Annotated in this window: 58 protein-coding genes and 4 pseudogenes (2 of these 62 running past the window's edge); 26 read left to right on the forward strand and 36 right to left on the reverse strand. The window is 69.2% G+C overall.

Annotated elements, in window-relative coordinates; translation table 11 throughout:
* The 4 genes from LX88_RS13615 to LX88_RS13630 all read left to right on the forward strand — a co-directional run.
* Nucleotides 1-397, forward strand: the end of a protein-coding gene (locus LX88_RS13615; RefSeq protein ID WP_090067779.1) for a DUF5685 family protein. The gene continues 710 nt to the left of window position 1, outside the view; the window shows 397 of its 1,107 coding nt (coding positions 711-1,107); its start codon lies off the left edge, out of view; it ends in the stop codon at nt 395-397.
* Between the two features lie 66 nt (nt 398-463).
* A complete protein-coding gene (uvrB, locus tag LX88_RS13620) occupies nt 464-2,626 on the forward strand; it encodes an excinuclease ABC subunit UvrB (RefSeq protein ID WP_258948114.1) in 2,163 nt (720 codons plus the stop codon).
* Between the two features lie 361 nt (nt 2,627-2,987).
* Complete coding sequence (locus tag LX88_RS13625) at nt 2,988-3,617, forward strand: MarR family winged helix-turn-helix transcriptional regulator (protein WP_258948115.1); 630 nt, start codon at nt 2,988-2,990, stop codon at nt 3,615-3,617.
* A 7-nt stretch (nt 3,618-3,624) separates the two neighbouring features.
* Nucleotides 3,625-3,975: an MmcQ/YjbR family DNA-binding protein gene (locus LX88_RS13630; protein WP_090067783.1), complete on the forward strand. Its 351-nt coding sequence runs from the start codon at nt 3,625-3,627 to the stop codon at nt 3,973-3,975.
* On the opposite strand, the gene LX88_RS13635 is transcribed toward LX88_RS13630, so the two are convergent.
* On the reverse strand, nt 3,972-4,352 hold the full coding sequence (locus LX88_RS13635; RefSeq protein ID WP_258948116.1) for a VOC family protein: 381 nt from the start codon (nt 4,350-4,352) through the stop codon (nt 3,972-3,974). The genes LX88_RS13630 and LX88_RS13635 overlap by 4 nt on opposite strands.
* 56 nt (nt 4,353-4,408) lie before the next feature.
* Between LX88_RS13635 and LX88_RS13640 the strand changes: the two genes are divergently transcribed.
* Nucleotides 4,409-4,801, forward strand: a complete 393-nt coding sequence (locus tag LX88_RS13640) for a VOC family protein (RefSeq protein ID WP_258948117.1) — start codon at nt 4,409-4,411, stop codon at nt 4,799-4,801.
* On the opposite strand, the gene LX88_RS13645 is transcribed toward LX88_RS13640, so the two are convergent.
* Genes LX88_RS13645 through LX88_RS13655 form a run of 3 tightly spaced genes read right to left on the reverse strand, consistent with a single transcriptional unit; the run spans nt 4,798 to nt 8,748 of the window.
* Nucleotides 4,798-5,724, reverse strand: coding sequence for an ABC transporter permease (locus LX88_RS13645; protein WP_090067790.1), 927 nt, complete (start codon nt 5,722-5,724; stop codon nt 4,798-4,800). The genes LX88_RS13640 and LX88_RS13645 overlap by 4 nt on opposite strands.
* Nucleotides 5,721-5,909, reverse strand: coding sequence for a hypothetical protein (locus LX88_RS13650; RefSeq protein WP_258948118.1), 189 nt, complete (start codon nt 5,907-5,909; stop codon nt 5,721-5,723). The genes LX88_RS13645 and LX88_RS13650 overlap by 4 nt, the downstream gene beginning before the upstream one ends.
* Entirely contained in the window at nt 5,902-8,748 is a 2,847-nt protein-coding gene (locus LX88_RS13655; RefSeq protein WP_258948119.1) for an alpha/beta fold hydrolase, read from the reverse strand. Before LX88_RS13655 ends, LX88_RS13650 begins: the two co-directional genes overlap by 8 nt.
* A 357-nt stretch (nt 8,749-9,105) precedes the next feature.
* Between LX88_RS13655 and LX88_RS13660 the strand changes: the two genes are divergently transcribed.
* Nucleotides 9,106-10,116, forward strand: coding sequence for a TerC family protein (locus LX88_RS13660; protein WP_258948120.1), 1,011 nt, complete (start codon nt 9,106-9,108; stop codon nt 10,114-10,116).
* Here the strand turns inward: LX88_RS13660 and LX88_RS13665 are convergent, their stop codons facing one another.
* The gene (locus LX88_RS13665; protein ID WP_258948121.1) at nt 10,117-11,319 is read right to left on the reverse strand and encodes a metal-dependent hydrolase family protein; all 1,203 of its coding nucleotides are present in this window, start codon (nt 11,317-11,319) and stop codon (nt 10,117-10,119) included.
* Nucleotides 11,320-11,408: 89 nt separating this feature from the next.
* Between LX88_RS13665 and LX88_RS13670 the strand changes: the two genes are divergently transcribed.
* The gene (locus tag LX88_RS13670) at nt 11,409-13,268 is read left to right on the forward strand and encodes a S9 family peptidase (protein ID WP_258948122.1); all 1,860 of its coding nucleotides are present in this window, start codon (nt 11,409-11,411) and stop codon (nt 13,266-13,268) included.
* A gap of 678 nt (nt 13,269-13,946) precedes the next feature.
* Here the strand turns inward: LX88_RS13670 and LX88_RS13675 are convergent.
* Nucleotides 13,947-14,603 (reverse strand): RES family NAD+ phosphorylase, encoded by a 657-nt coding sequence (locus LX88_RS13675; protein WP_030466547.1) that lies wholly within the window; start codon nt 14,601-14,603, stop codon nt 13,947-13,949.
* Nucleotides 14,604-14,631: 28 nt separating this feature from the next.
* Nucleotides 14,632-15,216 (reverse strand): DNA-binding protein, encoded by a 585-nt coding sequence (locus LX88_RS13680; protein WP_258948123.1) that lies wholly within the window; start codon nt 15,214-15,216, stop codon nt 14,632-14,634.
* A 156-nt stretch (nt 15,217-15,372) separates the two neighbouring features.
* On the opposite strand from LX88_RS13680, the gene LX88_RS13685 reads away from it, so the two are divergent.
* A complete protein-coding gene (locus LX88_RS13685; RefSeq protein WP_258948124.1) occupies nt 15,373-16,542 on the forward strand; it encodes a glycosyltransferase 87 family protein in 1,170 nt (389 codons plus the stop codon).
* 91 nt (nt 16,543-16,633) lie between these two features.
* Nucleotides 16,634-17,155, forward strand: coding sequence for a hypothetical protein (locus LX88_RS13690; RefSeq protein WP_258948125.1), 522 nt, complete (start codon nt 16,634-16,636; stop codon nt 17,153-17,155).
* Here LX88_RS13690 and LX88_RS13695 read toward each other — a convergent pair.
* The 9 genes from LX88_RS13695 to LX88_RS13735 all read right to left on the reverse strand — a co-directional run bounded on the left by LX88_RS13695 (nt 17,152) and on the right by LX88_RS13735 (nt 26,474).
* Nucleotides 17,152-18,054 (reverse strand): hypothetical protein, encoded by a 903-nt coding sequence (locus LX88_RS13695; RefSeq protein WP_258948126.1) that lies wholly within the window; start codon nt 18,052-18,054, stop codon nt 17,152-17,154. The genes LX88_RS13690 and LX88_RS13695 overlap by 4 nt on opposite strands.
* Before the next feature lie 134 nt (nt 18,055-18,188).
* Nucleotides 18,189-18,455: a hypothetical protein gene (locus tag LX88_RS13700; protein ID WP_258948127.1), complete on the reverse strand. Its 267-nt coding sequence runs from the start codon at nt 18,453-18,455 to the stop codon at nt 18,189-18,191.
* Nucleotides 18,452-19,138: a hypothetical protein gene (locus tag LX88_RS13705; protein ID WP_258948128.1), complete on the reverse strand. Its 687-nt coding sequence runs from the start codon at nt 19,136-19,138 to the stop codon at nt 18,452-18,454. The genes LX88_RS13700 and LX88_RS13705 overlap by 4 nt, the downstream gene beginning before the upstream one ends.
* A gap of 46 nt (nt 19,139-19,184) precedes the next feature.
* Nucleotides 19,185-20,045: an immunity 49 family protein gene (locus tag LX88_RS13710; RefSeq protein ID WP_258948129.1), complete on the reverse strand. Its 861-nt coding sequence runs from the start codon at nt 20,043-20,045 to the stop codon at nt 19,185-19,187.
* A gap of 56 nt (nt 20,046-20,101) precedes the next feature.
* The gene (locus LX88_RS13715; protein WP_258948130.1) at nt 20,102-20,959 is read right to left on the reverse strand and encodes an immunity 49 family protein; all 858 of its coding nucleotides are present in this window, start codon (nt 20,957-20,959) and stop codon (nt 20,102-20,104) included.
* A gap of 12 nt (nt 20,960-20,971) precedes the next feature.
* On the reverse strand, nt 20,972-25,084 hold the full coding sequence (locus tag LX88_RS13720) for a DUF8616 domain-containing protein (RefSeq protein WP_258948131.1): 4,113 nt from the start codon (nt 25,082-25,084) through the stop codon (nt 20,972-20,974).
* Nucleotides 25,084-25,392 carry a type VII secretion target gene (locus tag LX88_RS13725; RefSeq protein WP_258948132.1) on the reverse strand — a complete coding sequence of 103 codons (309 nt, stop codon included), beginning with the start codon at nt 25,390-25,392 and terminating at the stop codon, nt 25,084-25,086. The genes LX88_RS13720 and LX88_RS13725 overlap by 1 nt, the downstream gene beginning before the upstream one ends.
* Before the next feature lie 35 nt (nt 25,393-25,427).
* Complete coding sequence (locus LX88_RS13730; protein WP_258948133.1) at nt 25,428-25,958, reverse strand: YbaB/EbfC family nucleoid-associated protein; 531 nt, start codon at nt 25,956-25,958, stop codon at nt 25,428-25,430.
* 141 nt (nt 25,959-26,099) lie between these two features.
* Nucleotides 26,100-26,474 carry an FKBP-type peptidyl-prolyl cis-trans isomerase gene (locus LX88_RS13735; RefSeq protein WP_090067824.1) on the reverse strand — a complete coding sequence of 125 codons (375 nt, stop codon included), beginning with the start codon at nt 26,472-26,474 and terminating at the stop codon, nt 26,100-26,102.
* Between the two features lie 169 nt (nt 26,475-26,643).
* Here LX88_RS13735 and LX88_RS13740 point away from each other — a divergent pair, with 169 nt between their 5' ends.
* Nucleotides 26,644-27,450: a S1 family peptidase gene (locus LX88_RS13740; protein WP_258948134.1), complete on the forward strand. Its 807-nt coding sequence runs from the start codon at nt 26,644-26,646 to the stop codon at nt 27,448-27,450.
* A gap of 55 nt (nt 27,451-27,505) precedes the next feature.
* The gene (locus LX88_RS13745) at nt 27,506-29,470 is read left to right on the forward strand and encodes a beta-propeller domain-containing protein (RefSeq protein ID WP_258948135.1); all 1,965 of its coding nucleotides are present in this window, start codon (nt 27,506-27,508) and stop codon (nt 29,468-29,470) included.
* On the opposite strand, the gene LX88_RS13750 is transcribed toward LX88_RS13745, so the two are convergent.
* Nucleotides 29,460-30,215, reverse strand: a complete 756-nt coding sequence (locus LX88_RS13750; protein ID WP_258948136.1) for an EI24 domain-containing protein — start codon at nt 30,213-30,215, stop codon at nt 29,460-29,462. The genes LX88_RS13745 and LX88_RS13750 overlap by 11 nt on opposite strands.
* A 215-nt stretch (nt 30,216-30,430) precedes the next feature.
* Between LX88_RS13750 and LX88_RS44565 the strand changes: the two are divergent.
* Nucleotides 30,431-30,580, forward strand: a pseudogene (locus LX88_RS44565) (helix-turn-helix domain-containing protein); the annotation flags it as partial.
* Nucleotides 30,581-30,607: 27 nt separating this feature from the next.
* On the opposite strand, the gene LX88_RS13755 reads toward LX88_RS44565, so the two are convergent.
* Nucleotides 30,608-31,276 carry a GNAT family N-acetyltransferase gene (locus LX88_RS13755; protein WP_258948137.1) on the reverse strand — a complete coding sequence of 223 codons (669 nt, stop codon included), beginning with the start codon at nt 31,274-31,276 and terminating at the stop codon, nt 30,608-30,610.
* Between the two features lie 136 nt (nt 31,277-31,412).
* Here LX88_RS13755 and LX88_RS13760 point away from each other — a divergent pair, with 136 nt between their 5' ends.
* Nucleotides 31,413-31,778, forward strand: a complete 366-nt coding sequence (locus tag LX88_RS13760) for a hypothetical protein (protein ID WP_258948138.1) — start codon at nt 31,413-31,415, stop codon at nt 31,776-31,778.
* Here the strand turns inward: LX88_RS13760 and LX88_RS13765 are convergent.
* Nucleotides 31,749-32,609, reverse strand: coding sequence for a YihY/virulence factor BrkB family protein (locus tag LX88_RS13765; protein ID WP_258948139.1), 861 nt, complete (start codon nt 32,607-32,609; stop codon nt 31,749-31,751). The genes LX88_RS13760 and LX88_RS13765 overlap by 30 nt on opposite strands.
* 46 nt (nt 32,610-32,655) lie before the next feature.
* Nucleotides 32,656-32,841, reverse strand: coding sequence for a hypothetical protein (locus LX88_RS13770; RefSeq protein WP_258948140.1), 186 nt, complete (start codon nt 32,839-32,841; stop codon nt 32,656-32,658).
* A gap of 81 nt (nt 32,842-32,922) precedes the next feature.
* On the opposite strand from LX88_RS13770, the gene LX88_RS13775 reads away from it, so the two are divergent.
* On the forward strand, nt 32,923-34,536 hold the full coding sequence (locus LX88_RS13775; protein ID WP_258948141.1) for a hypothetical protein: 1,614 nt from the start codon (nt 32,923-32,925) through the stop codon (nt 34,534-34,536).
* On the opposite strand, the gene LX88_RS13780 is transcribed toward LX88_RS13775, so the two are convergent.
* From LX88_RS13780 to LX88_RS13795, 4 genes are read right to left on the reverse strand one after another with little or no spacing between them, the layout of a single operon-like run.
* Nucleotides 34,529-35,671: a cysteine desulfurase-like protein gene (locus tag LX88_RS13780; protein WP_258948142.1), complete on the reverse strand. Its 1,143-nt coding sequence runs from the start codon at nt 35,669-35,671 to the stop codon at nt 34,529-34,531. The two genes, LX88_RS13775 and LX88_RS13780, sit on opposite strands and share 8 nt — an antisense overlap.
* 4 nt (nt 35,672-35,675) lie before the next feature.
* Nucleotides 35,676-36,272, reverse strand: a complete 597-nt coding sequence (locus LX88_RS44255) for a TetR/AcrR family transcriptional regulator (protein WP_258948143.1) — start codon at nt 36,270-36,272, stop codon at nt 35,676-35,678.
* Complete coding sequence (locus LX88_RS13790; RefSeq protein ID WP_258948144.1) at nt 36,260-36,925, reverse strand: YqeB family protein; 666 nt, start codon at nt 36,923-36,925, stop codon at nt 36,260-36,262. Before LX88_RS13790 ends, LX88_RS44255 begins: the two co-directional genes overlap by 13 nt.
* Before the next feature lie 38 nt (nt 36,926-36,963).
* Nucleotides 36,964-38,106, reverse strand: a complete 1,143-nt coding sequence (locus LX88_RS13795) for a GNAT family N-acetyltransferase (RefSeq protein ID WP_258948145.1) — start codon at nt 38,104-38,106, stop codon at nt 36,964-36,966.
* A 54-nt stretch (nt 38,107-38,160) separates the two neighbouring features.
* Between LX88_RS13795 and LX88_RS13800 the strand changes: the two genes are divergently transcribed.
* From LX88_RS13800 to LX88_RS13810, 3 genes are all read left to right on the forward strand, one after another.
* On the forward strand, nt 38,161-38,664 hold the full coding sequence (locus tag LX88_RS13800; RefSeq protein ID WP_258948146.1) for a DinB family protein: 504 nt from the start codon (nt 38,161-38,163) through the stop codon (nt 38,662-38,664).
* Nucleotides 38,665-38,745: 81 nt separating this feature from the next.
* Nucleotides 38,746-39,651, forward strand: a complete 906-nt coding sequence (locus LX88_RS13805) for an NADP-dependent oxidoreductase (protein ID WP_258948147.1) — start codon at nt 38,746-38,748, stop codon at nt 39,649-39,651.
* Between the two features lie 71 nt (nt 39,652-39,722).
* Nucleotides 39,723-40,868: an endonuclease gene (locus LX88_RS13810; protein ID WP_258948148.1), complete on the forward strand. Its 1,146-nt coding sequence runs from the start codon at nt 39,723-39,725 to the stop codon at nt 40,866-40,868.
* On the opposite strand, the gene LX88_RS13815 is transcribed toward LX88_RS13810, so the two are convergent.
* Nucleotides 40,855-41,301 (reverse strand): NUDIX hydrolase, encoded by a 447-nt coding sequence (locus LX88_RS13815; protein ID WP_372511292.1) that lies wholly within the window; start codon nt 41,299-41,301, stop codon nt 40,855-40,857. The genes LX88_RS13810 and LX88_RS13815 overlap by 14 nt on opposite strands.
* A 26-nt stretch (nt 41,302-41,327) precedes the next feature.
* Here LX88_RS13815 and LX88_RS13820 point away from each other — a divergent pair, with 26 nt between their 5' ends.
* Together LX88_RS13820 and LX88_RS13825 are read left to right on the forward strand one after the other, a co-directional pair.
* Complete coding sequence (locus tag LX88_RS13820) at nt 41,328-42,389, forward strand: DNA polymerase IV (protein WP_258948150.1); 1,062 nt, start codon at nt 41,328-41,330, stop codon at nt 42,387-42,389.
* Nucleotides 42,390-42,417: 28 nt separating this feature from the next.
* Nucleotides 42,418-42,630: a hypothetical protein gene (locus LX88_RS13825; protein ID WP_090067855.1), complete on the forward strand. Its 213-nt coding sequence runs from the start codon at nt 42,418-42,420 to the stop codon at nt 42,628-42,630.
* On the opposite strand, the gene LX88_RS13830 is transcribed toward LX88_RS13825, so the two are convergent.
* A complete protein-coding gene (locus LX88_RS13830; protein ID WP_258948151.1) occupies nt 42,609-43,340 on the reverse strand; it encodes a class I SAM-dependent methyltransferase in 732 nt (243 codons plus the stop codon). The genes LX88_RS13825 and LX88_RS13830 overlap by 22 nt on opposite strands.
* Before the next feature lie 45 nt (nt 43,341-43,385).
* Between LX88_RS13830 and LX88_RS13835 the strand changes: the two genes are divergently transcribed.
* Complete coding sequence (locus LX88_RS13835) at nt 43,386-44,213, forward strand: hypothetical protein (protein ID WP_258948152.1); 828 nt, start codon at nt 43,386-43,388, stop codon at nt 44,211-44,213.
* A 78-nt stretch (nt 44,214-44,291) separates the two neighbouring features.
* Here LX88_RS13835 and LX88_RS13840 read toward each other — a convergent pair whose 3' ends face one another.
* From LX88_RS13840 to LX88_RS13850, 3 genes are read right to left on the reverse strand one after another with little or no spacing between them, the layout of a single operon-like run.
* Entirely contained in the window at nt 44,292-45,173 is an 882-nt protein-coding gene (locus LX88_RS13840) for an SRPBCC domain-containing protein (protein WP_258948153.1), read from the reverse strand.
* A gap of 2 nt (nt 45,174-45,175) precedes the next feature.
* Nucleotides 45,176-45,487, reverse strand: a complete 312-nt coding sequence (locus tag LX88_RS13845; RefSeq protein WP_089923684.1) for an ArsR/SmtB family transcription factor — start codon at nt 45,485-45,487, stop codon at nt 45,176-45,178.
* Between the two features lie 36 nt (nt 45,488-45,523).
* Nucleotides 45,524-45,979, reverse strand: a complete 456-nt coding sequence (locus LX88_RS13850; RefSeq protein ID WP_258948154.1) for a GyrI-like domain-containing protein — start codon at nt 45,977-45,979, stop codon at nt 45,524-45,526.
* Between the two features lie 75 nt (nt 45,980-46,054).
* Between LX88_RS13850 and LX88_RS13855 the strand changes: the two genes are divergently transcribed.
* Nucleotides 46,055-47,191 (forward strand): aminotransferase-like domain-containing protein, encoded by a 1,137-nt coding sequence (locus LX88_RS13855; protein ID WP_258948155.1) that lies wholly within the window; start codon nt 46,055-46,057, stop codon nt 47,189-47,191.
* A 602-nt stretch (nt 47,192-47,793) separates the two neighbouring features.
* Here the strand turns inward: LX88_RS13855 and rnhA are convergent.
* The 4 genes and pseudogenes from rnhA to LX88_RS44570 all read right to left on the reverse strand — a co-directional run.
* A pseudogene (gene rnhA, locus LX88_RS13860) lies at nt 47,794-48,237 on the reverse strand (ribonuclease HI); the annotation flags it as partial.
* An 11-nt stretch (nt 48,238-48,248) separates the two neighbouring features.
* Nucleotides 48,249-48,626 carry a DUF1801 domain-containing protein gene (locus LX88_RS13865; RefSeq protein WP_258948156.1) on the reverse strand — a complete coding sequence of 126 codons (378 nt, stop codon included), beginning with the start codon at nt 48,624-48,626 and terminating at the stop codon, nt 48,249-48,251.
* A gap of 38 nt (nt 48,627-48,664) precedes the next feature.
* A complete protein-coding gene (locus LX88_RS13870) occupies nt 48,665-49,318 on the reverse strand; it encodes a hypothetical protein (RefSeq protein ID WP_258948157.1) in 654 nt (217 codons plus the stop codon).
* A 44-nt stretch (nt 49,319-49,362) separates the two neighbouring features.
* A complete protein-coding gene (locus tag LX88_RS44570; protein WP_372511294.1) occupies nt 49,363-50,325 on the reverse strand; it encodes an amidase family protein in 963 nt (320 codons plus the stop codon).
* Nucleotides 50,326-50,335: 10 nt separating this feature from the next.
* Between LX88_RS44570 and LX88_RS44270 the strand changes: the two genes are divergently transcribed.
* Both LX88_RS44270 and LX88_RS13890 read left to right on the forward strand, forming a co-directional pair.
* Nucleotides 50,336-50,917 carry a DUF7711 family protein gene (locus LX88_RS44270; protein ID WP_258948158.1) on the forward strand — a complete coding sequence of 194 codons (582 nt, stop codon included), beginning with the start codon at nt 50,336-50,338 and terminating at the stop codon, nt 50,915-50,917.
* Between the two features lie 48 nt (nt 50,918-50,965).
* Entirely contained in the window at nt 50,966-52,246 is a 1,281-nt protein-coding gene (locus LX88_RS13890; protein WP_258948159.1) for a hypothetical protein, read from the forward strand.
* Here the strand turns inward: LX88_RS13890 and LX88_RS13895 are convergent.
* A pseudogene (locus LX88_RS13895) lies at nt 52,177-52,368 on the reverse strand (MBL fold metallo-hydrolase); the annotation flags it as partial. The gene LX88_RS13890 and the pseudogene LX88_RS13895 overlap by 70 nt on opposite strands.
* 64 nt (nt 52,369-52,432) lie before the next feature.
* On the opposite strand from LX88_RS13895, the gene LX88_RS13900 reads away from it, so the two are divergent.
* Both LX88_RS13900 and LX88_RS13905 read left to right on the forward strand, forming a co-directional pair.
* Entirely contained in the window at nt 52,433-52,711 is a 279-nt protein-coding gene (locus LX88_RS13900; protein WP_258948160.1) for a type II toxin-antitoxin system Phd/YefM family antitoxin, read from the forward strand.
* Nucleotides 52,704-53,108 (forward strand): type II toxin-antitoxin system VapC family toxin, encoded by a 405-nt coding sequence (locus tag LX88_RS13905; protein WP_258948161.1) that lies wholly within the window; start codon nt 52,704-52,706, stop codon nt 53,106-53,108. Before LX88_RS13900 ends, LX88_RS13905 begins: the two co-directional genes overlap by 8 nt.
* A 41-nt stretch (nt 53,109-53,149) precedes the next feature.
* Here LX88_RS13905 and LX88_RS13910 read toward each other — a convergent pair.
* A pseudogene (locus LX88_RS13910) lies at nt 53,150-53,341 on the reverse strand (MBL fold metallo-hydrolase); the annotation flags it as partial.
* A gap of 32 nt (nt 53,342-53,373) precedes the next feature.
* Here LX88_RS13910 and LX88_RS13915 point away from each other — a divergent pair.
* Nucleotides 53,374-54,879, forward strand: a complete 1,506-nt coding sequence (locus LX88_RS13915) for a recombinase family protein (protein WP_258948162.1) — start codon at nt 53,374-53,376, stop codon at nt 54,877-54,879.
* A gap of 36 nt (nt 54,880-54,915) precedes the next feature.
* Here LX88_RS13915 and LX88_RS13920 read toward each other — a convergent pair whose 3' ends face one another.
* Nucleotides 54,916-54,999: the 3' portion of a hypothetical protein gene (locus LX88_RS13920; protein WP_258948163.1), read on the reverse strand. It continues 672 nt past the right edge of the window; 84 of the gene's 756 nt are visible here — the last part of the coding sequence; the start codon falls outside the window, past its right edge; it ends in the stop codon at nt 54,916-54,918.

The following is a 54,999-nucleotide window of genomic DNA, read 5'->3' on the forward strand; positions in this document are numbered from 1 at the left end:
GCTGTGCCTGGACGCGGTCGCCGGGATCAGGCTGGCGCTCGGTGACGTGGAGTTCACCGACGCGCGGCTCGTGCACAAGCTGCTGGTGCACGAGCTCGAGGAGTCGATCATCCGGGTGTTCGGCAAGCGCAAGCGGCACGACTACCCGCCGGGCAAGCCGCGGTGGTCGGATCCCGGCAGCGGGCTGTGGTCGTACCCCAGGCTCAACTGGCAGCGACAGCCGCGCGGGTGCTTCGAGGGCTGCGGGGCGTTCCTCTACATGTGCGGGACCTGCCAGTTCTGCTGCCGCGACCCGTTCCCCGGACCGTGGAGCGACAAGCGGCGCGACGGCTGCGATCCCGGCCCCGACTGCGGCCCGAACTGTGACTGCGACTGCAACTGCTGCCCCTGCGACTGAGGTCTTCGAGGGGGTCTGACCAGGCGCAATCGGAAATTGTCAGACCCTCGGCGTAACGTGCTTCCCGTGGCTTTCGCAACCGAGCTCCCGCCAGAGGAAAGCACCGTCAAGGCGCACTCCGAGCACCGTCCCGTCGGCGACATCGAACGCACCGACGGGCAGTTCCGCGTGGTCAGCGACTACCAGCCGGCGGGCGACCAGCCGGCGGCCATCGCCGACCTCGAACGGCGCGTGCGCTCCGGCGAGCGCGACGTCGTGCTGCTCGGCGCCACGGGTACCGGCAAGTCGGCGACCACGGCGTGGCTGGTCGAGAAGCTGCAGCGCCCGACGCTGGTGATGGCGCCGAACAAGACCCTGGCCGCCCAGTTGGCGAACGAGCTGAAGGAGCTCTTCCCGCACAACGCGGTGGAGTACTTCGTCAGCTACTACGACTACTACCAGCCCGAGGCGTACATCCCGCAGACGGACACGTACATCGAGAAGGACTCCTCGATCAACGACGACGTCGAGCGCCTGCGCCACTCGGCCACGATGTCGCTGCTGACCCGGCGCGACGTCATCGTGGTCGCGTCCGTGTCGTGCATCTACGGCCTGGGCACGCCCCAGTCGTACCTCGACCGCTCGATCCCGCTGGAGACCGGCGTGGAGGTCGACCGCGACGCGTTCCTGCGCCTGCTGGTCGACGTCCAGTACACCCGCAACGACATGTCGTTCACCCGCGGTTCGTTCCGCGTGCGCGGCGACACGGTCGAGATCATCCCGTCCTACGAGGAGCTCGCCATCCGCGTCGAGTTCTTCGGCGACGAGATCGACAAGCTCTTCTACCTCCACCCGCTCACCGGCGACGTGGTGAAGGAGGTCTCCGAGCTCCGGATCTTCCCCGCGACGCACTACGTGGCGGGCCCGGAGCGCATGGAGCGCGCGATCCGCGACATCGAGGCGGAGCTGGAGACGACGCTCGCGCAGATGGAGCGCCAGGGCAAGCTGCTCGAGGCCCAGCGGCTGCGCATGCGCACCCAGTACGACCTGGAGATGATGAAGCAGGTCGGCTTCTGCAACGGCATCGAGAACTACTCGCGCCACATCGACGGCCGTGGCCCCGGCACGGCACCGGCGACGCTGATCGACTACTTCCCCGACGACTTCCTGATGGTCATCGACGAGTCGCACGTGACGGTGCCGCAGATCGGCGGCATGTACGAGGGCGACGCCTCCCGCAAGCGCAACCTCGTGGAGCACGGCTTCCGGCTGCCCTCCGCGATGGACAACCGCCCGCTGACGTGGGAGGAGTTCGCCGACCGCATCGGCCAGGTCGTGTACCTGTCGGCCACCCCGGGCCCGTACGAGATGGGCCAGGCCGGCGGCGAGTTCGTCGAGCAGGTCATCCGCCCCACCGGTCTCATCGACCCCGAAGTGGTCGTGAAGCCGACCGAGGGCCAGATCGACGACCTGGTGCACTCGATCCGCGAGCGGGCGGAGCGCGACGAGCGCGTGCTGGTCACGACGCTGACCAAGAAGATGGCCGAGGACCTGACGGACTACCTGCTGGAGCTGGGCATCCGGGTCCGGTACCTGCACTCCGAGGTCGACACCCTGCGCCGCGTCGAGTTGCTGCGCCAGCTCCGTCTCGGCGACTACGACGTGCTGATCGGCATCAACCTGCTGCGGGAGGGTCTCGACCTCCCCGAGGTGTCGCTGGTGGCGATCCTCGACGCCGACAAGGAGGGCTTCCTGCGGTCGGGGACTTCTCTGGTGCAGACGATCGGCCGTGCCGCTCGAAACGTGTCCGGTGAGGTCCACATGTACGCGGACCGGATCACCGACTCGATGCGGCACGCGATCGACGAGACCAACCGGCGGCGTGAGAAGCAGGTCGCGTACAACCTCGAGCGGGGGATCGACCCGCAGCCGTTGCGGAAGAAGATCACCGACATCCTGGAGGCCGTGTACTCCGAGATCGAGGACGAGGTTCCGGTCGGCGGGTCCGGGCGGAACCAGTCGCGGGGGAAGCGAGCTGCTGGGGAGAGCGGCCGGTCTTCCGGAGTGGTGGCTTCGGCAGAGCGGGCTGGGATGGCTCGGTCCGAGTTGGCTGATCTGGTGCAGTCGCTGACCGATCAGATGATGAACGCTGCCCGGGATCTGCAGTTCGAGTTGGCTGGGCGGTTGCGGGACGAGATTCAGGATTTGAAGAAGGAGCTGCGGGGGATGGACGCGGCCGGGGTCAAGTGATCCTGGGCGCGCGGGTTTCGTAAGTCGTCCCCCTGGTTCGTGGCGGCTGCCTGTTTGTTGTTCGTAGGTGGTCGGGTTGCGGGCGTTGCCTTGCGAGACGCGGCCGGGCAGGTGGTTGGGTTGCGGGCGGCGGGTTGCGGCTGAGTGCTTCCCCCTGAGGGCTCTGCCCTCAGACTCCCGGCACTCCCAAAGGAGCCGGTCCACGCCGCTCGTGGGTTGATGGCACGCCCGTTGCTGTGGGCGGCTTGCTGTTGCGTTGGTGGTTGCGTTGGGTGGTGGCTCCCCCGTCTAGCGCACCGGAGTCGGCGCGGCAAAAGCTCAGGAGCGCTAGACGGGGGAGCCACCACCACTCCCGTGAGGAATGACTGCTCGCCTGCGGCATCGCGTGCGGTTGGCCTGTCCACTGTGGAGGCGATGTGGATGCTGTGGGTTAGATCGCTGTGTGCGGTGCGTAGTCCTGTGCGCTTGTAACGATTCGCGCCTCGCGCGTAAATCCCCCTCTGGGGTGAGATGTTCACGGACTGCTTTCGTCAGGGCCGTGGGCGGCCATGATCTCGGGGTGGATGTGGACTCCCACCTTGCCGCGGTGGAGCAGGCGCTGATCGCTGTGCGGCGTAGTCAGTCTCGTCGGGCCTTGGCCGAGTTGGCTGTGCCTGCGTTTGACGTACTAGATGTTGTGGAGACGGCGGAACGGACTGGGGCTCAGGCCACGGTTTCCAGTGTTGCCTTGGCTTTGCACGTTGATCAGCCTCGTGCCAGCAAGCTCGTGACCAGTGCTGTCGAGGCCGGGTTGGTGGCGAGGATCGCGGACAAGGCCGATGGGCGGCGGGTGTTGCTCGTGCGGACGCCTCGGGGGCGGGCTACGTCCGCTGAGCTGCATCGGGCCCGGCAAAGTGCCTGTGCTGTCGCCATGGCGGACTGGACTGAGGAGGAGCGGGTGGTTTTCGCCCGGTTGCTCACTCGTTTTGTTGCCGTGTTCGGCGCGCGATAATCCTGTTGTGACACTGGATGAGTTGATCGTCTACTGCGCCGGCAAGCCTGGCGCCGAGGAGACGTATCCGTGGGGCGAGACCGAACTGGTGTGCAAGGTCGGCGGGAAGGCGTTCGCCTTCATCGGGCTTGACGTGCACACCGTCGGGTTGAAGTGCGGTGCCGACGCCGAGGCTGCCTCGGTGTGGCGAGAGCGCTTTCCCGGTGACGTCACGGTGAGCGGGTACGTCGGGCGGTACGGCTGGAACACCATCGCGCTCAAGGGGTCTGTGCCCGACGACGACCTGTTGGAGCTGGTCGACGGCTCCTACGAGGCCGTCGTCGCGCGGTTGCCCAAGGGGAGGCGGCCCGCTGTCTAGCGTTCTTCCGGCTGGATGATGCCGAAGATGTTGTTCTCGGTGTCCTTGTAGTAGGCGAGCAGGCCCACGCCGGGCATCTTGTCCTTGGGCAGGGCCACGGTGCCGCCGTTGACCTCGATCGCGGCGATGGCCACGTCGATGTCGGCCACGCCGATCGTCATGACGTAGCCGTGGACCGGTGCGTCCGGGGCCGGGTCCGGGCCTCGGCGGGGGAGCAGGCCGCCGTCCACGCCGGGCTGGTCGTCGTCGCCGGTCACGATGGTCCAGTAGGGGAGGTCGCCCCACTGCTCGATCTTCCAGCCGAAGACGGAGGAGTAGAAGTTCCGCGCCCGCTCGGGATCTGCGGCGTGGATCTCGAAGTGCACAGGACGTGACATGGGAGGGCACGCTACTCCGGACAGTGGTTGTCCGCATTGGTCTCTACGGTGGCCGCATGGCAACGGAAATGCAGATCTCGTTCGACGCGGCCGACCCGCCCAAGCTCGCTGACTTCTGGGCGCAGGCACTCGGTTACGTCCAGCAGCCGCCGCCTCCCGGCTTCGCCACGTGGGAGGAGTTCGCGGTGAAGAACAACATCCCGTTCGACTCGGTGGACGACTACGCGGCGATCATCGACCCGGACGGCAAGGGGCCGCGGTTCCTGTTCCAGCGCGTGCCCGAGGGCAAGACCGCGAAGAACCGCGTCCACCTCGACATCCGGCCGGGTCTCGACGCAGTGGCCCGCCTGGTTTCGCTGGGCGCCACGCGGGTGCGTGAGCACAACGACCAGACGGGCCACTGGGTCGTGATGCTCGACCCTGAAGGCAACGAGTTCTGCGTGAGCTAGCTCGTGATGTCCTTCGTCTTGAACTGCCGTGCCGCGAGCAGCGTGAAGATGCCGCCGTAGGCGAGCGCGGAGAACGTGCCGCGTGCCATCTCCGACCAGTCGATGTCGGTCGAGAGCAGGTCCGCCCACGCCATCGCGTAGTGCGTCGGCAGGTAGTTGCGCAGGTCCCCGAGCGGCTCGATCTGGTCGAGGATCTGCGACACGATCGAGACGAGCACCGTGCCGCCGACGGCGCCGAGAGGCGCGTCGGTGGACACGGACAGGAACATCGCGAGGCCCGCCACCCAGAACAGGTTGATCGAGATGTAGATGACGGCGAACGCCATGGCGAGCACGCCGTCACCGAACGGAGCCGCCTCGCCGGTCGGGCTCACCACCTCGCCCGTGCCGTACCAGGCCACGCCCACGCCCAGGGCCACCGCGGGGAGCAGGGCGAGGGCGAAGACGCTGAGCAGGCCGCTGCTGATGGCCTTCTGGCGCAGCAGGCGGTGCCTCGGGATCGGTGCGGCGAGCAGGTACTTGAGGCTCGACCACGACGCTTCGGACGCGATCGTGTCGCCGAAGAACAGCGCCACGATCATCGGCAGCAGGAAGCTGCTGCTCACGAACAGCGTGAGCACCACGAAGTTGATGCCGCTGGCGGTCGCGAGGTCCACGAAGCCGCCGGAGCGGCGGTTCGGGTCGGACTGCCCGATCTCGAAGCTCGCCGCGAGGATGAACGGCAGCAGCACCAGGAAGGCGAGCACGAGCTGGGTCCTGCGGCGGCGGATCTGCCGTTGCAGCTCCACGTGGATGCGGAGCGTGCGGCGCGCCTTGTAGCCGACCGACGAACCGTCCGGCGCCACCTTGGTGTGCTGCTGGGCGGCGGCGTCGGTGAGGTCCTTGAGCGCGCCTGGGTCGGTGTGGACGCTGTTCTCGTTCACCGGTCCACCTCCTGCGGGGTTGGTGCCTTCGTGCGGTTCGGGTTGGCGGTCCGCACGGGTGCGAACGCGGGTGTCGCCGCGATCTCGTCCGCCACGTCGAGGCCGGCCTCGGCCAGCACCTCGACGGCGGCGGGGTTCGGGGCGTCCGCCGTGGCGGACGCCGCTGCCATCAGGAAGTCATTCACCGACCAGCTCCAGGAACGCGTCTTCCAGCCTGCGTCGCGGGCCCGCCTGGTCCACTGCCACACCGGCCGCCACGAGAGCGGTCAGTGCGACGGAGCGCGGGACGCCGTTCATCGACGCGTGCACGGCGTCCTCGTCCTCGTGCACGTCGTGCACGCCTTCGAGGCCCCGCAGGACATCGGCTGCCTTCGAGGGGGAGTCGACGCGGAACGTCGCCTCGCCGCCTCCCGCCGCGATGTCGGCCACCTCGCCGGCGGCGACGAGCTGACCCTTGTGCATCACGACCACGTGCGAACAGGTCTGCTCGACCTCGGCCAGCAGGTGCGACGACACGACGACCGTGCGGCCGGCCGCGGCGTAGCGGCGCAGGACCTCGCGCATCTGGTGGATCTGGGGCGGGTCGAGTCCGTTGGCCGGCTCGTCCAGGATCAGCAGGTCCGGGAGGCCGAGCATGGCCTGGGCGATCGCCAGGCGCTGGCGCATGCCCTGGCTGTACGTGCGCACGCGGCGGTGCACCGCCTTGCCGAGGCCCGCGATCTCCAGTGCCTCGTCGAAGTGCGCCTCGTTCACCGGCCTGCCCGTCGCAGCCCAGTACAGGTGCAGGTTCGCGGCGCCGGAGAGGTGCGGCAGGAAGCCGGAGCCCTCGACGAACGAACCGATGCGCGACAGCACCGGAGCGCCCGGCGTGACCTTGTGGCCGAAGACCCGGATGTGACCCTCGGACGGGTGAATCAGGCCCATCACCATGCGCAGCGTCGTGGTCTTGCCGGCGCCGTTGGGGCCGAGCAGACCGAGGACCATGCCGTGCTCGACGCGGAACGAGAGGTCCTTCACGGCGGTCACGCCGCCGGGGTAGGCCTTCGTCAGGTTCGAGATGACCAGCGGCACTTCGGCGAGGTCGGGATCGGAGTCCTGCGCCATGCGGCGGCGGAACATCGCGATGATGCCCGAGCCGATCAGCACGAGCAGCGCGATCGCGATGCCCCACAGGGCTCCCGTCGGGAAGCCCTCGGTGACGTTGCGGCCGGACACGACGGGAACCGAGATCTCGTCGGAGGCCAGCGAGATCCGGTACGCGGCGGGCTGCTCGGCGTTCGCGAACGCCTGGTCCGTCGTCGACACCACGAGAGCCAGCTTGTGCTCGCTCTCGACGGGACGGACGGCGCCGGGCAGCGTCACGGTCACCTCGGCGGCGGAACCGTCCGGCGGCAGCGCCACGCGGAACGGCGCGACGATCGAGCCGGGCAGCGTGCGGGTGCCGTCCGCGGAGACGTCGTAGAGCTTCGCGAACAGGATCGCCTCGCCGGAGCTCTGGTCACCGCGCGCGACGCGCAGCTTCACCGTCGACGACCCGGTCAGCAGCACCTGCGAGTCCAGGGCGTCCGAGGTGAAGACCGCGGCCTGACCTGGCATGTCGAGCGACAGCCGCGACGAGATCGCCGACGACCGCGACAGCGCCGAACCCAGGCCCGGCAGGTTGCTGATCGACGCCGGGTTGCCGCCCGCCGGGTTCACCACGACCTGTTCGCGCCCGCTGAGCTTCAGCGTCTTGCGCTCGGTGGAGGAACCCTGGGCGAGACCGGGGTACGACGGCGCCACGACCGTGCGCAGCGACGGCTGGCCGGACGAGCGGAACGCGCCCTGCACCGTGTACTCGAAGCCCGTACCGGGATCGGTGCCCTTGCCGCGCAGGTGGAAGTCCATCCAGTCGGCGATCTGGCCGCGCAGCGCGGTGCCAGGGTTGCCGCCGTCGTGGCCGCCCGCGTACCAGACCATCTTGACCGGGGCGCCGGCCGCGGCGATCTGGCGCGCGGTGGCGTCGGACTGGTCGAGGCCGAACAGGGTGTCCTGCTCGCCCTGCACCAGCATCGTCGGCTGCTTGATCTGGTCGGTCACGGCCACCGGGGACGACTTGCGCAGCAGGTCGAGCGTCTGCTGCGAGGCACGGCCCTTGGTGGCGACCTCGGTGTAGGCGGCGCAGACCTCGGGCGTGAAGCGGCCGCACGCGCCCAGTGACGGCGTGGGCGGCTGCTGGCCCTGGGCGCCTGAACTGCCCCCTGGCTGCTGCTGAGGTGCCTGCACGGAGTTCTGGCTCGGTTCCCGCTGGCCCTGCTCGGGCGCGTCACCCGTGGGCGACGAGAGGTCGATCGACGTCATGCCCGCGGAGAAGAAGATGCCCGCCCACGAACGCTTGAAGACACCGTCCTCACCGAACGCCGTGGCGGACGGGGTGGCGTCCGCTCGCGGTGTCGCCAGCGCCGAGTTCGGCAGCAGCGCCTGCGCGAGGTCGTTGTAGGTGATGACGGGGACGAGTGTGTCGACGCGCTTGTCGACGCCCGCGAGCAGCAGTGACAGCGCACCGCCGTATGACGCGCCTGTCACGCCTACGCGGGGGTCGCCTCCGCTGTCCTTCTCCACCTCGTCACGTGTGCCGAGGAAGTCGAGGAGCTTCTGCGCGTCGCGGACCTCGCGGTCGACGGAGTTCAGCGCGATCTGGCCCGTGCTGCGGCCGAAACCACGTGCGGACCACGTCAGGACGACGAATCCGCGCCGGGCGAACTCCTCGGCCTGCGTGTGCACGCTGCGCAAACTGCCGCCGAAGCCGTGCGCGAGCATGATCGCGGGCGCGGGCGTCTGCTGTGGGAGGTAGAGGCGCGTCTCGATCGTCACCGTCTGGGCGCTGTCAGCGCTCTCAGGTGCGTCGATGTTCGCTTCTTTGAAGGAAACGGCTACGGGGTCGTCTCCGGATCGAGTGAAGTACACGCCACCTGCGACGAGGGCGAGTACCACGATCAATGCGGGGATCGTCCACCTGCCGCGAAGGCGGGAGAGGCGGGACACGTCGCTGACGATATGCGAGTTTTGCTGAGAACGTCCTGTCGGGATCCGGCGGCGGTCTCAGCATCAGTGGATCTTCAGCAGGGCTTCAGGTAGTGGTCTGCTCAACCCGAACGACACGCTGGGTATTCCCATCGCACCTGGTCGCGTGGGTCTGCTCACCCTGTGTGGCGCTAACCGCTCCTCGTAGAGCACAATATTGACGCAGCATGGAGGGGAGTACTCCCTAAGCAGCGGTGTCGTCAGTACGGAGCTCGGCGTGGAGCTCCCGGTGCCGTTGGTCGTTCGAGAGATCATCTCGGCGGCGGAGGAGACCTCCGGGTTTATCTGGCATGCGCTGAGAATCCCGGAGGTTGGGTTGTGAACGTCCCCGCATGGATGTGGATCGCGACGATCGGTGGTCTGCTCGTTCTGCTCGCCGTGGACCTGGTGATCGTCGATCGAAAGCCCCATGAGGTGACGATCGGTGAAGCCGCCCGCTGGGTGATCTTCTACGTGGCGATGGCCGCCGTCTTCGGCCTCGGCATCTGGTACTTCTCAGGTGGTCAGTACGCGACGGAGTTCTTCGCCGGGTACATCACCGAGTACTCGCTGAGCGTCGACAACCTCTTCATCTTCTTGATCATCATGACGACGTTCAAGGTGCCCGCGATCCACCAGCACAAGGTGCTGCTGATCGGCATCCTGCTCGCCCTCGTCATGCGTGGCATCTTCATCGCGGCCGGCGCGGCGCTCATCGCCAAGTTCAGCTGGGTCTTCTTCATCTTCGGCGCGTTCCTCATCTACACCGGCTGGCAGCTGGCGCGGGAGACCCACGACGAGGAAGAGGATTACAAGGAGAACCTGATGCTGCGCATGGTGCGCAAGGTTTTCCCGGTGACCAACGAATTCCACGGCTCCAAGTCGTTCATCAAGATCGACGGCAAGCGCTTCGTGACCCCGATGTTCATCGTGATGGTCGCGATCGGCTCCACCGACCTGCTCTTCGCGCTCGACTCGATCCCCGCGATCTTCGGCCTCACCAAGGAGCCGTTCCTGGTGTTCACGGCCAACGCGTTCGCGCTGATGGGCCTGCGCCAGCTGTACTTCCTGCTCGGCGGCCTGCTCGCGAAGCTCGTCTACCTGTCGATCGGCCTGTCGGTGATCCTCGGCTTCATCGGCATCAAGCTGATCCTCGAAGCCCTGCACACCAACACCCTGCCGTTCCTCAACGGCGGCGAGCCCTTCCACGTGCCGACGATCGGCATCGAGGTCTCCCTGTCGGTGATCATCGGCGTGCTGGCGATCACGACGATCGCCAGCCTGCTCAAGGTGCGTCGCGACCCGGATTCGGTGAAGCACATCGGCGCCGACGCGGACGCCAACCACTAGCTACAACGGGGAGACGCCGTTCTGGTAGACGGCGCGGACGGCCTGCTTCAGGGTTCCGGCCTTCACGTGCTGTTCGGCGTCACCCTCCACGAGTACGAGATCGGCGAGCTTGCCTGGTGCGAGCTCGCCGATCTCGTTGCCGAGGCGCATGAGCTCGGCGGCGGACTTGGTGGTGGCGTAAAGCGCCTCGGCCGGGGACATGCCGTACTCGACCATCAGCGTCAGCTCGTTGAGGTTGTCGCCGTGCGGGCCGACGCCGGAGTCGGTGCCCATCGCGATCTTCACGCCCGCCTCGTACGCCTTCTGGAACGCCTGGAAGTGTTGCGAGACAACGGCATTCGCCTTGTCGAGGATGACGTCCGAGATCGCCATGCCGGCGGCGGCCTGGTCGAGCACCATGCGCGGAGCCATCAGCGTCGGCACGAGCCACGTGCCGTTCTTGAGCATCTCCTCAACGCCCTCGTCGGTGAGGAACACGCCGTGCTCGATGGACCGCACGCCGTTGCGCACGGCCGTGAGGATGCCGTCGCCGCTCATCGCGTGCGACATCACCGCGATGCCCGCGGCGTTGGCCTCCTGCACGATCATCGCGATCTCCTCGTCGCGGAAGTGCGCGTGACGAGGGTTGCTGCGCGGGGACATCACGCCGCCGCTCGACGCGATCTTGATGATGTCGGCGCCGTGGCGGACCAGCGTGCGGATGACCTTGCGCAGTTCCTCGGGACCGTCGGCGACGGTGTCCGGCAGGCCGGGGTGCAGCGGGGGCGAGATGTGGGCGCCGCACTGCATCCAGTCGTCGTTGTGGCCGCCGGTCTGCGAGACCATGTTGACCGCGATCTGCATGCGCGGGCCCTGGACCAGACCGCGCCGCACCGCCTCCGCGACACCGAGGTCCGCGCCGAGCGCGTCGCGGACCGTCGTGATGCCGCACTGCAGCGTCGCTTTCATGTTCCCGATCGCCTCGTAGAACGGCAGCGAGAACGGCGTGTTCAGCGACCGCACCAGGTCGGCGCCGCTGAACATGAAGTGCACGTGGCAGTCGAACAGTCCCGGCAGGATCGTGTGGCCGGTCGCGTCGACCACGGTGTCGCCGTCGAGCCCGATGCCGACGTCGACGATGCGGTCGTTCTCGACCACCACGTCGCCGGGCTCCGTCGCCCGGCCGGTGAAGACCCTGCCCCCAGAGAACACGATGCGCGTCATACGCGGGAATCTATGCGCTGAGTCAATTTTTGTGATCGGTCAACAAATAACTCTGAGCGTTGCTAACAAGTTCTGTTAGCGTCCACGCCGTGCGCCCTGAAGACCTGCAGCTGCTCACCACGCCCGGCACCGTCGCCGTGTCCGGAGACCTGGTGCTGGTCAGCATCACCACGCCCGACCTCGACAAGAACACCTACCGGGGCGGTCTGCACCGGGTGTTCCCGGATGGCACGACAACACCGTGGACGCACGGTGATCGTGACAATGCGCAGCGCATTTCTCCCGACGGCAAGCTGGTCGCGTTCCTGCGCGTCAGTGGAAAGTCGAAGCCGCAGCTCTACGTCGTTCCGGTGGACGGCGGCGAGCCTCGCCGGCTGACCGACCTGCCGCTCGGCGCCGGTGCCCCGGTGTGGTCGCCGGACTCGTCGCGCCTCGTCTTCGTGGCCCGAGTGCCCGAGGCCGGCCGCTACGGGACCACCGACGACGGCCCGGAGTCCGAGGCGCCGCGCCGCATCACGCGCCTGGACTACCGCGTCGACGACGTCGGCTTCCTCGCCGACCGCCGCCCGCGCCTGCACGTCGTCGACCTGGACGGTGTCGTCACCGAGGTCACCGACGGCGCGCACGACGTCTCCGACCCGGCCTGGCTCGACGACTCGACGCTGGTGTTCGTCGCCCCGCGCGACCTCGGCGTCTCCGAGACCCTGCACTCCGACCTGTACGCGGTTCCCGCCGCCGGCGGCGAGGTCTCACTGCTGGTGCGCGGCGCCGGCGAAGTCTCGATGCCGTTCGTCGCCAACGGCTCGCTCTACTGGCTGGGCACCGAGTTCACCGGCATCGAGGCGGTCGCGCGCAACCACGGCCTGTGGAAGTCGCCGGTGGACGGTTCCGCTCCCGTCCGCCTCACCGACGTCGAGACCGTCGACGTGGAAAGGCTTTCGGGCCAGCCCGTCGCCGACTCGTCGGGCGTGCTCCTGGTCGTGCGCAACCGCGGCGCCCTGGAACTGCAGCGAATCCCGTTCGACGGCGGTCCCGGCGAGGTGCTGGCGGGTTCCTCGGCAGCCGTCCGTTCGTTCGCGACCGACGGGTCCACTGTGGTCGCCGTCGTGTCCACCCCGGACAGTCCCGGCCAGGTCGAGTTCGTCGGAACCGGTGTGCGCACGGCGTTCTCGTCGGTCCCTGCCCGCCGAGTGGTCGAGCTCTCCGGTTCCGCCTCCGACGGCTACCCGGTGCACGGCTGGCTCGTGCTGCCCGAAGGCGACGGCCCGCACCCGGTCGTCATGGCCGTGCACGGCGGCCCGTTCATGTACCACAGCTGGGGTTTCTTCGACGAGGCCCAGGTCTACGCCACCGCGGGCTACGCCGTCGTGCTCCCGAACCCACGCGGCTCGGCGGGCTACGGCCAAGCCCACGGCCAAGCCGTGATCGGCAAGTTCGGCACGGTGGACGTGGACGACGTCCTGTCCCTTTTGGACGTAGCACTAGCCCGTGAGGACTGCGATCCCGAACGAGTCGGCGTGATGGGCGGCTCCTACGGCGGCTTCATGACCTCGTGGCTGTCCGCGCACCACGGCGAACGCTTCAAGGCGGCCTGGAGCGAACGCGCCGTCAACGCCTGGGACTCGTTCGGCGGCTCCTCGGACATCGGCTACTTCTTCGCTGACGCCTACTGCGGCACCGACCCCGAGGCGCAGCGCGCGATGTCACCGCTGACCTACGCCGAGAAGATCAACCTGCCGTTCGCAGTCGTCCACTCCGAGCACGACTGGCGCTGCCCGCTGGAACAGGCGCAGCGCATGTTCGTGGCGTTGAAGCGGCGCGGGGTGGAGACGGAGATGCTGATCTTCCCGGGGGAGGGGCACGAGTTGACCCGGTCTGGGCAGCCGCGGCACCGGAAGCAGCGGTTCGACGCGGTGCTGGAGTGGTGGGACCGCTACCTCAAGGCCTGACCTGCCGGGTGAGGCTGCTCCGATCTCCGCCGGAGCAGCCTCCCGCGGTCAGCTGATCTGGACGCAGGACGCCCTGTTCTGCCAGTTGGTCGACCCCTGCCTGAGGTCGGCGCTCTGGTCGACCTGGGGGAGCCGCTGCTGGGGCAGTCACGGGAGTCGTAGAGCTTCTCGTGGCGGCCACTAGCGCTGCTTGCTCGGCCGGCGCTACCTGTGCCCGGAGAGGCGGAGGCCTGAAGCGCATCGGTGATGCGCACCTGACGCTCGGTCGTCGTGCTGATGCGCTACGCACGGGAAGATGCGTTGGTGAGCCTGAAAGCGCTGCAGCGTGCCACCTCGCAGACGTGCGGTGGAAGCTGGCCGAACTCGACCGACGTGAACCCCTTCAAGCGTGCCAAAAGTTCTTGCGCAGGCAGAAACCGGCGTCGAACGCCGCGAGGTCCTACCGGTTCTCCGCCTCCCGCACGTCCAGATCGCGTAGCCGAGACTGAAGCACCGCACCGGTTCGCCAGTTACAACAGAGCTGGTCGACCGCTCAGCCAGGCTCCCCCGCGCGCTTCCTCCTGTCGCAACGCGCGAACCTCCGATCTGGTTCCCGCTCTGTCCACAGGCTAGCCCGAGACGGATCGCCGCAGGTCAGCGAACTGTTTGCCTGTGGACAACTCGCGATCATGCAAGCTGTCACCCGAGCAGTGTGTAGTTCAGCTCCTCGCACACGCGCGCCAACGGCAGATCGAGACCCGGATGGTCGAGTGGAAGCAACACGTCCGGGGCGGCCGGTAACCCAGAGGCACCCGGCGGGTCCCAAAGGCAGATCGCCGGATCCCCGGAGTCCATCGAAGACCGGTACCAAAGCCCGTCCAACTCCGGGTAGGCCGCACGAATCGCCCGCGACCACGCCTGAGTCACCAGCTTCGGTCCGGTCGAGATCTCCTGCGACGCCCCGACGCGCGTGGGCCACAACCCGCCCAGGTCCAGCAACCGCAAAGTACGGCGAGGCCGGAGCACCACCAGGAACGGCGAGCGGGTGCGGCGGTCCACGATCGACGTCGCCTGGAAGACCTCCGCTATCGACGTGCGGACGGAGAGGCCGAAGTACAGGACGCCGTTCTCGTGGTCCTGGACCGGGCTGCCGTCGTCGGCCGGTTGTTGTGCGTCGAAGCGCGCGTGGGGGAGTGGGCCCGTGTAGCGGAACGTGTTCCAGCGCTGGGGGTGTGAGCCCTTCGCGGTGAAGACGCGGACCAGGCGGGTCGCCCGGTGCACCGCCACCACGTCCTCGGTGCGGCGCAGGTGCGCTTGGAGCACGGCAGGGGCAGGCGGCTGCGGAAGCCGTGACATTCGGGTCCTGTCGGGTGTTCGGGAAAGCTCAGGCAGGTGTGCCGAGCGTGGAGGCCAGGGTGCCGACTCGGCGCGGGTCTCCTCCTGCGAGGAGCCAGTCGCGCGGGGTCGCGGGCTTGCCGTCGACGGGCAGGTCCTCCTGGAGGGTGGTCATGAACGCGGCTACCACGAGTGCCGGTTGGTCCGTCGGGATGTCCGCCAGGACGGTTTCCAGGCCCGGTAGGACACCGGTGCCCGCGAACTGCCACGCGGGCAGGCGCCAGCTGCCCCTGTCCTTCCAGCCCACGAGCCTGCCGACGCCGAGGCGGTGCCGGATGCGGCTGGTGTCCACCTGGAGCTGGCGGGCGGCCTCGTTCACGGTCAGCGCCGAGTCGCGCAGCACCGCGTGCGCCACGACCGTGCGGGTGCGTGGCTTCGCGTCACCGGGGCCCGCGGGCGAGAGGTCGAGGCCCACGTCGGTCAACGCCGCCTGCTGGTCCGGCGTGAAGTAGGTGGCCGGTTCCGGGTGTGGCGGGGCCAGCCTGCGTGCCGCGTCGGACACCAGGGCCAGGAACTCGTCGGGACTCACCTGCAGGCCGGCCTTGGCCAGCACCGTCTCCAAGGCTGGACTCATGCGCACAGAATAGCCCGTGCGTGCGCATCTGTGCGCCCTACGAACGGTCTAAACAGGAACGGTTGACGTTGTGCGCTCACATGACGACGCTACGTTAGAATCACCGGTCCGGACCGGTGACATGGGCCTCATGTGGCACATCGATACCATTCCCCGATGCAGCTCGACCGCACCGCCAAGCGGGTCGTGGTGGCGTGGTCCGCCGTCATGGTCGCCACACTCACCTACGTCATGCTCCGCCCGCCGGGGTGGTCGCTCGACCTGCGCGTCTACCGCAACGGCGGCGCGGCGTTCCTGAAGGACATCCCCCTCTACGCCGAGGGCTTCGCCAAACCGCTCGGCGGGCCTGACCTGCCCTTCACGTACCCGCCGATCGCGGCCGTGCTGTTCAGCCTGCTGGCGCTCGTGCCGCTGGGTGTCGCGATCTTCGCGGTGGCGGTGGCGAACCTCGCGATGCTCACGGGGTTGTGCCTGATCGCGGCAGGACGGGTGGTCGGCTGGGGTCCGGACGCGGTCAAGTGGGGGCTGGGCGCGGCGGCGGTGTCGTCGATCTTCGACCCGCTGCGCGAGACGCTGTGGTTCGGTCAGATCAACCTGTTGCTGGGTCTGCTGGTGATGGCCGACTGCCTGCTCGAACGCACCCGCTGGTGGCCGCGCGGCGCGTTGATCGGACTGGCGGCCGCGATCAAGCTGACGCCGGCGTTCTTCGCGTTGTTCTTCGTGGCGCGACGGCAGTGGAAGCCCGTGTTCGTGTCCATCGGGTCGTTCTTCTTCTTCGTGCTGGTGGGATTCCTAGTCTCCTTCGGCGACGCGAAGGAGTACTGGACGCACGCGCTGCTCGACCCGGGCCGCGTCGGCCGCCTCACCTACGCGTCCAACCAGGCCATTCGCGGCACGCTCGCGCGCTTCGGCCTGGAGAACGGCGCCCAGGTCGGCGTGTGGCTCGTGCTGGCGCTTCTGGTCGTTGCGACGGTGTGGTGGCTGGCCTCGCAGCTCGGCGAGATCGAGGCGTTCTTCGTCGTGGCGATCGGCGGCCTGCTGATCTCGCCCGTGTCGTGGGGCCACCACTGGGTGTGGATCGCGCCCGCGCTCGTGCTGCTCTCACGGCCTGCACTGCGCCGCCACTGGGCGTCGTGGGCGGTCGTGGCGGTGTTCGCCATCGGGCCGCACTGGCTGTTCCCCCGCGACAACGACGTCGAGCGCGACTGGTCGTGGTGGCAGCAGGTGATCGGCAACCTCTACGTGTTCATCGGGGTCGCCGTGCTGGTCACGCTTGCCGTGCGCGTGGTGCGAGACCGCCGTCGAGCTGCTTCGACCGCAGGCTGAACAGCACCAGCACCACGCCCCACAGGATCGCGAACACGCCGATGGTGATCACGAACGCCGGCGCGCCGGTGACGATGTATAACCTCGTTCGGTGCTGATCCGGGTGGCTGACTGGGAACGGATCCGGTCCGGCGAGATCACGCTGCAGTTCCGGCGGTGGAAGCGGCCGACTGTGCGCGCCGGCGGGACGTTGCGGACGTCGCTGGGCGTCCTGGCGATCGACGCGGTGGACGTCGTGTCGCGGGTGTCGCGGGCTGAGGCGGTGGCGGCCGGGTTCCCGACCGTGACGGCGCTGAAGTCCTCAGTGGACGGACGAGAGGGCTCGCTCTACCGGATACGCCTGCGTTTCGTGGGCGAGGATCCGCGCGCCGAGCTGCGTTCTTCGTCCGATGTGGACGGACTGGAACTGCGGGAGGACGCTCTCGCATTGCTGCGGCTGATCGCGGCCAGCCCCGGCGTGCGGGCCGCGGACCTGGCCGCTTCGATCGGCCGCGAGAAGCTGCCGTTCAAGGCGGACGTCCGCAAGCTCAAGGCCAAGGGGCTCACCGAGTCCCTCGAAGTCGGGTACCGCCTCTCCCCGCGGGGAGAGGCGTACCTGCGAACCCTGGACTAGCTCTGACCCGTGATGATCGAGACCGCCCTGTCCTGCGTCTGCTCGTTCACCTCGGCGATCTGGAAGCCGCGCGCCACCGCGTGCGCCACCAGTTCCGGCTCCGGCGGCAGGCCGTACTTGCGCAGGTAGTGCGGCACGGCGCCGGCCCAGATCCACGTGCCGTCGGTGCGGAAGTTGAGCGGCACGTCCTGCTCGCCGCTCTGCGAGAACTCGTCGAGGTCGTAGCTGCGCGCGGCCAGCACGACCGGCGCCGACTCGAGGTAGTTCAGCAGACCGTCGAGCACCTGCGGGTCGACCGGCTGACGGTTGACCACTATGCGGCCGTCGTCGTTCTTGCCGTCGTACACGCGGGCCGTGCGCAGCTCACCCGATCCGGTCTGCGGCTGGGCGGCCGGCACCTGGAACTCCTGCGGCGGCTGCTGAGGCTGCTGCTGGGGTTCCGGCTCGGGCGCGGGCAGCGGCGGCAGACCGACGCGCTGGCGCCACCAGTCCGGGATCTGCCGGTCCGGCCGCGGGAACGTCTGCAGTTCGTCGCGGAAACCGATGGGCGGCGGCGCGTTGCGCCAGCGCGGTTCGTCCTCGGCGTTGAAGTCCACCGTGAACGCCGCGGGCGCCTCGATCTCGTACGTCGCGCTCAGCCACGTACCGCGCTCGGGGTGGTACATGCCCCCGCGCAGGTGCCCGAACATCTGCACGACGTCCATCGGCGGACGCACCGGTCGCAGCTGGCCATCGGGCCCGGCGAACGCCAGGTCGACCTCGATGTGCCTGCCCGCCGCGCGGTACTCGGCCCGGATGCGCTGCCAGCCCTGCGGTACGGCCGGCAGCATGGCACGGCCGATCTGCCGCACCAACTGCTGCTGGTCCTGCTCGCTCAGTGGTGTAGCCGGCTGGCTCATGTGGTTCTCGCCCCTCTCCCCGTGAAAGCCCGCTGATCTTATCGGGCCACCGCGACGCGTGCGGGCCGGTCACACACCGCGCGTCGTTCACCACACTCTGAGTGGGTGTGGGGCCCTGTGGTTCCGGTGATGTCTCAGTTGTTCCCTGCTCGCCGGACCAGGCCGGGGCCACCTCGTGCCGGTGCGGACGCGCTGGCCCCGGAGTGCTGGTCCAGCCTGGCACGCAGCCAGTCCGGCAGGACGCCGGCCGAACCCGCCCGGCGCAGTTCCTCCTGGTAGGCCTCGGGAGGCGGCGGAGTGGTCCAGTGCGGTTCTCCGGTGCGGTTGAACTGGAGGTTCTCGCGGCCGGTGTGCTCGACGTCGAGCTGTGCGGAGCACCAGGTGGTCCGCGGTCCGGTCATCGACTGGCGGACCTCCCGGAACCGTTCGGTCGCGGCCCGCGGCGGCGCCCACTGCAACATCCGGCCGGTGAGGTCGCGCACGAGCGCGGTGGTCTCGGCGTGGTCACCGATCTCGCGGAAGTGCACCTGGGCGTAGGTCCACCCGATCGGCGCCGTCTGCTTGACCTGCTGTCCGACGTGCCGCGCGTACATGACGTGCTGGGGCGGGCCGCCTGGTTCCACCGCGGGAGTTCGAGGCCCGGTTCCAGCTCCCGGCGCAGCCAGCGAGGCCGCCAGGCCTCCGCCCGCGGGAATACCTCCAGGTCCTCCGCCCACACTTCCGGTGGGATCGGCGGGTCCCACACCGGGTCGACCTCGAAGTTGTACTCGGTCTGGGTGTTGCCGGGCGGGTCGATGGTGAAGCGGACGGAGAACCAGGTGCCCTTCTCCTGCTCCCACAACACTTCGCGGAGATCGGAGAACGGCCGGCGCAACTGGCCGGCGGGAAGCGCGCGCTGCCGCACCGACCCGTCCTGGTTCAGCGTCGCGTACTGGTAGTGGTCCACGCCGGCCGCCATCAACACCTTGAGGTCGACGCGCGCCCAGTCCGGACCGATGTCCTCGAGCAGCTTTCCGCCGACCCAGCCGAGGATCCGGCCGGCCGTGTCGTGGCGCTCGGCCTGGGAGGGCCTGGGGTTCGTCATGTCGCGGGGAACTCCCCGGCTCGGTTTCCGTCGCCGTCTGAACCGGTCAAAGTTGCTTCTCGCCGACCCAGGTCCCGTCGAGGAGGTTCTGGGGGAGGTAGTCGGATTCGACGGTGATCTCGACGCCGGCGTCCTTGGCGAGACAGGCGATGGCGAGCACCCGCCAGGCGACGAACCCCTCGGGATCGTTCGTGCGTTCCGAGGTCGCGGTCCAGTAGCTGTTGTGGAGCTCGAGGGCCTTGGCGAGCGAGTCGTTGAACCTCGCGTCCTCGCGCTGGGTGAGCAGGTAGAAGAGCTCCATGGGCGGGTAGAGGAGCTTCGCGGTCATCTCCGCCCCGGCGATGGTGCCGGCCTCGGGGTCTGCACCCTGCATGGCGCTCAGCAGCGTGTCGACCAGGCCTTCTTCTGAACGCCAGTAGAGCTGGAGGGTCTTGGTCCACTCGTACTGGAACTCGTCGGCCTGGCCGCCGGAGTCGCGCAGCGCGCCGATGGGGAACGCGGCGAGGAGGTCGATGCGCGGCCGGTCGCGGCAGATCATGGCCAGCGCCATCGCGCTGTTCCACTCGCCGGCGTTTGCCGAGGACTTCGGGCCGGTCGCGGGCAGGGTGATGTCCCTGTCCTCGATCCGGAAGGTCACCTCACCCTCGGACTGACCGGTCAGCGCGAAGATCGCGCCACCTGCCTGCTCGGACAGCGCCACGGCGTTCCACGTCGTGCCACTGGCGGCAAGAGGATCCCCGGCGGTGCGGCAGGCCGCTTCGCTCTTGGAGTCGCGGTGCAGGAACGAGAAGACGACGTGCGGGTTGCGGTCCATCCCCACGAGCCGGTCATCGAGGGGATCCGCGGAGTACTCCGCCTGCGCTTCTGCCTTCGCGACATCGGTCTGATGCCGGGCGATGGTGACCACGACTCCGGACCGTCCTCTCGTTCACAGCGACATTCGGTGCCCGGGACCTGGCCTGGTCACGTGGGGAACTCGCCGACCCAGTTGCCGTCGAGCAGGGTCTTCGGCAGGTACTCCGACTCGACGTCGATCGTCATACCGGCGTCCTTGGCGAGTGCGGCGATCGCCAGGAGCGGGAACGAGACGAACCCGTTCGGGTCACCCCTGCGGTCCTCGTCCTTCGTCCAGAACCGTTGGTGCAGTTCGAGTGCACGAACGAGAGAGTCGTTGAACTTCGCCTCGTCTCGTTGGGTGAAGAGGTAGAACAGCTCGATCGGTGGGTACAGCAGTTCCAGCACCAGCTCGGGAGCTGCCACCCGCAACGCGTCGGGTTCGGTTCCCTGCATGGCGGCCAGGAGGGCGTCGACGACACCGTCCTCGCCGCGCCAGTAGAGCTGAAGCGCCTTCACCCAGTGGTAGACGTAGTCGTCGAAGTCGGCGCCGGATCCGCGGAGCACCTCTTCCGGCACCGAGGCCAGGACGTCGACGCGCGGCTTCTCCCGGCAGATCATGGCCAGCCACAACGCCCTCAGCCAGTTGCCCGCGTCGGTGTCGATGGTCGGGCCCGTGCCCGGGATGCGCCAGTCCTTGTCGCGCAACCGGAACTGCGCCTCGCCGCCGTCCGCGAGCGCGGTGACGAAGATGGCCGAATTCGCCTGCATCGCCAGCACGACGCTTTCCCAGGTCGGCAACCACGTCGCCGTCGGGTCTCCCGCGGTGTGGTACTCGAACTCCATCAGCGCGCGGTTGGTCACGCTGTTCAGCGCTCGCGGGTTCTTCGCGACCAGGTCGATGAAGACCTGCGTCTTCTTCGCCAGGCCGGCGGCCTGCTGGTCCGCCCACTGCTGGTCGATGTCGTGACGGGCGACGACTCGCACCGAAGGACTCCCTTATGCGCCGTAGCCGGAAAGGTCGAAGTGCCTGCGATCGTACCCACCGTACTTCGGCACCTTGGTCTTCTCAGGGGTGCCGTCGGCCCCTGGTACTTCGATCGTGTCGTGCGCGACCTTCGCCTTGACCACCAGGTAGTCGAGGTCGCCTCCGAGAGCGGCGGCTTCCAGTTCGTCGGCGAGGTCGCCGTCGCCACGCCGGCGCATGTTCTCCAGAAGGCTCTCGACGTACTTCGGGTGTCCCTGCTCGTAGTTCTTGCCGTCGAGACCTTGACGGACACCGAGGTCCGCGTTCGGGCCCTTCGCCTCGACGACGACGTACTTGACGGTGTTCCCGTCCGCGTCCTTGATCTCGTAGACCTGGTCGAAGCTGCCGGCACCGTCGTAGGCGGTCTGGCGCGGCACGGGCGTGAGGTCCGTGTTCCGGTACATGTCCTCGATCGCATCGCTGGCCGCGTGCTCGCCGAGGTCCTCGCCACGGTTCGTGCGGTCGCGGTGCGCATCGGTGCGCTCCTGCTGGAGCTCGTCGGTGAGCGTGCCGTCTTCTTTTGCCTTCTGGTACCTCGCCTCGACCTCGTTCGCCGTGCGGTTGGCCTCGGCGCGGCGCTCGATCAGATCTCGCGCGCGCTCGGCCTGCTCGGGCGTGGCCTTCCTGGCACCGTCGTCCGGGATGTCCTTGCGGTAGTCCGAGCCCGTGTAGTCGGTCGGCTTCGGCTCGATGTCGCCGTTCTCGTTGCGGCGAAGAATCGGCACGTCCACGTCGTCGGCGTCCGGCTGGCTCGCGTTCTTGCGGCGGTAGCTGCCGTCCTCCAGGGGACCGTCGTAGTACTTGGTCCGGTACTGCTCGTTCTGGACCTTGTCCTTCATCGGCATGACGGGGTCCTGCTTCTCCACACCGGGCACCGGTTCGCTGGAGATCGGCCTGCCTTCGCGATCCTTCGCGTCGGACGGGTCGACGTCCTTGTCCTTGTCGTGGGTGCCGGGGGCGAAGCCGTCGTCGCCGGTCCTGGACCTCGAACCGTCCGGGTGGTGGGTCTCCCACTCGCCGTTGGGCGGGATCTTGGGCTGGCGGGTGCCGTCGGGCAGGATCTCGGCGTCGCTGGTGAAGACGCGGCCGTGGCTGTCGGTCCAGGCCGGCTTGGTGGGGGCGAGGACCGGGGCGTCGAGGTGCCGGGACAGCTGCTGCGCGAAGTCGTTGCTGCCGGCGTCGCAGCCGATCAGCCGGACGGGCCTGCTGCCGTCGTAACCGGAGCGGCGCAGCATGTCCGCGTACTCGGCGGGCGTGTAGTCGTGACCGCCGATGCGCGCCCTGCCGTCCGGGGTGATGTGGACGTCCGCGGTGAAGTAGCGCGGGTCGTTGGGCACGCGGTGCGGCAGGTCGCCCATGTCGCGGTCGCCGCCGTGGTGGGAGACACCGGCCGGGGTGCTTTCCGCGTGCCGGGCGTGCGCCTCCGCCGGGCTCGGGCGGTCCGCGGGCGGGGCGTCCGGGTCACGGCTGCCGGGGTTGTCCGGATCGCTGTCGTGCGGCTTGTCCGGGGTGTTGTCGCGCGGCTTGTCGGCGTCCGGGCCGTGGCCGGGTGCGTCCGGCTTGTGCGGGGCGTCGGCGTCGGGGCGGTGCGGGGGTGCTGCCGTGTCGGTGCCGCGGGAGCGGGGGGCGTCCGGGCTCTGCGGGCTGTGCGGACGCGAGCCGTCGGGGCGGGCGCCGTCCGGGCGGTTGCCGGGGCCGCTGCCGTCCGGGCGCGACGGGGAGTCGGGCCGGTGAGGTGCGTCCGGACGCGACGGCGAGCTCGGGCCGCTGTGCGGTGCGTCTGGGCGGGACGGCGTGTTGGGGCCGCTGTGGGGAGCGTTTGGGCTGTGCGGGGCGTTGGGTGCGTCGGGACGCGACGGTGCGTGAGGTGCGTCAGGTCGCGACGACGGCGTTGTGGTGCCGCCGTGCGGTGCGTCGGGGCGCGATGGCGTGTTGGGGTCGTGCGGGGTGTTCGGGCTGTGCGGCGTGTTGGGGCCGCTGTGGGGAGCGTTCGGGCTGTGCGGTGCGTTGGGTGCGTCCGGACGCGACGGTGCGTGGGGCGCGTCGGGGCGTGACGGCGCGTTGGGGCCGCTGTGCGGGCCGGATGGACCGGTCGGGCGGCTCGGCGGTGCGTCCGCGCGAGACGGCGCGGCCGGGCCGTTGTGCGGCGCGTCCGGCCTGGACGGGGCGTTGGGGCCGCCGTGAGGGCTGGACGGACCGGTCGGGCGGCTCGGCGGGGCGTCCGTGCGTGCCGGGGGTGCGGACGGGGAGTGCGGTGCGTTCGGACTGTGCGGGGTCCCTGCCGACGGAGCGTGCGGGGTCGCCGCGGACGGGGTGTGGGACGGAGCCGCCGACGGTGAGGTGGCGCGGCTCGGAGGAGTCGCGTCGGGGCGGCCCGCGTTCGGGCCGCCGGTGGACGGGGCGTGCGGGGCGCCTGCCGAAGGTGCGTGCGGCATGCCGCCTGACGGGGCGCCGCTCGAAGGCATCGACGATGACGAAGGCGAGTGCGGCATCGACGGGGCCGAGGGCGTCGACGGGCGGGCCGGGGCGTCTGCACGGGCTGCCGACGTCGACGCGTCGGGGGTGCGCGGGGCCGGGGCCGACGGGGCGCCGCCGCCCGCGGTCGGGGCGCCGCCGCCCATCGGGCCTGCCTGGGCCGGGGCCGAGGGGGAGCCGTCCGGGGTGCGCGGTGCCGGCGGGGCGTGCGGGACGTCCGCTCGCGGCGGGGCCTCGGGCGGTGCCACGGACGACTGGACGGTCTGACCCGTGTTGCGGGCCGGGGCGTCCGGCGTGGACGAGGGGGACGGGGCGTGCGGCGGTGCGCCGGGACCCGACGGCGCGGACGACGAACCGTCCGGCGTGCGCGGCGCGGCGGCGTTGTCGGGCGTCCGCGACGGTGAGGGCGAGTCGGGAGCGGAGCCGTCCGGGGTGCGCGACGGGGACGGGGCGTCCGGTGCCGACGGGCTGTCGGGCGTGCGGGACGGCGAAGGCGCGGAAGGGGGCGACGCGGACGACGGCGACGAGCTGTCCGGGGCCCGCGAAGGCGCGTCCGGCGTCGAGGACGGAGACGAAGGCGCGGAGGGCGAAGAAGGTGAGGAGGGCGACGACGGCGAACTGTCCGGAGAGGACGGTGACGACGGTGAAGACGGCGACGACGGCGAGTTCGAAGAAGGCGAGGAGTCCGGAGTGGACGAAGGTGAGCCGTCGGGAGACGAGGGCGTGCCGCCGGCGTTGGGAAGGTTCGGGGTGCTGGTGGTCTGGAAGAGACCACCGGGCTTGATGGACTTGGTCGAGATCACGTCCAGGCCGGTCACCTTGCCGATGATCTTGCCGAGGACCTTCATGATCTTCGTGAAGATCTCCACCAGCCTGCCCAGCAGCGGCGAGACCTTCTTGATGGTCTTGATGAGCTTCTGGATCAGCTCACCGATCCGCGTCGCCCACTTCGAGATCGCGGTCACGGCCTGCGCGACGATCACCGGCGTGCCGAAGCCCAGCGTGAACACGGCCTCGAGCACCCACGTGATCAGCTTCGCGACCAGGTCGGCGATCAGGTCGCGCACCATCTCGCGGACGAAGCCGACGACCATGCCCATCACGCCGACGACGGTGCCGACCGAACCCGCGGTGGAGGCCGCGCCGGACAGCGCGTCCAGCTGCTCACCGGCGGACTTGCGGTAGGCGTCGGCCGCGGCACCCGTCCACTCGCCGGTGCCGTCGACGGCGGCCTTGTAGTCGCCCGCGATCTTGCCGAGCTCCTGCGAGACGTTGCCCCACGTCGTCGAGTACGACTGGATCACCGGCGGGTCGCCCGCCAGCCAGTCGAGCGCCTCTTTCAGCGGCTGCATGTGTTCCATCAGGAACGAGGCCGCGGAGGACAGCAGGGTGCCGAACGGGTCGATCGCCATCGAGGCGGCGTCGGCGACCAGGCCGACGACGCCGAGGCCGCCCTCGATCCAGCTGCCCTCGGAGATGCCCTTGTACGCGTCCACCGCTGAGTCGGCGATGGAGAAGCCGGTCGCCCAGCCGTTGTCACCGGTGCCGGCGTTGAAGAACCCGGACGGCTCGGCGGGAGCCTGAGCCACCAGCGGGTTCGGCGACGACATCAGACGCCGCCCTTGAGCGCCTTGGTGATCTGGTCCTCGACCTCCTGGTAGTGCTTGGCGGTCGCGGTGACCTTCTTGGCGGTGGCGTCCATGGCCTCCGCCGCGCCCTTCAGCGCGTCCATGCCCCACTGTTCGACGGGGTCGAGCAGCATCCGGAACGGCTGGCAGATGATCCCGTACGCGTCAGTCGGCATCGACACGGTGTTCGCCGCGTCCACTGCCCCCTTCAAACGCCCGTGCAGGCCCTCCAGGGCCTTGGCGTGCGCTTCCAGCACGTCCGAGGTGACGTTGAATCCACCGGCGGTCATCGAACCCCCTCAAGTTCGGGCAACGGACAACAAGATCAGGAGAGCACGGACTCCCCGCCGAAGTCGTCGTCGTCATCCGACGGCCGGCGGCGGCGCGGGGGAGGAGGCGGCGTCGGCCGCGACGGCGGCGGAGCGTCCTCCTCGACCCGGAAGTTCATCTCGTTGCGGTCGTACGGCGTGCGCACCGGCTCCTCGGCGGGAGGCGCGGGGAAGTTCTTCTTGGCCTCGTTGAACAACACGTTGGCCGTCTCGTCCTGCGTGCCGATGGTCTCGGCCATGGCTTCCTGCAGCAGTGCGGGAATCCGGGACTGCGCGCGCTGCAGCAGCTTCATGATCTCGCCGCTCACCTCGGCCATGCGCTTGCCGGAGGCGGACTCCTGGATCACGAGGTTCTGCAGGATCCCGTTGGACCCGACCAGGATCTCGATGGAACCGTCGGAGGAACGCTCGGAGATGGTCATCCCCTGCACGCGCGTCGCCATCTCCTGGTAGCGCGCGGCGCGTTCCTGGATGTTCTGGTTCCAGTTCGCGAGCATCTGCTCGGACCCGGCGATGTCCTGGGGCACCGGTGTTCCCTCCTGAGGCGGCGGCGGACTCAAAGGATGACGCAGCCGGGTCCGATCCAGTTCCAGCCCTGGGTCAAATCGGCCGCGCAGACCAGCGGCATTCCACCGATCGGACCAGTGGAACGCCGCTGACTCAACTCGCTAGTTCACACCCAGCAGGTCGACGACGAAGATCAGCGTCTCGCCGGGCTTGATCACGCCACCGGCACCGCGGTCGCCGTAGCCCAGGTGCGCCGGGATGACCAGCTTGCGGCGGCCACCGACCTTCATGCCCTGCACGCCCTGGTCCCAGCCGGCGATGACACGGCCGCCACCGAGCGGGAACTGGAACGCCTCGCCGCGGTCCCAGGACGCGTCGAACTGCTCGCCGGTGGAGTGCGAGACGCCGACGTAGTGCACGGACACGAACTGACCGGCCGTGGCCTCCGCACCGTCGCCAACGGTGATGTCCTCGATCAGCAGGTCGGCGGGCGCCGGGCCGTCGTGCGGGTCGACCTCAGGCTTCGTGGGGGCCATCACAACTTCCTCTCGGAACGGGGTTGTTCGCGGTCGATCCAATCACGCGAGGGCGCGCGCGGCCGAATGGCCTACGCGGACCAGCCCTACCCGGTTCCGGCGGAGACATGTCTTTCTTGAACGACCACCGGCCCTGCAGCCGGGGGCACAACAGAAGAAGGAGATGATCATGGCGGCAACCCTGCACCGCCTCCGGTCACTGCTCGGCGCGGCACTGGCGGCGGCAACGCTGTCCATGGCCTGCGTCAGCGTGGCCGAAGCAGCTCCGGCCCCCACCTCCGACGGCGAGTTCGGCACCCAGATCGTCGGCGGCACGCGCGCGAGCACGTCCACCTACCCCTGGGTCGTCTACCTGGCCACGAGCAGCGGTTTCCAGTACTGCGGCGGCACTCTCGTCGCTCCCAACAAGGTCGTCACCGCCGCGCACTGCACCGTGGGCGACTCGGCGTCCGCGGTACGGGTCGTGGCGGGCCGCGACGACAAGAACTCCACCGCGGGCACCGTCGCGCGCGTCACGAGGATCTGGATCCACCCGAGCTACCGCGACGTGACCCTCGGCTACGACGTCTCGGTGCTCACGCTCGACCGCAACCTGTCGCAGACCCCGATCCCGTTCGCCACCTCGGCGGACAGCGCGCTCTACACCGCGGGCACCAGCTCGACGATCCTCGGCTGGGGCACCACGTCCTCCGGTGGCTCGGCCTCGCGCTACCTGCTGCGGGCCACCGTGCCGCTGACCAGCAACTCCAGCTGCACCAGCTCGTACGGCAGCGACTACAAGTCCACGCACATGGTGTGCGCGGGCTACGCCCAGGGCGGCACCGACACGTGCCAGGGCGACTCCGGCGGCCCGCTCGTGGCCGGCGGCAAGCTGATCGGCATCACGTCGTGGGGCGAGGGGTGTGCGGCCGCCGGTTACCCCGGCGTCTACGCCCGCGTCTCCACCTACGCGGCGCAGATCCAGGCCCAGCTGTAGGAGAAAGGCCGGGAAGGGCGGCAACCCTTCCCGGCCCCGCTTACGTCCTGATGACATGAACGGCAAGAAGCTGTTGGCCGGTGCCGCCGTGCTGGCCGTCGCCGGAGTGTGCGTGAGCTCCGCGGTGCGGGACGAGATCCCCGTGCCACCACCGATCGTGGACTACGGGCCGGTGCGTCTCGTCGCGTTCGACTCGTGCGACAACGCAGTGGCCGAACTACGCCGCGCCATGGCCCCGTACGTCAGTGCGTACGGCCTCGGCGGCGGCAACATCATGTACGCCGAGGGCATGGCGACGGACACCAGCGCGGGGGTCGCCCAGAAGAGCGTGCCCGACGCTCCCACCGCCGCCACGCCGCCCGCGCAGCAGCAAGGCCACTCGACGACCAACGTCCACGAGCAGGGTGTCGACGAGCCGGACATCGTGAAGACGGACGGGAAACGCGTCGTCTCCATCGCCGACGGCAAGCTGCGCGTGATCGACGTCGCGGCCAAGGCCGTCACCGGCACCGTCGACCTCGGTGAGCGCCGCGCGAGCCAGCTGCTGGTCTCCGGAGACCGCGCGCTGGTGGTCACCGAGAACCCCGTGCCGATGATGAAGCCGACGCGACCGACCGGCCGCCCGTCGTTCGCTCCCGAGACCGGCACCGAGCTGGTCCTCGTGGACCTCAAAGGGCTCAAGGAGATCGGCAGCCTCAAGACCGACGGCTTCTACCTCGACGCCCGCCAGATCGGCGGCACCGCCCGCGTCGTCATCCGCTCGCAGCCGCGCATGCCGTGGGTGTACCCGGACGAGACGATGAACGACGCGGGATCGTTGCGCCGCAACAGGGAGATCCTGCAGAGCGAACCCATCACGTCGTGGCTGCCGCGCTACGAGCTCGACGAGAGCGGCGCCAAGTCCAGCGGAACCCTGGTCGACTGCGCGAACGTCAGCCACCCCGTCGTGCACTCGGGGACGTCGATGCTGACCGTGCTGACGTTCGACCTCTCCGGCAAGCTCGGCACCGGTCAGCCGGTTTCGATCGTCGCCGACGGCGACACCGTCTACGGCACCGACCGCAGCCTCTACATCGCCGACGACCACCGCCTGCTGCCCGAACTCCCTTCCAGGCCACCGGTCCAGCGCCCGATCGCGACGGCGATCCACCAGTTCGACATCAGCGCGTCCGGACCGCCCAAGCACGTCGCGTCCGGCGACGTCAACGGCACGCTGCTCAACCAGTACTCGCTGTCCGAGCACGAGGGCGTGCTGCGCGTCGCCACCACCACGGGCACCGAAAGCCGTTGCTGCTGGCGGATGCCGGCGGACGTCGTGCCGCAGCAGCAAGCCGCGCCACCGCCGTCGGAGAGCTTCGTCACCACGCTGCGCCGCGACGGCGACCAGCTCACGAAGCTCGGTCAGGCAGGCGGACTGGGCAAGGGCGAGCGGATCTACAGCGTCCGGTTCATCGGCAAGATGGGCTACGTCGTCACGTTCCGCCAGACCGACCCGCTCTACACGCTCGACCTCAGCGATCCCCGGCAGCCCAAGGTCATGGGCGAGCTGAAGATCAACGGGTTCTCCGCCTACCTGCACCCGGCGGGGGACGGCAGGCTCATCGGCGTCGGTCAGGAGGCGACCGACCAGGGCAGGACGACGGGCACCCAGGTGTCGTTGTTCGACGTGGCGAATCCCGCGGCACCGCGACGGATCGCGCAGTACCACCTGCCGGGCACCGACTCCGAGGCCCAGTTCGACCCGCACGCGTTCCTCTTCTGGCCGCAGGACGGCACCCTGGTGATCCCCGTGGCGTCGTACAAGGCGCGTTACGAGGTCTCCTCGCTGGTGCTGCGCGTCGACGGCGGCCAGTTGCGCGACGGCGGCAAGATCGTCGAACCGTCCAGCCAGGACTTCGGCGGCGGGCAGCGGCGCACGATCGTGATCGGCGACCAGCTGTGGTCGATCTCCAACGCGGGCGTGCAGGTCAACGCGCGCAACGGCCTGGCCCAGCAGGCCTGGCTGCCGTTCACGCGGTAGCGCGGTCCCCGTTGAGCAGGCGGTGCGCGAGCACCGTGCCGCCTGCCATCGCCGCCGGGATCACGACCAGCGCGGCGAGCGGGACCAGGCACAGCAGGTAGGTGGGGACGGCGAGCCCGAGCACCAGCCCGCGCCGCGTCGCGAGGATCTGCCTGCGCTGTTTGAACGTCCGGCCGCGGCGGGTGAACGGGATGCCGGTGAGCTCGATGCCCAGCAGGTAGCCGTTGATGCACACGGCCGCCACCGGCACGACCGTCTGCCCGACGACGGGGATGAACCCGCAGAGGAACAGCGGGATCGCGAACAGGATCGACGTGCCGACGAGCAGGAGCGTGCTGCGCAGCCCGACGACGAACCCGCGCCACCAGCCGATCTGCTCCGCCTCCGGCACACCGCCGAGCTCGTCCTCGACCTCTTCGGAGATGTACTCGTAGAACGGGCCGCCGATCATGATCGTGATCGCGGTGAACAGCAGCACGCTCAGACCGAGACCGGCCGCGACCACCGAAATTCCGACGGCGACCTCGGCGACGTTCTTCCAGGTGTCGCTCCAGGAGTCCGCGAAGCCCGTCAGCCAGTCGGCGACCGAGTCGATGTTCGTGAACAGGAACACCCAGCCGGTGATCATCAGCGCGGCCGTGATGACCGCGGGCAACGCACCGACCAGCACGCGCTTGGGCGAGCTGAACACCAGGCTGAACCCACGCAGCAGCAGACCGACACCGGCACCGAAGTCCTTGATCACGCGCGCAGGATAGTCGGTTTCGTCCCCTGCCGAGACGAGGTGGAGTGATTTCGCCGCGAGCGGCGTGATGGCGACTCCCGAGCGTGGGAGGCGTCGAGGTCGAGCGACCCGTTGTGAACGCCGTCGTCCCGGACGGGCCGCTGCCGGTGCTGCCTCCGTCCACCTGGGAGGCGAAGGCCGTGCGGGACGCGGTCGCCGCGGAGTCGCCCGGCGCCGTGATCGCGATCGCGCGCAGGGCCCACGGTCTGCGCCAGGACGAACTGGGCGCGCTGGCCGGGTTCTCCCAGTCGGCGATCTCACGGCTCGAGTCCGGCAGCAACATCGCCTACGACCTGCGCGTCCTGCGCACGTTGCAACGGCTGCTCGGCGTGCCTGTTCCGCGTGCCGGAGGCCTAGGCGGAAGCGATGCAGGCCGTGGCGATGCGGCGGAACCCGACGCGCTCGTAGACCCGCGCGATCTCCTGGCTGCCGGCCGACAGGAACACCAGTTCCGCGCCGCGTGCCAGGGCGTCCCGCGCCAGTTCCGCGGTGACCGCGCCACCGAGGCCGCGTCGCCGTGCCGCCGGCAACGTGCCGACGCCCACGATCTCCACGACGTCACCCGCCCGTTGCGCGGTGCCCACCGCCAGCACGCCCTCGCCGGGCAGGTCGGCCACCGCGTGCCGGTGCCGGGTGCTCGTGGGTGTGGCGCTCGTGAGCTCCGCGTCCCGTTCCGCCGTCCCGGCCTCACCCGGCGCCGTGCCCGGTGACGAGAACGCCAGCTGTGCCACGACGGACACCTCGGCAGGGCTCGTGCCGATCACGCGCACGTGCGGATGCGGCTCCGGCAGCTTCTCGGGGTCGAGCACCAGCAACGGAGCTCGGAGCACCTCCAAGCCGGCCTGCCGGGCGACGTCGAGCAGGCCCGGCGTCGTCTCGTGCACCCACTCGAACGCTTCGGGCACACCGAGTTCGCGTTGCCGTTCGCGCACCTCCAAGACCTCGGCGACCGTCGGCTGCCCACCGGGGAACCGGGGACGCGCGTAGTACGGGTAACCGTCGCCCGCCTGGACGAACAGCACCAGATCGCCGTGTTCCTCAACGCGAGATCCCGGTCGGGGCACAGAGTCGTAAAACTCTTCCAGAATGGTGAGCACGAAGGATCACGCTAGCTACCTTTGGCGGTATGACGCACGGCAATTACCGCAGCGAACTGTCATGAGGTCCCTGGCGGCGCTCGTCGCCCTGCTCCTGGTCCTCACCGGCTGTGGCGGCGACGGCGAGGACCGGTTCGCGAGACCTGGCGCGCCCAAGCCGTCGCCGAGCGGCAAGTTCGTCGCGCACGCCGAGAGCGCGAGCGAGGTGCGGGTGACCGACCGCAACGGCGGCGAGGTGTTCCGCAAGTCCTACGAGTACGCGACGAGCTCGCGGGCGGACGGCATCGGCGTCGTGTGGCTGTCCAAGGAGGACCAGCTGTGGGTGCTGGTCCCCGGTGACACCAGTGAACGCATCGAGGCCGGGCCCGACGGGGTGTGGACGGCGGTCGAGGCCGAGTTACCCGGGGAGATCACGCGGCTCGGGTGAGGGGTCCTCCTCGCCCTGCGCGAGCCTCCTGCCGCGCTCCAGCTCCGCGTCGAACTCGGCGCCGAGCAGCACGGCGATGTTGGAGATCCACAGCCACACCAGGAAGACGATCACACCACCGAGCGAGCCGTAGGTCTTGTTGTAGGACGCGAAGTTCGCCACGTAGATCGCGAAACCGACGGTCGCGAGCGCCCACAGGGCGATCGCGAGCAGGCTGCCGGGGCTGATCCAGCGGAAGCCGGGCTGCCGCACGTTCGGCGCCGCCCAGTACAGGATCGCGAACGCCAGGCTCACGAGCAGCAGGATGACCGGCCACTTCGCGATGTCCCAGACCGTGACCACGGTGTCGCCGAGCCCGATCGCGTTGCCGATCGCGTCCGCGACGCCGCCCGTCAGCACGAGGGCGCCGAGCGTGAGCGACACCAGCACCACCGAGCCCAGCGTCAGCGCGAGCCGCAGCGGCACGAGCTTCCAGAACGGCCGGCCCTCTTCGACGTCGTAGACGGCGTTGCAGGCGCGCATGAACGCACCGAGATAGCCCGACGCGGTCCAGAGCGCGGTCAGCAGACCGACGATGCCCAGCAGGCTGGCGGCGTTCTGGCTCTTCTGCAACTCCTCGATGGACGACTTCACCACGTCGCCGGCCTGGCCGGGCGCGACCTGGTCGACGTACTTCATCAGCTCCTGTGTCGTCGTGTCGCCCATCAACGCGAGCGCGGACGTCAGGACGATGATGCCGGGGAACAACGACAGCACCGCGTAATAGGTGAGCGCGGCCGCCCAGTCCGTCAGGTTGTCGTCGTTGAACTCTTTGACAGTGCGCTTGAGCACGCCCCACCAGGCGCCTTTCGGCAACCTGGCGGGGCTTTTGACGGTCTTACCTGCGGGCACGGCGCCATCCAAAGTTACGAGTACCGGTGCCGACACCGGCGAGGTGCAATGCGAGCAGCAACAGTCCGAGCACGACCAGGGTGTTGACCGTGATCACTTCACCGAGCGCCGCCTTCGCCAGATCCAGGATCAGGGCGAGGCCGAACGAGACTGCGGCGATGATGGCCAGCATGTGTCCACCTCCGTGTTGGTTGAGGTGCGGATACCCACTTCCTCGAGGGGGAACCGCGCCGTTCGGAGCAATGGACGTGCCATGATCGGTCCCGTGGACGTCCAGCGCTGGCAAGCAGCCGCGGTTCCGTGGTGGGTGACCAAGGTCGGGCTCGTCGGTGGGTGGATCGCCGCCTTCTACTTCGCCGTGGGCGCGAACGAGGCACCGTGCACGGCCGCGCAGCCGTGTCTGCCGGACCCGTTGTTCTCCCTCGCGGTGGTGCCGTTGCTGGCGACGCCGTTGCTCCTGCTGTTCAACCGCGTGCTCACGGGCTGTGCGATGGGCGTGCTGTTCGGTGTGCTGGACATCGCGCTCGACGGCAGTGCGGTGGCGAACCTGGCGTTCGGGCTGCATGCCGGTGCGTGTGCGTTGGTTGCGGTGTGGACGGTCAGGGCGCGTGCGGACCAGCACGAGGCGGCGGGCGCGGCGATCGTCTCCCTGCCGGACCTGCCGCCGCAACGCGGAGTTCTGCGCGTCGTCGCCGTGTTGCTGGTCGTGTTCGGGTTCCTGACCTTCGTGCAGTACGGCCTCACCAACGACGCGATCGAACAGCACATCGCGAACGCCAGCCGCGTCGAGGCCCAGGTCGTCGAGATCAAGGACGCCTACGAGGTGTGGGTGGAGCTGCCGGACCGCCAGCGCACCGCGTTCCAGCCGCTCGCACCGGAGTCCTACCAGGTCGGCGACGAGGTGCCGGTGCTCGCGGACGGCACGTGGGTGCGGATGGAGAACGAGCCCGAGGACGTCACCTGGTGGCTGACCATCGGGGGCGCCGCCGTGTTCTTCGCGATCATGCTGGCCGCGCGGGAACGCCGCCGCCGCGCGTTGTGGTCGGGCCCGGTGAAGGCGATCCGGCTGCAGGCGCGGCCGCTCGGACCTCGCCGGATCCTGTTGCGGTACGGCAAGGAGGACATCGCCACCGTCACCACGCTCGCCGACCTGGGGCTGGAGGAGCCGCTCTACCACGACACCGAGCAGTTCGGCCGGGTGTGGCGCGGCGAGGAGGACCCGCCGTTGCGCCTCGACCCGGCCGAGGTCCTCGTCGCGGGGGAGTGGCACCACGGCGGCCAGGTGGCGCTGCTGGTCGAGGGGGAGGTCGTGGCGACGAGCACGCTGAACCGCGTCCGCCCGCGCCACACCGTCCACAGTGCACACCTGCCGGGCGTACCGGTCACCGCGGGCACGCCCGTCGACCTGCCGCACGCGATCTGGCCGGGCGACCGGCGGCGGATCGAGGGCGTGGTGCTGCTGCTCGGCGCCGCCGGTGCGTTGATCACGCTGAAGTTCTACCCGGAGCTGATCGTGCTCGGGCTGATCGGCGTGCAGTGCGTCCTGTCGGCGGTGACGCGGTTCCAGCCGATGCTGCGCCTCGACCACAACTCGGTCGTGCTCTACACCGGCATCTTCACCTACCGCGTGCCGTGGGCGCAGCTGCACGGCGTGCGGCGGTCCGGCCCCCAGCTCATGCTCGCGTTCGGCCCGCACGGCGACGTTCTCACGACACCGCACCTGCCGGACAAGGAGGCGGGCGAGAAGCTGATGTGGGCGCGCGCCCGGTCGTTGATCGCCGAGCACCCCGGCGACCGCGTGACGCGCAAGCTCAACGTCAGCGTGCTCATCGGCGCGGCCTACGCCGCACTCGTCCTGTTCATCTGAGCTTGGCCACGGCCTGGAGCAGACGATCCACATCGGACTCGTCGGTGTACGGGCCGATGCCCGCCCGCACCGCGCCCTTGTCGCCCAGGCCGAGCCACCGCGAGCACTCGAGCGCGTAGAAGTGCCCGGCGGGCGCGTTCACGCCCTCGGCCCCGAGCCTGCGGTAGACCTCGGCCGGGTCCAGTCCGTCGACCGAGAACAGCACGGTCGGCGTGCGCGACGAGGCCTTGCTGTAGATGCGCACGCCGAGTTCCCGCAGTCCGGTCTCCATCTGCTCGCGGAGTCCGAGCTCGTGCTCCTCCAGGCCCTCCAGCGACTGCATGAACTCCACGGCCGCGGTCGTCCCGGCGAGCAGTTCGTACGGCAGCGTGCCGAGCTCGAACCGTTCCGGCACGGCGTTGCTCGACGGCAGCAGCTTGTCCGGCCGCAACGTCTCCAGCAGTTCCGGTGCCGCCGCCAGCACGCCCAGGTGCGGACCGAGGAACTTGTACGGCGAGCACACGAAGAAGTCGGCGTCCAACGCCTCGACGTCGACGGGCACGTGCGGTGTGTAGTGCACGCCGTCGACGAAGACGAACGCCGCCGCCTCGTGCGCCGCCCGCGCGACCTCCGCGATGTCCGGGCGGGTGCCGAGCAGGTTCGACGCCGCCGTGATCGCAACGACGCGCGTGCGGTCGGAAAGCAGCTTCGTCACCGACTCGACGGGCAGCTCACCGGTCGTGCGGTCGAACGGCGCCCATCGCACCGTGGCCCGCGCGGCCTCGGCGGCCTGCACCCACGGCCTGATGTTCGCGTCGTGGTCGATCCTGGTCACGATGATCTCGTCGCCCGGCCGCCAGTTCTTCGACAGCGTGCGGGCGAAGTCGTAGGTCAGCTGGGTCATGCTGCGCCCGAACACGATGCTGCCGGCGTTGAGGAACTCCGCCATCGTGCGCCTTGCCGTTCGCACGATCTCCTCGGCCCGGCGCTCGGCGGCCGTGACGCTTCCCCGGTTGGAGACCGCCGAGATCAGGGTGTTCCTGACCGCCTCGGCCACGACGTCGGGCACCTGCGCGCCGCCGGGCCCGTCGAAGTGCGCGGCACCCTCGCGCAACGCGGGAAAGTGGGCGCGGACCGCAGCGACGTCGTAAGCCATGCCCTCATGGTGCTTCAGCACCCACGAATCGGGAAAGGATCAACCGGAGGGTGCTCACCTGTTCGTGTGCGTCGAAGTCCGGGTCGATCAGCCTGCCGAACAGGCCGTCGACCAGACCCTGGGCCCAGCTCGCGGCCGTCAGCGCGCTCACCGGGAGGGTGATCTGACCCGCGTCGTGCGCCTGCTGGAGCAGGGCGGCCAGCTCGTCGCGCACGACCTGTTCGTTGCGGCCGGCCAGCTCCCACAGCTCCGGATCGCGGCTGGCCTGCGTCACGACCTCCAGCACCAGCCCTGCCACGGACCTGTCCAGCGCGGGTTCGCACAGGTGGCCGACCATCAGCAGGACGCCGTCCCACGGGCTCAGCTCGCGGGCTCGGGCGAACACGGCCGCGTTGTCCTCGGCGTCCTGCACGAAGATCTCGCGGAAGATCGCCCGCTTGGTGGGGAAGTAGTGGAAGAGGCTGCCGGTGCTGATGTCCGCGGCCCTGCAGATGTCCGCGACGGTCGTGCGTTCGAAACCCTTCTGCGCGAACAGTCCCGCCGCGGTGTCGGTGATGTGCCGCTTCTTCTCCGCGTGCTTGACCGGGTCTACCGTTCGCACCTGTAGTACTGCCTCTTCTTCTCGTCCCGCACGGAGACGCCGCGTTTGCGGATCTCCCGTGCCAGTTCCGCGGCCTCCTCGTGCTCGTACTTCGAGATGGCCTTCCGGCGGGCCGTGAACAGCGCGTTCACGTCCGCCGTCAGTTCGGGCGAGTGCTCGACCCACATCCGGAACTCCTCCGCGAACGGGTCCGCGGAGCGCCACCGGTAGCCCTGCTCGGTGAAGGCGCGTTCGAGACTCGCCCTGCTCAGGTCGGACTTCTCGCGGGCCAGTTCGGCGCCGCTCGGGGACAGCAGCACGAGCTGCTTGCCGTCCGCGAACACCGACTCGACCTCGTCGCGGCCGAAGTCGAACGTCTTGTCGTCCTTGCGCAGTGTGATCCGCGCGTGGGAGACCTCGACCGACATCATCTCGCTCGCCCAGAACAGCGCGAACACGAAGCCCGCGACCGCGCCGACCGCGAGCCCCCCGATCGTCCGCCACGGCTGCTGGATGTCCGTGACCAGCTCGAACACGCCTTGGAACGGGAACCAGCCCAGGGTCGTGATCCACCCGGCTGCCAGCGTGAGCCCCCACGCCGCGGCGGCGCCGGCGGCCGGGCACGCGACCCAGATGCCGTACCGGACCGCTGCGGCCTCCTGCACAGTCGTCATGGGCCCAATACTAGACCGAGCGCTCGGTTTATGATGGGTTACGGGAGGTAGAAGGTCAGCAGATCGCTCGTGACCCGCGGGAAGAGCCTGGTCATCAGGTCTTCTTTCGGGCCGGGGTAGACGTCGGAGAAGCGGCGGCGCAGCCCGTCCATGCCGTGCGGGCCGAACAGCAACGGCGCCAGCAGGTCCGGTGCGATTCCCGCGCCGCCCTGCGCACCGGGGCCGAGCAGCGTGCCGCCCCACTCGTACGGGCCGATCTCCTCGCCGTCCCAGCGGAAGCGGACGTGCGTGCGGTAGAAGCCGAGCACCACCTCGTCGGGATCATGGCCCCGCAGGCGTTGCGCGAAGACCGGCCGGAGGTGTTCGAGCAGTCTCGGGATGCTCGGGATGCGCACCAGGTACTGGTCGAGGTCCGCTCGCCTGGGCGCCAGGTGTTCTTCCAGCGCCGGGTGCCGTTCCCCGACCTCGGCCGGGTTCACGAGCGCCACCAACGCCTTGACCGCGTCGTCGTCGATGCCGGCGATCTCGCCGAGCACGACGTCGCCTTCCTCCTCCGGTGTGCTGCGGCCCGTGGCGACCGGCGTGCCGTCGCGTTCGACGATCCACGTGGTCGAGCCGGTGCGGTTGATCAGCCAGCGCCAGCACGGCGTTGTGTGGGCCACGCGCAGGCCGGCGCCCTGCTGCGCGTCGTCCTGAAGCCGGTCGAGCACCGGGATGTCTGCCTCGGTCGCGCGCCGGATCGTGTGTCCCGCAACGGGTTCGGGCCTGCGGACGAGCTTGCGCGTCTGCTTGAACGGGATCGAGTAGGTGTAGCCGAACTGCCGGTAGAAGTACGGGATGCCCATCAGGAACTGGACCAGGTGGCCGCGTTCGGCCGACCTCTCGTTCGTCCAGTCCATCAACCGCCGCACCAGGCCTCTGCCCTCGTACTCGGTGCCGGTGGCCACCTGTTCGATCTGACCTGCCGGGATGCCGACGCCGGAGAGAGTCATCGTCTCGTCCATCAGCGTGGTGGTGGAGACGATCCGGCCGCCGTCGTCGGCGACCCCGACCCAGTCGCACCCCGCGTCCGGGTCGGTCATCAGCAGGCGGGCGTCGACGCCGTCGCTGGGGTCCATGCGCGAGACGACGAGCTTCTCGACCTGGTCCACGTCTTCGGGGCGCGAGGTGCGAATCTCCACGGCCGGAGTGTTTCCAGGGCGGTGGTTGTCCGCAAACGGATTTACGGTCGGGGCATGGACTGGAACAAGCAGTTGACGGACCAGCTCGAGTTCCACTGGAACGTCCAGGCGCGGCCGCGGCTCGAAGGACTGACGGACGACGAGTACTTCTGGCAGCCCGTGCCCGGCGCGTGGACCATCCGGAAGGACAACTCGATCGACTGGCAGTACCCGGCGCCCGAACCGGCACCGGTCACCACGATCGCGTGGCGGATGGCGCACATCATCGTCGGCGTGTTCAACGCCCGCACGGCCTCGCACTTCGGTGGCCCGCCCGCCGATCACGCGACCTGGCAGTACGCGATGAGCGCCGACGAGGCGTTGAAGCAGCTGGACGACGCGTACGAGGCGTGGATGGCCGGCGCGCGCACGGCCGATCTGTCCAAGGCTGTCGGTCCGGCGGAAGGGCCGTTCGCGGAAGAGCCCATGGCGACTCTGGTGTTGCACATCAACCGCGAGGTCATCCACCACCTCGCGGAGGTCGCGCTGCTCCGTGATCTGTATCTGAGGGAGAGCTAGTCACCTACAAGTGCCTACTTTCTACAAGTTGGCGCTAACTGCAAGATGGTGCCCGTCGAGAACGTCGAAGAGGGGACCATCATGCGAGTCATCACGCAGAAGACCGTGGGCGACGCGTCCGTGCTGGAGATCGCGGAGGTGGCGATGCCCGTCGCTGGACCGGGTGAGGTACTGGTCAAGGTAGGTGCGGCGGGCGTGAACCCGGTCGACACCTACATCCGCGGCGGCGGCTTCCCGGCGCTCGGCGAGCCGCCGTTCACGCTGGGCTGGGACGTCGCGGGCACCGTCGAGCACGCCGGTGAGGGGTTCGCGGCCGGTGACGAGGTCTACGGGATGCTCGACTTCCCCGGTACGGGCGGTGGTTACGTCGAGTACGCCGTGGTGAAGGCCTCCAGCCTGGCGAAGCGTCCGTCGTGGCTGACCGTCGAGCAGGCGGGCGCGGTACCGGTGGTGGCGCTGACGGCCTGGCAGGCCCTCGTCGGGCGGGGTGGCGTTTCCGCCGGTCAGCGGGTGCTGGTCCACGCCGCCGCCGGAGGCGTCGGGCACGTCGCGGTGCAGATCGCCAAGGCGCGGGGTGCATACGTGATCGGCACGGCCTCGGCGGCCAAGCACGACTTCCTGCGCTCGCTCGGCGTGGACGAGGTCGTCGACTACCGCCACCAGGACTTCACCGAGATCGAGCCGGTCGACGTCGTGCTGGACACGATCGGAGGCGAGTACGCCGAGCGGTCCGCGAAGGTGGTCAAGCCGGGCGGCGTGCTGGTGTCGATCATCCCGAGCAACCCGGGTTTTGACGTTGACCGAGCTTCCGAGCTCGGAATCCGGTTCGAGCTGTTCCTGAGCGTCACCGCGTCAGGTGCCGAACTCGCCGCGTTGCCGCAGCTCAGCGTGCAGATCGACCACGCGGTGCCGCTGGCCGACGTCACGAAGGCCCACGAGCTGGTCGAATCCGGCCGGACCACGGGCAAGGTCGTCCTGGTGCCGTGACCCCTCGTTAACCATTCGTTGACCATGTACACCGATCGTGTGCGAAACATCCACACGATCGGGGAGTGCTCATGGCACGGTGGAGTCCACTTGCTTTAGTCGTCGCTTTGCTGGCGGCGGTCGGCCTGTACGGGTCGACCGCCGCTGTCGCAGCAGCTCCGCTCACCGTCGCGCAGGCGATCGCGACCCAGAACGGGTCGTCGGCGACTGTTCGCGGATACGTCGTCGGCCAACCCACGGCCACGACGACCGTCCTGCGTTCGGGCTATCCGAACGACTACGCGCTCGCCCTGGCCGACTCGGCGTCCACGACCAGCACTTCGAGCATGGTCTACGTGCAGATCCCGTCGTCGTTCCGCGCCGCGTGGGGCATGAGGACGAACCCGTCGCTGCTGGGCAAGCAGATCGACGTGACGGGCTCCCTGAGCGCGTACTTCTCGCACGCCGGCCTGACCTCGGCCACGGCGTTCGCGTTCGCCGCCACGACCCCGCCGCCGACCAGCGGCACGACCACCCCGCCACCCTCCGACTGCCCCGCCTACTACGCGGCGGCCTGCGGCAAGTCCGGTGCGGCGCTGAAGTCGGCGTTGAACGGCATCATCCGCGGCCACACCAAGCTGACTTACACGCAGGTCTGGGAAGCGCTGAAGGTCACCGACCAGGACCCGAACAACTCGGCGAACGTGATCCTGCTGTACAGCGGCACTTCCCGCTCGAAGACGGCCAACGGCGGTGACCAGAACGACTGGAACCGCGAGCACGTCTGGCCCCAGTCGCACGGTCCCTTCGACACCAGCACCGACGCCGGTACCGACCTGCACCACCTGCGGCCCGAGGACGTGACGGTGAACGGGGTCCGCGGCAACCTGGACTTCGACAACGGCGGCACCCAGACCCACCCTGAAGCGCCCGGCAACGTCTTCGACGCCGATTCGTGGGAGCCGCGCAACGCCGTGAAGGGCGACGTCGCGCGCATGCTGTTCTACATGGCCGTGCGCTACGAAAGCGGCGACCAGGTGAACCTGGAGCTCAACAACTCGACGTCCAACGGCTCACAGCCGTACATGGGCAAGCTCTCGGTCCTCAAGCAGTGGAACCTGCAGGACCCGCCGGACGCGTCCGAGCAGCGGCGCAACCAGGTGATCTTCGACAGCTACCAGCGCAACCGGAACCCGTTCATCGACGACTACAAGTGGGCGGACCTCATTTGGCCGTGAGGCGTTCGAGGAAGGGGCGCTGCGCGGAGACGATCTTCGCGCTCGCCTCTTCCACGCTGAACCACTGGACGCGGTCGACCTCGGGGAACGTCTTGCGCTGACCCGACTTCGGCGGCCACTCCATCTCGAACGTGCCGGGCGTGACCGCCGCGGGGTCCAGGTCGCCTTCGAGCGCCCAGACCGTGATGACCTTGCCGGAGCCCTTGGCCTCGCCGAGCGGGACCAGTTCGCCGTCCGGCACCGGCAGCCCGAGCTCCTCCTCGAACTCCCTGCGCGCGGCGGCCTCGGGCGTCTCGTCGTCGGTGTACTCGCCCTTCGGCACGGACCACGCGCCGGCGTCCTTGCGGGCCCAGAACGGGCCACCCATGTGCCCGAGGAGCACCTCGAGCTGCTCGCGCCTTCTGAAGAGCAGGATTCCGGCCGACCGTTTCATGCTCCCCATTATCTATTCTGGCCAGCATGGCGGACTGGGTCCTGCACGTGGACCTCGACCAGTTCATCGCGGCGGTCGAGGTGCTGCGCGACCCGTCGTTGCGCGGCAGGCCCGTGGTGGTGGGCGGCAACGGCGACCCGGCCGAGCGCGCGGTCGTGGCCACCGCGTCCTACGAGGCGCGCGAGTTCGGGGTGCGCTCGGGACTGCCGCTGCGGACCGCGTTCAAGAAGCTGCCCGACGCCGTCTACCTGCCGGTGGACCACGCGCTGTACGAGGCCGCGTCGGCGGACGTGATGGCCGTGCTGCGCTCGTTCCCCGTGGTCGTCGAGGTGATGGGGTGGGACGAGGCGTTCGTGGGCGTCTCAGCGGACGACCCGGTGGCGTTCGCACGGTCGTTGCAGGCGGCGGTGCTGGAGAAGACCGGCCTGCACTGCTCGGTGGGCATCGGCGACAACAAGCTGCGGGCCAAGATCGCGACCGAGTTCGGTAAGCCCGCCGGCGTCTTCCAGCTCACTCGGGAGAACTGGGTGGAGGTGATGGGGCACCGGCCGACGTCCGCGCTGTGGGGCATCGGCGCGAAGACCGAGCGCAAACTCGCCGAACTCGGCTTCGTGACCGTGACGGACCTGGCTTCCGCGCCGGTGGAGGAGCTGGCTCTGCGTTTCGGCCCGCGGATGGGTCCCCACTACCGGACCGTCGCCCAGGGCGCGGGGGACACGGTCGTGAGCGCGACGCCGTGGGTCGTGAAGTCCCGGTCGCACGAGAAGACCTTCCAGCTGGACCTCGTGTCGATGGAGGACATCCGCCGCGAGGTCGTGGCGCTGGCGCACCAGGTGGCGGTCGACGTGGTCGCCGAGGGACGTCCCGTCGTGCGCGTGGGCGTGAAAGTGCGGTTCGTGCCGTTCTTCACGAAGGTGCGGCTGATGAAGCTACCTGCACCGACGTCCTCCGCCGACAAGCTGGTGGCAGCCGCTCTGGTCGTGCTGGACCGCTTCGAACACGGCCGTGCCGTTCGCCTTCTCGGAGTACGCGCGGAATTCTCTGACGATGATGTCGAACCGAAACCTTCTCCTTCGACGTATCAGTAAGTAGAGGATTCACCGCTAGGAGAAGAAGATGACCGAATCATCGCTCACACACCGCGACCGGGCCGTTCTCAGAGCAGTCGCCGACGGCCGCTGCGAGATCGCCGGAAGCTCTCTGCTCGTCGACGGCCTGTGCTGCGCCGACCAGTTCGCCGGCCTGCGCCTGAGGACAGCGGGCCTGATCAGCACCCGTCCAGGCCCTGCCGCGCTGACCACGGCGGGCTACGAGGTGCTCGCCGCCTGACTTTTGCGGAAGAGCGACATCAGGTACTTGTTCGAAAACCGATAGCCGCCGTCCGGAGTTCGGAACGGTTCAACCGCGGCCTTGATTTTTTCCGCGACTTCTTCCTCCCCTTCGCTCTCGATGATGCGCTGGTAGCTGCCCACGCTCAGGAAGCTGCGCAGCATCGTGGCCTCGTCGGGTTGCGTCAGAGGAATGTCGATCGTGAGTTGCTCCTGCGGCTCGGGCAGCGTCGCACCCCTGCGCCCGCTCGTCCCGCGCACGGCCCTGCCGACGACCAGCAGATCGCTCGGGATCTCCGGATGCCACTGGCACACGACCACGTAGTCCTTGCTGACCCGGACGGCCTCCGCGAACGCCTCGTCGGGGTCCCGTGCGAAGAACAGCGCGTTGAACGCCGTCACGACGTCGAACGTGCCGTCCTCCCAGGGCAACCGCCCCAGCGGCAGCTCGTGGAACTCGGCGGCGCTCGCCTGTCGCGCCAGCGCGATCATGGCCGGCGAGATGTCGATCCCGGTCGCCTTCGCGCCCGCCTCCGCCGCGGCGGCGCAGAACTCGCCGCTGCCGCACGCCAGGTCGAGCACCTTGGTGCCCGCCGTGATGCCCGTGCGTTCGATCGCGGTCTTCCAGGCGGGCATGGACATCCGCGCGCCCAGCGCCGCTCGCTGCGAGGCCTTGCGCCCCCACAGCTCGCCTTCCTGGATCTCCGTCACGGCTACGACCCTAATCCGCTGGCGAGGCCGTGGATCATGACAGGCATGGGTGTCCTGTCGCGGGTGCTGCGATCGGTGGGTGGCGACGAGGTGCCCGACCGGCTGGCAGGCCTGCCCGGCAGCGATCTGACGAGCCTGCTGCTCGCGTTGGCACGGCGGCGTGCCGGTGCGCTGTCGGCGACGGACGTGGTGCGCCAGTACCGGTCCGACCGGTTCGTGGCGCCTTCCCCGGTGCCGTTCGCCGTGCTGCGGGCTGCGGAGGACCGGCTGCTGGCCGCGCTGCCGTCGTCGTTCTCCGTGCTGGGTCTCGCACCCTTGGCGCCGCTGGGGACGTGCTCCGCCGTGGCCGAGATGGATCAGAACAACATCGTGTCGACCATGCGCGGCACCGAGGTCGCCGCCGATCCGACGAACGCGCTGGCGCTGGAAGCCGCTCTGCTGCGGCAATCAGGGCCCGACGACGTGCGGCTGGCGGCGGTGCAGCGCGTGGTGCGGGCGCAACTGTTCAGCGGCGCCGGGAGGTTCGCGCACTTCACGTTGTTCGCCGCGGTGTCGGCGGGGCGTGCGCATAGATCGCTCGACTTCGAGCTCGAGCACTTCGCCGAGCACGTCGCGTTCCTGCGCTCCGCCTGCGGCGACGTCGAGTTCCGCGTGACCGTGCTGGAACCTCGGTTCGAGGCGGTGCGCGGTGCTCTGCCCGCCGACCCGTCGCGGCACACCGGCTACTACAAGGGCTTGTGCTTCAAGGTGTTCCGCGACGGCTTGGACATCGGTGACGGCGGGTTCGTCGACTGGACCGCGCGGTTGACGGGCAACCGCAAGGAGCGCTTGCTGATCAGCGGCGTGGGTGTCGACCGCTTCGCCACGCTCTGATTCCCGGCTGGAGGGAACAGCTGAAGCCGCCAGCCGCGACAGAAGCTCTAGGGGCGAGTGTGCCGGCTCGCCATCGGATCAGCGGCCGGCGTAGCGCTGGGCCAGTTCCTCCTCCCGGTCCGCGGGCCACGGGCAGCGGATCTCGCCCTGGGTGGCCGCGAAGAACAGTTCCAGGTGCACGTGCCAGGCCGCGAGCGCTTCGGGGCCGTGGGTGTTCTCCTGCACGAGCGTGACCGTGGTGCCCTGCAGCGGTACGTGCTCGAACTCCCAGCGCACCTTGCCCTTCGGTTCGCCGTCCTGCAGCCACTCGTACTCCAGCAGGCGCGGTGCCTCGGACCTCGTGACCTCGCCCGGCGTGATGCCGGGATGCGCGGCACGGACCGGCACGCCGCTCTCCGTGGCCTCGGTGAGGACCTTCCAGACGTCGTCCAGCGGCGTCCACACCAGGTCGCGTTCGAAGCGCACGCCTTCCGGTCCGTCGGTGCCCTCGTCGAGGCCGAAGCGCCTGACGTAGTGCTCGATGCGCGACAGCCACTCCGTGGGCGGCTCGAACTTCGCGCCGTCGGCGTGGGCGACCAGGGCGTCCAGGCAGGTGGCCCAGCCCGGTGCGTCGCGGCCCACCGACAGCCTGTTCGCGACGACCGCGGTGAAGACCAGCAGACAGCCTTCCTCGCGCGGCAGGATCTCGAAGCGCAGCACGTCGGTGAGCCAGCGGAAGGCGAAGACCTTCGGCGGGTCGGACTCCAGCAGTTCGCCCTCACCGCCGTCGGAGTCGACCGGCGCCTCGTCCGGGAACGTGAAGCGCATCTTCCTGCCGTCGACCTCGACCTCGGCCGGGAACCAGTGCTTCATCTCGGCCGGATCGGTGACGACCCGCCAGACCTTCTCCGGCGAGTGCCGCAGTGTGCGCTCGAAGCGCAGCACGGGCTTGCCCTCGATCATCCGCAGTTCGGCGTCCACGGTCAGTCCCCTTCGATCTCGTCGAGCCGGCGTTCCAGTGCGTCGAGGCTCTTCTCCCACATCCGCCGGTACGGCGCGAGCCAGGCGTCGATCTCCGCGAGCGGCCCCGGCGAGACCCGGTACCAGCGCTTCTGGGCGTCGGTGCGCACCTCGACGAGACCGGCCTCGCGCAACACCTTGAGGTGTTTCGAGACGGTCGGCTGGGTGAGTGTCAGCCGGTCGACGAGGTCGCCGACCGGCCGCTCGCGTTCACGCAGCAGGTCGAGGATCTCCCGGCGACTCGGATCCGCCAGCACGGCGAATGTAGATGCCATGCCAGCAATATAGCTCAATCGGCATATAGCCGCTACTCAGCCCGCGAGGCGGATGGCCACCTCCGTCGTCCACCTGCTCGGGTCCGGCTCCACGGCGGGGTCGGTGAAGTACGTTTCGAGGCGCGCACCCCACGTGTCACCGTCGCGGTCGAACCGCACGGCGTGGGCGAGGAGCTGGTCGGTGACGGCCGCCAGCCCGTCCGGACCGCCCTCGTGCAGCGCGACCAGGTACTGGCCGGCGGGCAGCGTGGCCGTGAACACCTCGCCCTCACCGGGCACCTCGGCGACGGTCGGGATGCCGGCCTCCACCTCGAACTCCTCGGCGGTCACGCGTAAGTACCGCAGGAACGGCGCTCCGGTGGCCGGTAACTCGCGATCGGCCAGCCACTGCATGACCTCGGGGAAACGGTCGGCGATCTTGCCGGACGTCTCCGCCGTCACCGTGCCCCTGACGGCTGCGTAGGGCTGCTCCGCGCGTGTCTCGATGTCCATGCCCGCAACGCTAGTCACGACCACCGACAGAAAATGGGAGTCCGGAGTCGAGGGGCGCCGATTAACGTGAAGTTCATGCACCGCACCCTCTCCGTGGCCAGTTCCCCGGTGCGCGACCTGCTCGCGCTGACCTCCCGCCCCGAGGTCATCTCGTTCGCCGGCGGCCTGCCCGCCCCCGAACTGTTCGACCTGGACGGTGTGCGCGCCGCCTACGACCGCGCCCTGCGAAACCGCGCCGTCCTGCAATACGCGCCCACAGAGGAAGATCCGGCGCTTCGAGACCTGGTCTCGGCGCGCCTGACCGGTCGTGGACTGCCCACTTCGGACGTCCTGATCACCACCGGCTCCCAGCAGGCGCTCGCACTGGTGGCCACCGCGATGCTCGGGCCGGGCGCGGTCGTGGCGGTCGAGGAACCGACCTACCTGGCGGCGCTGCAGTGCTTCCGGATGACCGGCGCCCGGATCGTGCCCGTCGAGAGCGACGCAGACGGCCTGGTTCCCTCGTCACTGCGGTCCGTCGTCGCCGCCGAGAAACCAGAACTGCTCTACCTGGTGCCGACGTTCGCGAACCCGACCGGCCGCACCCTCTCCGCCGAACGCCGCGTGGAGATAGCGGAGATCGCCGCGGCTGACGACCTGTGGATCGTGGAAGACGACCCGTACGGCGAACTCCGCTACCGCGGCTCCGCCGTGCCGCCGCTCGCGTCGATGAGCGACAGGACCATCTACCTCGGCAGCTTCTCGAAGGTCGGCGCCCCCGGCATGCGCCTGGGCTGGCTGAGGGCCCCCGCCGACCTGCTGCGCACCCTGACGATCGTGAAGCAGGCAGCCGACCTCCACACGTCCACAGTGGACCAGGCCGCCGCCGCGGTCTACCTGGCGGACAACGACCTCGACGCCCACATCGCCCGCCTGTGCGCCGAGTACGGCGCCCGCCGCGCCGCGATGCTCGCCGCACTGCCCACGACCATGCCCGCCGGCACGACGTGGAGCGACCCGGACGGCGGCATGTTCGTGTGGCTGCGGCTACCCGGCGACGCCGACAGCGCCGTGCTGCTGAAGGACGCCCTGCGGCACGACGTCGCCTTCGTGCCCGGCGCGGCCTTCTTCGCGACGACGCCGGACCACGCGACGTTGCGGATGTCGTTCACGGCCAACACCGTGGAGGAGATCGGCGAGGGCATGGCGCGCCTGGCGAGGGTGCTGCTGTGAACCTGAACGACGAGGACTGTCAGACCCCGTGAGTACGTTGAAACGCAGGGGTTCCCGATTCGGGGGTACCCCTGCGTGAGCGTGCTCGGAGCTGCAAACCCACTCGTGCCCGCTGCCGGCGCCGCGCAGCCTGTTTCGTGGCGAACCTGCGCGCCGCTGGTATGCGCCGCTCACAGCACCCGGTTGGCCACGTGCTGACTCGCCTGAGACAACGGATTCAGCCAAGGCAAGCGCAAGCGCCCCATTCGTGCGGCACGCTGAGACCGCTCGCCCACCTGACCTCTGAAGACAGCGCTGGCCGGAACTGCCCGAGCCGCCGCCGCGGCGGCGCTACGCCGGTTCGCGGGCGCTCAGCCGAACAGTTCGAGCGCGTTCTGGTGGTGGTCGCACCGGCCGCCGCCGGTCGCGACGGAGCAGGGCGTGCCCTTCTTCGTGATGGCACCGCACTGCAACGCCGGGTCGTGGACGTGGCACAGGCCGTTCGACCCCGCCGTGATCGGGCAGGGCGTGCCCTTCTTCGTGGGCGCGCCGCAGGCTTCGCCGCTCAGTTCGCGCGGCTGCTTGGGCTTCGCGGCCTTCTTCGGCTTCGCCTGGGGCTGCTTGACTTCGCGCCCCGTCACCTCTTCGACGCCGCGCACGGCGAGGCGGTCGGCGCGCTCGTTCTCCGGGTGGCCCGCGTGGCCCTTGACCCAGTGCCACTCGACCTCGTGGGGGTCGGCGGCTTCCTCCAGGCGGCGCCACAGGTCGGAGTTCTTGACCGGCTCGCGAGCCTTCGTGAGCCAGCCGTTCGACTTCCAGCCGTGCACCCACGACGTGATGCCGTTCCGGACATAAGTGCTGTCCGTGTACAGGTTCACGGTGGACGGCCGCGTGAGGCTCTCCAACGCCATGATGGGCGCCATCAGTTCCATGCGGTTGTTCGTCGTCGGGCCGATGTCACCGCCGTACATGTCCTTCTCGTGCGCGCCGTAACGCAGCACGGCACCCCAGCCACCCGGCCCGGGATTGGGGCTGCACGCGCCGTCGGTGTAGATCTCGACCTCCATGCGGCATGAGGCTACCGACGCGGTCCGACGGCCTTGCGCTGACGGTTGTTCGCGATGATGCACCGGAACATCTCGACGAGCGCCGGCGCGTTGATCGGCTGGTCGCGGTACACGGAGATCATGCGCGCGGTCTTGTTGCCGTGGCCGCTCGTGATGATGTTGTGCGGGTCCGGCACGATCGCCTTGTCGTAGAGCATCACGTTCACGTGGTCCTTGGTGCCGAGCAACGCGCACACGTTGCCGTCCAGCACGAAGTACGGCCGGTTCGTGAACTTGATCGTCTCCTCGACGTCCGGATCGGCCTCGTGCACGAGCTTGCGCACCTCGCGGCAGATGTCCTGCTGCCAGTCCGGCAGCCCGGCGATGTAGTCGTCAACACATGTGCCCATAGCCCTGTGTCGCAGCCTCTCGCCGTTTCTCGACATGGTCAGCGCGGCAGCCAGCTCGCCATGTCCGCCATGGCGTCCAGCGTCTCCCGGTTCACCTGCCCGGACGCGGACTCGGTCTCCGCGATCACGACCGTGCTGCCGTCCGTCCGGGACGAGTAGTTCAGCCCGGAGAACCGGATGTCCGCCAACCCGAGCAGCGGGGTGGCCAGCGGGCTGACGTCGCCGGTTCCGTGCACGTCGATCAGCTTCTTGAACTCTCCCGCGTCGCGCCGGTTCCGGAAGCCGACCCACGCCACGGACACCACCGCGACGTTGCCACGGTCGTCGCCGACGGCGAAGAGCGTCCGGTCGAGCGACTTGCACGGGTTGCGGACGAAGTGGTCCCGCACCTGGCCGAACGAATGCGACACGCACTCCAGCGCGGGTTTGGCCGTGCGCTTGAGCGTCCGCATGTTCAGCCGGCGCCACGCGCCGTCCGCGTCGCCGTTGCGGGCGGACTTCCTGCCCTCCGACTTCGCCCTGGTCAGGTTCACCCCGGCCGAGTCGGCGACGGTCGTGGACGCGCCGCCACCGAGCGACAGCCCGCCTCCGGCAGTGAGTGACACCGCCAGCACCCCGGCCGCCACCACCGCTCCGGCCTTGCCCGCTCCCGGATCCGATCCGCCTCCGGCCCCACCGATTCTTCGCGCCATCCGTGTCCCCCTTCAGGGCGACGAGGACACCGCACAGACCATGATCAGCGAGGTGGATTGGGGTCAAAGCACTCGATCGGGTGATTCCGCAGAACGGCGCGGGCGGCGGCGACCAGGTCCGCTTCCCGGCCGTGCCGCGCCACGGCCTGCAGCCCGACCGGCAGGCCGCACGAGTCGAACCCGGCCGGGATGCTGATCGCCGGGTGCCCGCTGAGGTTGAACGCCCACGTCAGGGCCGTGTTGACGCGCGACCCCGGGCCGTCGTGGCCGTGCGGCGGGCCGGGGGTGGCCGGCGTGAGCAGCAGGTCCGTGGTCTCGAACAACGAGTCCAGCGCCGGGTTCGGGCCGCAGCGGCCCGCGTACCAGTCGGAGGCGGGGTCCTCGAGCGACAGCGAGACGAGGCGTGGGCGCAGGGCGGCAGCCGCCCGCCAGGCGATCGACGCCTGTTCGTCGTCGACCTCGGCGAAGCCCAGGTCCGTGGACCAGGCGGCGGAAGGCGAGCTGACCTCGGTGATGCCGAGGTAGGTCGCGAGCAGGGACGGGTCGCGGGTGAAGACGCCCACCGCGGCACGTTCGGCCGAGGTCGTCTTGAGGCCGAGAACGCCGCACCACGCGGCCGGGATGCGGATCGAGCCCGCGCCGTCCACGCCGGTGGCCAGCGGCACGATGCCGGACGCCACCGCGACGGCCGATCCCGCTGACGAGCCACCCGGTGTGCGGTCCAGGTTCCACGGGTTGCGTGTGAGGCCGCGAGAGTTGCGGCCCCACGTCTGCCACGGAGTGCTGCCATCGGGCGTGGTGGTCAGTCCGATCGGCACACAACCCATGGCCACCAACGCTTCCCGGTGGCTTCGGCGTTCGCCCCGCTTCACCGCGATGGGCATGCCCGCGAACGGCAGTGAGGGATCGACCTCGAGAGAGGGTGCGCGGAAGACCTCGTGGAACGCACACAGCGTGGGTTCCACCGAAGCCAGCCGTACCACCGCCTCGGCCACACGGTCAGGCATGATCCACCCCGTGAAATGGACTCGCGCTGTGCACCACCTGGCCGAACTCGCCGCGAAGTGCGGCGAGCTGCCGACCTCGTTCTTCCGGTTCCAGGTGGTCGAGGTGTGGGTCTTCGGCGAGCTGCTCGACGTCCCCAGGGACGTCGACGCCATCGAGGTCGCGCTGGTCACGGACCTGCCGGTCGAGGAGGTGCCGTGGATGAGCGAACCGGTCGGTGCCGAGCACTGGGCGAACTCGACGCGGCTGTCGCGCAACCCGTTCGAGGCGCGCTGGCGGTCGAAGGACGCTCCGGTGTGGAACCACCGCATCGAACGGCCCGCGCTGGTCTGGAGCGCCGCGGACGGCATCAACGAGGAAACGCTCGTGGCGGTCAGCGACGGCACGGGTGAGCTGGTGCGCCTGGCCGCGCCGTCGGAGGAGGAACTGCGACAGCGCGTCCAGGACGAGTTCGCGATCAGCCTGAGGGCGTTGCGGCGCGAGAACCAGGCTTACACCGACCACCGCTGGAGCCCCGGCAAGCTCACGCCGTACTCCGACGCCCTGTGGCGCGCGACCACCGGATATCTGGACCTGCTCGACGTGGTCAACTGACGCCGAAACCACCACGGACGATTCTGGCGCCGCGCTAGTTTGCGCGCCGTGCAGATCAATCGACGGCTCTGGGGCCCCGTGGCGCTGGCGCTCCTCGCGCTGTTCAACGTCAGCGACCACACCCTGCTGTCGACGCACGGAGCTCATTTCGGCGTCAGCAAGTACTCCGTCGTAACGCTGGGCCTCCCCGCGCTGGCAGTGATCGCGGGTGTGTGGCTCACAAGGCACTGGCAGTGGCTGCTCGTGGCAGGCACCGCGGGCGCGCTGGTCGCCTCGGTCGAGTCGCAGGTGCACTTCTTCAGTCTGCGGCCGGGCACCTCGAGCATCATCGACTCGCTGGGCACCGCCGGTGCGGTGCTGATCGTCATCGGCGTGCTGGCGGTCACCCGCGACGCCGCGATGGCCGCGACCGTGGTCGGCGCCCAGGTGCTGGCCACGCTGTTCCGCGGCATGGATTGGCTGGACAGCACGATCCCCCCGATGGCCGTCGTGTTCGCGCTCGCAGGGCTCGGTGTGCTCGGCGCCGCCCTCGCGGTCCACGCCGTGCGCACGGGCAAGGCGCCACGACCCGAACCCGTCAGCAGCCGCGCCGCGGTCGCGGGAACGGCGACGGCGCTGTTGCCGCTCGTGCTCCTCGGAGCCGGGATCCTGCTGCAGCAGGCACTGGTCCTGCCGCTGGTACGAGCGAGCGCGGGCGTGGCACTGCTGCTCTGCGCCGCCGGCCTGACGCTCGTCCTCGGCAGGAGAGCGTTCCTCAGGACCATGACCGCCGGCTTCGTCCTGCTCGCCGTGGCAGCACCGCTCAACTTCGGGCTCTACTTCTCCGCCAGCCAGTTCAGCACGTACGCACCGGCCGCCGTGGTCGGCCTGGGCACCGGGATCCTCGCCGCGCAGCTCGGCCGGTCGGCCGTGACCGGTGCCGCCGCCTGCGCCGCTCTCGCCGCCGTCATGGGACTGGTCGTCGAGGTCACCGGCACGCACACCGACATGACCCGCAGTGCGCTCGGTTCGCTTATCGTCGCGCTGGGCGTGCTGGCCGTGACCTCCGCCGCCGCTGCGGCCACCCCCGCACTCGTGGACCTCCGCGCGTTGCCCGTAGCGCTCGGGCCGTTGCTGATCGGGTTCGCGCTGGCCTTCCGCCAGCTGATCCAGCCGTGGCTCGCCTACGAGAAGAGCACGACCCAGTTCGCCGAGCAGTACTACGGCTCGCTGTGGGTCGTGCTGCTCGTGCTCGCCGCCTTGGCCCTGCTCGTGGGCCTCTACCAGCCCCGGGAACGCCATTCCGGTAGCGAAGGACGCTCCTTGCCCAAGATCGAGTCGTCGCCGTGACCGGGGTAGAACCACGTGTCGTCGGGCAGCACCGCGAACACCCGGTCCTCGACGTCGTTGATCAGCGACGCGAAGTTGTCGGCGGACGTGGTCTTCCCCACACTCCCCGGAGAGGGTGAATCACACTAGTGGTGAACAGATCCACCTCGTGTAGCTCATGGCGCTACGCGGGGCTACACTCGTTTGGTGAAGGTCATCAGCCAACGGGAGTTTCGCAACCACTCTGCCGCTGTCATGGACGCGGTGGAGGCGGGCGAGACCTACCACGTGACGCGAAATGGTGTGGAGGTCGCCGAACTCCGTCCCTTGCCCCGTCGTCGTCGAATGACGGCTGAGGAACTCGTCGAGCGGCACAGGACTCTGCCTCAGGTCGATCACTCTCGGATGCGTCAGGAAGCTGACGAGTTCTTCGGTGACGAGGATCGTGTGGGCGACTTTGATCCGTGGGAGCGCAGTCGTGGCTGAACGTCCCGAGTCGGGGGTGCTCGACACGTGCGCCTACATCGATCTGGGCCTTCTGGATCCGGCTGGTCTGCCGCAGATTCCCGAGCTCACCGCTGTCACGATGGCCGAGTTGCATCAAGGCGTGGTGATGGCGAAGGACGCTGCGTCCAGAGCTGCGCGCACGGAGAAGCTGGGTGCGGCGATCGTCGACTTCGAGCCGCTGCCCTTCGATGGTCAGGCAGCCGCCAGGTACGGCACATTGGTGGCGCTCACCATTGCGGCGAATCGAAACCCGAAGCCGCGGCGGATGGATTTGATGATCGCCGCCGTCGCATCATCGCGTGGGCTGCCGCTGTACACCAGGAATGCCGAGGACTTCAAAGGTCTCGACAGCATGGTCACGATCATCGAGGTCTGATGGCGCCTGCCGGAGAACAGGCTCTCCGGCAGGCCAGGGGGTCACCAGCCCCGGGAACGCCACTCCGCGAGGGAAGGGCGCTGCTCGCCGAGCGTCGAGTCGTCGCCGTGACCGGGGTAGAACCACGTGTCGTCGGGCAGCACCGCGAACACCCGGTCCTCGACGTCGTTGATCAGCGACGCGAAGTTGTCAGCGGACGTGGTCTTCCCCACACCCCCCGGAAAGAGTAAATCACACTAGCGGTGAACATCGGTAGCCTCTTCTCATGACCGAGGTCGTGGGGATCTACGAGCGCATCAGCGAAGACCCGATGTTGCAGGAGAAGGGCGTCACCCGCCAGCTTGAGGACGGTCGCGCACTCGCGCAGTCTCGCGGGTGGACCGTCCTCGATGAGTGGGTCGACAACGATCTGAGCGCCCTGCGCGGGGGACCGCGGCCTGCGTACGAGGCGCTCATGAAAGCGGCTTCGCGCGGCGAGATCACTCGCATCGTCGCCTATGGAATGGCGAGGCTGTGGCGCAATCGCAAGGAACGCGTGGACGCGATCGAGCAGTTGGCAGCGGCCCGCGTGTCCATCTCGCTCGTGAAGGGTTCCGACATCGACCTCACGAGCGCTGCCGGCCGCATGGTCGCGGGCATCCTCGGCGAGGCCGACACGTTGGAGTCGGAACTCAAAGGCGAACGCGTTGCCCGTGCCGCTCTGCAGCGCGCCGAGGAGGGCCGTGCGAACGGTGCCGTGGCATATGGGTGGCGGCGGATCTACGAGCAGGACAAGAACGGTCGTGTCTTGGGCTTCACCGACGAGGTGGACGAGGCGGAAGCGGCCATCGTGCGCGAGATCGTCGATCGTCTGCTCGCACGCGAGTCCTTGAACGTGATCACCGCGGACTTGAACGCCCGCCAGGTGCCCACGCCGTACGGCGGCGACCGATCGTGGGGCACCAGTTCAGTCCGGAAATTGGCGCTTCGGCTGTCCAACATCGCTCGCCGGAAGCGCGGGGGAGAGGACTTCGGGCCAGCAGCGTGGCCGCCGATCGTGGATCAGGACAAGCACGATCAGGTCGTCGCTCTTCTCACCGATCCCTCGCGAGTGCAGACGCGTGGCGGTGCTCGACAGCACCTCCTGACGTTCGGAATCGGCTGTTGTGGCAAGTGCGGTTCCGCTCTTCGAGTCTCCAACAGGTGGGTGAACCAGCGCCGCAAGGAGCTAGGGAAGACACCGCTCTACGTCTGTGATGCGGCGTCCTCGTGCGTCGGGAGGCGTCAGGAGTGGGTGGACGACCTGGTGGAGCGCGTGGTCGTGCGACGGCTTCAGGAACCCGATGCCCGCGACCTGCTGACTCGGGACGACGTCGCCGCGCAAGCCGCGCGAGAACACGCTGCCGGCATCCGCGCACGGCTCCAGGCCGCGGCCGACGACTACGCGGACGACCTGCTTGATCGCGAGCAGTTCCACAGGATCAACGCGAAGCTCCGGCCAGCTCTGGAGGAGGCTGACCGAGAAGCCATTCGACTGGTTGTCGGTGTTCCCAGCGACATGATCACCGAGATGTTTGGGCCTCAAGCGCAGGAGCGTTGGAAGCAACTGACCGTGCTTCAGCGCCGGGCACTCCTCACGGCGATGGGTGTCACGGTCACGATCATGCCGTCCCGAGGTGGCCCAGGCTTCAAGCCCGAGTCGGTCAAGATCCAGTTCGAACGGGACGACGATCAAGCCACGCCCGAAGAGATTCGCAATCTGCCCACGGATTTCTTGGAAGCTCGTTCCTAAGCTGTCTACTGTGGTCACATGAGTACTCGGGGGAGCTCAGAGGCGCGGCGGGACGCAGTGGTGCGTCAGGTAACCGCGCCCGCCGCTCGCGCCGAGTGCTACTCCGCGCGTGAGATCCAT

It is taken from the genome of Lentzea californiensis, assembly GCF_024648825.1.
Taxonomy (GTDB): Bacteria; Actinomycetota; Actinomycetes; order Mycobacteriales; family Pseudonocardiaceae; genus Lentzea; species Lentzea californiensis.

Coding starts and splice junctions, on each gene's coding strand:
- LX88_RS13740 (WP_258948134.1), top strand. CDS start 26,644: ATGGCGGCAACCCTGCACCGCCTCCGGTCACTGCTCGGCGCGGCACTG.
- LX88_RS13855 (WP_258948155.1), top strand. CDS start 46,055: ATGCACCGCACCCTCTCCGTGGCCAGTTCCCCGGTGCGCGACCTGCTC.
- LX88_RS13745 (WP_258948135.1), top strand. CDS start 27,506: ATGAACGGCAAGAAGCTGTTGGCCGGTGCCGCCGTGCTGGCCGTCGCC.
- LX88_RS13810 (WP_258948148.1), top strand. CDS start 39,723: ATGGCACGGTGGAGTCCACTTGCTTTAGTCGTCGCTTTGCTGGCGGCG.
- LX88_RS13735 (WP_090067824.1), bottom strand. CDS start 26,474: ATGGCCCCCACGAAGCCTGAGGTCGACCCGCACGACGGCCCGGCGCCC.
- LX88_RS44570 (WP_372511294.1), bottom strand. CDS start 50,325: ATGCCTGACCGTGTGGCCGAGGCGGTGGTACGGCTGGCTTCGGTGGAA.
- LX88_RS13805 (WP_258948147.1), top strand. CDS start 38,746: ATGCGAGTCATCACGCAGAAGACCGTGGGCGACGCGTCCGTGCTGGAG.
- LX88_RS13700 (WP_258948127.1), bottom strand. CDS start 18,455: ATGACCGGACCGCGGACCACCTGGTGCTCCGCACAGCTCGACGTCGAG.
- LX88_RS13815 (WP_372511292.1), bottom strand. CDS start 41,301: ATGAAACGGTCGGCCGGAATCCTGCTCTTCAGAAGGCGCGAGCAGCTC.
- LX88_RS13725 (WP_258948132.1), bottom strand. CDS start 25,392: ATGACCGCCGGTGGATTCAACGTCACCTCGGACGTGCTGGAAGCGCAC.
- LX88_RS13775 (WP_258948141.1), top strand. CDS start 32,923: ATGATCGGTCCCGTGGACGTCCAGCGCTGGCAAGCAGCCGCGGTTCCG.
- LX88_RS13870 (WP_258948157.1), bottom strand. CDS start 49,318: ATGGCGCGAAGAATCGGTGGGGCCGGAGGCGGATCGGATCCGGGAGCG.
- LX88_RS13835 (WP_258948152.1), top strand. CDS start 43,386: ATGGGTGTCCTGTCGCGGGTGCTGCGATCGGTGGGTGGCGACGAGGTG.
- LX88_RS13665 (WP_258948121.1), bottom strand. CDS start 11,319: ATGACGCGCATCGTGTTCTCTGGGGGCAGGGTCTTCACCGGCCGGGCG.
- LX88_RS13820 (WP_258948150.1), top strand. CDS start 41,328: ATGGCGGACTGGGTCCTGCACGTGGACCTCGACCAGTTCATCGCGGCG.
- LX88_RS13790 (WP_258948144.1), bottom strand. CDS start 36,925: ATGACGACTGTGCAGGAGGCCGCAGCGGTCCGGTACGGCATCTGGGTC.
- LX88_RS13845 (WP_089923684.1), bottom strand. CDS start 45,487: ATGGCATCTACATTCGCCGTGCTGGCGGATCCGAGTCGCCGGGAGATC.
- LX88_RS13680 (WP_258948123.1), bottom strand. CDS start 15,216: ATGAGTCCAGCCTTGGAGACGGTGCTGGCCAAGGCCGGCCTGCAGGTG.
- LX88_RS13780 (WP_258948142.1), bottom strand. CDS start 35,671: ATGGCTTACGACGTCGCTGCGGTCCGCGCCCACTTTCCCGCGTTGCGC.
- LX88_RS13850 (WP_258948154.1), bottom strand. CDS start 45,979: ATGGACATCGAGACACGCGCGGAGCAGCCCTACGCAGCCGTCAGGGGC.
- LX88_RS13705 (WP_258948128.1), bottom strand. CDS start 19,138: ATGACGAACCCCAGGCCCTCCCAGGCCGAGCGCCACGACACGGCCGGC.
- LX88_RS13825 (WP_090067855.1), top strand. CDS start 42,418: ATGACCGAATCATCGCTCACACACCGCGACCGGGCCGTTCTCAGAGCA.
- LX88_RS13720 (WP_258948131.1), bottom strand. CDS start 25,084: ATGTCGTCGCCGAACCCGCTGGTGGCTCAGGCTCCCGCCGAGCCGTCC.
- LX88_RS13760 (WP_258948138.1), top strand. CDS start 31,413: ATGAGGTCCCTGGCGGCGCTCGTCGCCCTGCTCCTGGTCCTCACCGGC.
- LX88_RS13625 (WP_258948115.1), top strand. CDS start 2,988: ATGACTGCTCGCCTGCGGCATCGCGTGCGGTTGGCCTGTCCACTGTGG.
- LX88_RS13695 (WP_258948126.1), bottom strand. CDS start 18,054: ATGAGCCAGCCGGCTACACCACTGAGCGAGCAGGACCAGCAGCAGTTG.
- LX88_RS13865 (WP_258948156.1), bottom strand. CDS start 48,626: ATGGGCACATGTGTTGACGACTACATCGCCGGGCTGCCGGACTGGCAG.
- LX88_RS13640 (WP_258948117.1), top strand. CDS start 4,409: ATGGCAACGGAAATGCAGATCTCGTTCGACGCGGCCGACCCGCCCAAG.
- LX88_RS13685 (WP_258948124.1), top strand. CDS start 15,373: ATGCAGCTCGACCGCACCGCCAAGCGGGTCGTGGTGGCGTGGTCCGCC.
- LX88_RS13800 (WP_258948146.1), top strand. CDS start 38,161: ATGGACTGGAACAAGCAGTTGACGGACCAGCTCGAGTTCCACTGGAAC.
- LX88_RS13915 (WP_258948162.1), top strand. CDS start 53,374: ATGACCGAGGTCGTGGGGATCTACGAGCGCATCAGCGAAGACCCGATG.
- LX88_RS13635 (WP_258948116.1), bottom strand. CDS start 4,352: ATGTCACGTCCTGTGCACTTCGAGATCCACGCCGCAGATCCCGAGCGG.
- LX88_RS13770 (WP_258948140.1), bottom strand. CDS start 32,841: ATGCTGGCCATCATCGCCGCAGTCTCGTTCGGCCTCGCCCTGATCCTG.
- LX88_RS13675 (WP_030466547.1), bottom strand. CDS start 14,603: ATGTCACGGCTTCCGCAGCCGCCTGCCCCTGCCGTGCTCCAAGCGCAC.